At 72.9% G+C, this 56,570-nt stretch carries 48 protein-coding genes (1 of these 48 running past the window's edge); 29 read left to right on the top strand and 19 right to left on the bottom strand.

Annotation, left to right across the window (positions count from 1 at the left end):
• From ACFC0D_RS20475 to ACFC0D_RS20455, 5 genes are all read left to right on the top strand, one after another.
• On the top strand, window positions 1-4 hold the 3' portion of the coding sequence (locus ACFC0D_RS20475) for a DUF4429 domain-containing protein (RefSeq protein WP_376437706.1). 872 nt of this gene lie to the left of the window's left edge; the window shows 4 of its 876 coding nt (coding positions 873-876); the start codon falls outside the window, past its left edge; it ends in the stop codon at window positions 2-4.
• A 496-nt stretch (window positions 5-500) separates the two neighbouring features.
• Entirely contained in the window at window positions 501-1,766 is a 1,266-nt protein-coding gene (locus ACFC0D_RS20470) for a sensor histidine kinase (RefSeq protein WP_376437736.1), read from the top strand.
• Complete coding sequence (locus tag ACFC0D_RS20465) at window positions 1,763-2,449, top strand: response regulator (RefSeq protein WP_376437703.1); 687 nt, start codon at window positions 1,763-1,765, stop codon at window positions 2,447-2,449. The genes ACFC0D_RS20470 and ACFC0D_RS20465 overlap by 4 nt, the downstream gene beginning before the upstream one ends.
• A gap of 895 nt (window positions 2,450-3,344) precedes the next feature.
• A complete protein-coding gene (locus ACFC0D_RS20460) occupies window positions 3,345-4,325 on the top strand; it encodes an alpha/beta hydrolase (protein ID WP_376437700.1) in 981 nt (326 codons plus the stop codon).
• Entirely contained in the window at window positions 4,322-5,518 is a 1,197-nt protein-coding gene (locus ACFC0D_RS20455; RefSeq protein ID WP_376437698.1) for an acyltransferase, read from the top strand. Before ACFC0D_RS20460 ends, ACFC0D_RS20455 begins: the two co-directional genes overlap by 4 nt.
• Before the next feature lie 94 nt (window positions 5,519-5,612).
• Here the strand turns inward: ACFC0D_RS20455 and ACFC0D_RS20450 are convergent, their stop codons facing one another.
• Window positions 5,613-6,626, bottom strand: a complete 1,014-nt coding sequence (locus ACFC0D_RS20450) for an aldo/keto reductase (RefSeq protein WP_376437695.1) — start codon at window positions 6,624-6,626, stop codon at window positions 5,613-5,615.
• Window positions 6,623-7,042, bottom strand: coding sequence for a MerR family transcriptional regulator (locus ACFC0D_RS20445; RefSeq protein WP_376437692.1), 420 nt, complete (start codon window positions 7,040-7,042; stop codon window positions 6,623-6,625). Before ACFC0D_RS20445 ends, ACFC0D_RS20450 begins: the two co-directional genes overlap by 4 nt.
• 52 nt (window positions 7,043-7,094) lie before the next feature.
• Here ACFC0D_RS20445 and ACFC0D_RS20440 point away from each other — a divergent pair, with 52 nt between their 5' ends.
• Window positions 7,095-7,916, top strand: coding sequence for a serine hydrolase domain-containing protein (locus ACFC0D_RS20440; protein WP_376437689.1), 822 nt, complete (start codon window positions 7,095-7,097; stop codon window positions 7,914-7,916).
• On the opposite strand, the gene ACFC0D_RS20435 is transcribed toward ACFC0D_RS20440, so the two are convergent.
• From ACFC0D_RS20435 to ACFC0D_RS20415, 5 genes are all read right to left on the bottom strand, one after another.
• Entirely contained in the window at window positions 7,906-8,679 is a 774-nt protein-coding gene (locus tag ACFC0D_RS20435) for a hypothetical protein (RefSeq protein ID WP_376437686.1), read from the bottom strand. The two genes, ACFC0D_RS20440 and ACFC0D_RS20435, sit on opposite strands and share 11 nt — an antisense overlap.
• Window positions 8,676-10,094, bottom strand: coding sequence for an ATP-binding protein (locus tag ACFC0D_RS20430; RefSeq protein ID WP_376437683.1), 1,419 nt, complete (start codon window positions 10,092-10,094; stop codon window positions 8,676-8,678). The genes ACFC0D_RS20435 and ACFC0D_RS20430 overlap by 4 nt, the downstream gene beginning before the upstream one ends.
• A 26-nt stretch (window positions 10,095-10,120) precedes the next feature.
• On the bottom strand, window positions 10,121-10,804 hold the full coding sequence (locus ACFC0D_RS20425; protein WP_376437680.1) for a response regulator: 684 nt from the start codon (window positions 10,802-10,804) through the stop codon (window positions 10,121-10,123).
• An 89-nt stretch (window positions 10,805-10,893) separates the two neighbouring features.
• The gene (gene murJ, locus ACFC0D_RS20420; RefSeq protein WP_376437677.1) at window positions 10,894-12,528 is read right to left on the bottom strand and encodes a murein biosynthesis integral membrane protein MurJ; all 1,635 of its coding nucleotides are present in this window, start codon (window positions 12,526-12,528) and stop codon (window positions 10,894-10,896) included.
• A complete protein-coding gene (locus tag ACFC0D_RS20415) occupies window positions 12,525-13,703 on the bottom strand; it encodes a lipid II:glycine glycyltransferase FemX (RefSeq protein WP_376437674.1) in 1,179 nt (392 codons plus the stop codon). The genes murJ and ACFC0D_RS20415 overlap by 4 nt, the downstream gene beginning before the upstream one ends.
• A 190-nt stretch (window positions 13,704-13,893) precedes the next feature.
• Between ACFC0D_RS20415 and ACFC0D_RS20410 the strand changes: the two genes are divergently transcribed.
• Complete coding sequence (locus ACFC0D_RS20410; protein WP_376437672.1) at window positions 13,894-15,090, top strand: Ig-like domain-containing protein; 1,197 nt, start codon at window positions 13,894-13,896, stop codon at window positions 15,088-15,090.
• 82 nt (window positions 15,091-15,172) lie between these two features.
• Here ACFC0D_RS20410 and ACFC0D_RS20405 read toward each other — a convergent pair whose 3' ends face one another.
• A complete protein-coding gene (locus tag ACFC0D_RS20405) occupies window positions 15,173-15,832 on the bottom strand; it encodes a pirin family protein (protein ID WP_376437669.1) in 660 nt (219 codons plus the stop codon).
• 126 nt (window positions 15,833-15,958) lie between these two features.
• Between ACFC0D_RS20405 and fasR the strand changes: the two genes are divergently transcribed.
• The 5 genes from fasR to fabF all read left to right on the top strand — a co-directional run bounded on the left by fasR (window position 15,959) and on the right by fabF (window position 20,882).
• Window positions 15,959-17,140: a fatty acid biosynthesis transcriptional regulator FasR gene (gene fasR, locus ACFC0D_RS20400; RefSeq protein WP_376437667.1), complete on the top strand. Its 1,182-nt coding sequence runs from the start codon at window positions 15,959-15,961 to the stop codon at window positions 17,138-17,140.
• Window positions 17,141-17,229: 89 nt separating this feature from the next.
• A complete protein-coding gene (locus ACFC0D_RS20395; protein ID WP_376437664.1) occupies window positions 17,230-18,147 on the top strand; it encodes an ACP S-malonyltransferase in 918 nt (305 codons plus the stop codon).
• Between the two features lie 17 nt (window positions 18,148-18,164).
• Entirely contained in the window at window positions 18,165-19,235 is a 1,071-nt protein-coding gene (locus ACFC0D_RS20390) for a ketoacyl-ACP synthase III (protein WP_376437661.1), read from the top strand.
• A gap of 56 nt (window positions 19,236-19,291) precedes the next feature.
• Window positions 19,292-19,540: an acyl carrier protein gene (locus ACFC0D_RS20385; protein ID WP_362366823.1), complete on the top strand. Its 249-nt coding sequence runs from the start codon at window positions 19,292-19,294 to the stop codon at window positions 19,538-19,540.
• Between the two features lie 79 nt (window positions 19,541-19,619).
• A complete protein-coding gene (fabF, locus tag ACFC0D_RS20380) occupies window positions 19,620-20,882 on the top strand; it encodes a beta-ketoacyl-ACP synthase II (protein ID WP_376437657.1) in 1,263 nt (420 codons plus the stop codon).
• Between the two features lie 61 nt (window positions 20,883-20,943).
• Here fabF and ACFC0D_RS20375 read toward each other — a convergent pair whose 3' ends face one another.
• The gene (locus ACFC0D_RS20375; RefSeq protein ID WP_137989482.1) at window positions 20,944-21,438 is read right to left on the bottom strand and encodes a DUF3145 domain-containing protein; all 495 of its coding nucleotides are present in this window, start codon (window positions 21,436-21,438) and stop codon (window positions 20,944-20,946) included.
• 261 nt (window positions 21,439-21,699) lie between these two features.
• Between ACFC0D_RS20375 and ACFC0D_RS20370 the strand changes: the two genes are divergently transcribed.
• Window positions 21,700-22,599 (top strand): SGNH/GDSL hydrolase family protein, encoded by a 900-nt coding sequence (locus ACFC0D_RS20370; RefSeq protein WP_376437652.1) that lies wholly within the window; start codon window positions 21,700-21,702, stop codon window positions 22,597-22,599.
• 11 nt (window positions 22,600-22,610) lie between these two features.
• On the top strand, window positions 22,611-23,543 hold the full coding sequence (locus ACFC0D_RS20365; protein ID WP_376437649.1) for an aldose epimerase family protein: 933 nt from the start codon (window positions 22,611-22,613) through the stop codon (window positions 23,541-23,543).
• Between the two features lie 59 nt (window positions 23,544-23,602).
• Here the strand turns inward: ACFC0D_RS20365 and ACFC0D_RS20360 are convergent, their stop codons facing one another.
• A complete protein-coding gene (locus ACFC0D_RS20360; RefSeq protein ID WP_376437646.1) occupies window positions 23,603-26,041 on the bottom strand; it encodes a glycoside hydrolase family 3 protein in 2,439 nt (812 codons plus the stop codon).
• A gap of 157 nt (window positions 26,042-26,198) precedes the next feature.
• Here ACFC0D_RS20360 and ACFC0D_RS20355 point away from each other — a divergent pair, with 157 nt between their 5' ends.
• The 3 genes from ACFC0D_RS20355 (at window position 26,199) to ACFC0D_RS20345 (ending at window position 28,850) form a co-directional block, all read left to right on the top strand.
• Complete coding sequence (locus tag ACFC0D_RS20355) at window positions 26,199-26,768, top strand: TetR/AcrR family transcriptional regulator (RefSeq protein WP_376437644.1); 570 nt, start codon at window positions 26,199-26,201, stop codon at window positions 26,766-26,768.
• A gap of 78 nt (window positions 26,769-26,846) precedes the next feature.
• Window positions 26,847-28,088 carry a pyroglutamyl peptidase gene (locus tag ACFC0D_RS20350; RefSeq protein WP_376437733.1) on the top strand — a complete coding sequence of 414 codons (1,242 nt, stop codon included), beginning with the start codon at window positions 26,847-26,849 and terminating at the stop codon, window positions 28,086-28,088.
• A 48-nt stretch (window positions 28,089-28,136) separates the two neighbouring features.
• Window positions 28,137-28,850: a carbon-nitrogen hydrolase family protein gene (locus ACFC0D_RS20345; protein WP_376437641.1), complete on the top strand. Its 714-nt coding sequence runs from the start codon at window positions 28,137-28,139 to the stop codon at window positions 28,848-28,850.
• A gap of 16 nt (window positions 28,851-28,866) precedes the next feature.
• Here the strand turns inward: ACFC0D_RS20345 and ACFC0D_RS20340 are convergent, their stop codons facing one another.
• Window positions 28,867-29,682: an EI24 domain-containing protein gene (locus ACFC0D_RS20340; RefSeq protein WP_376437638.1), complete on the bottom strand. Its 816-nt coding sequence runs from the start codon at window positions 29,680-29,682 to the stop codon at window positions 28,867-28,869.
• 100 nt (window positions 29,683-29,782) lie between these two features.
• Here ACFC0D_RS20340 and ACFC0D_RS20335 point away from each other — a divergent pair, with 100 nt between their 5' ends.
• Complete coding sequence (locus tag ACFC0D_RS20335) at window positions 29,783-32,311, top strand: M14 family zinc carboxypeptidase (protein ID WP_376437635.1); 2,529 nt, start codon at window positions 29,783-29,785, stop codon at window positions 32,309-32,311.
• Window positions 32,312-32,407: 96 nt separating this feature from the next.
• On the opposite strand, the gene ACFC0D_RS20330 is transcribed toward ACFC0D_RS20335, so the two are convergent.
• Window positions 32,408-32,830, bottom strand: coding sequence for an organic hydroperoxide resistance protein (locus ACFC0D_RS20330; RefSeq protein ID WP_352189301.1), 423 nt, complete (start codon window positions 32,828-32,830; stop codon window positions 32,408-32,410).
• A 63-nt stretch (window positions 32,831-32,893) separates the two neighbouring features.
• A complete protein-coding gene (locus ACFC0D_RS20325; RefSeq protein ID WP_376437631.1) occupies window positions 32,894-33,913 on the bottom strand; it encodes an NADP-dependent oxidoreductase in 1,020 nt (339 codons plus the stop codon).
• A gap of 94 nt (window positions 33,914-34,007) precedes the next feature.
• Between ACFC0D_RS20325 and ACFC0D_RS20320 the strand changes: the two genes are divergently transcribed.
• Window positions 34,008-34,442 (top strand): MarR family winged helix-turn-helix transcriptional regulator, encoded by a 435-nt coding sequence (locus ACFC0D_RS20320; protein ID WP_376437628.1) that lies wholly within the window; start codon window positions 34,008-34,010, stop codon window positions 34,440-34,442.
• A 25-nt stretch (window positions 34,443-34,467) separates the two neighbouring features.
• On the opposite strand, the gene ACFC0D_RS20315 is transcribed toward ACFC0D_RS20320, so the two are convergent.
• A complete protein-coding gene (locus tag ACFC0D_RS20315; protein WP_376437626.1) occupies window positions 34,468-35,286 on the bottom strand; it encodes a hypothetical protein in 819 nt (272 codons plus the stop codon).
• 122 nt (window positions 35,287-35,408) lie between these two features.
• Between ACFC0D_RS20315 and ACFC0D_RS20310 the strand changes: the two genes are divergently transcribed.
• The 6 genes from ACFC0D_RS20310 to ACFC0D_RS20285 all read left to right on the top strand — a co-directional run bounded on the left by ACFC0D_RS20310 (window position 35,409) and on the right by ACFC0D_RS20285 (window position 43,332).
• Complete coding sequence (locus tag ACFC0D_RS20310) at window positions 35,409-35,960, top strand: hypothetical protein (RefSeq protein WP_376437624.1); 552 nt, start codon at window positions 35,409-35,411, stop codon at window positions 35,958-35,960.
• A 506-nt stretch (window positions 35,961-36,466) separates the two neighbouring features.
• The gene (locus tag ACFC0D_RS20305; protein WP_376437622.1) at window positions 36,467-37,510 is read left to right on the top strand and encodes a rod shape-determining protein; all 1,044 of its coding nucleotides are present in this window, start codon (window positions 36,467-36,469) and stop codon (window positions 37,508-37,510) included.
• 36 nt (window positions 37,511-37,546) lie between these two features.
• Window positions 37,547-39,070 carry a GAF domain-containing protein gene (locus tag ACFC0D_RS20300; protein ID WP_376437620.1) on the top strand — a complete coding sequence of 508 codons (1,524 nt, stop codon included), beginning with the start codon at window positions 37,547-37,549 and terminating at the stop codon, window positions 39,068-39,070.
• Between the two features lie 204 nt (window positions 39,071-39,274).
• A complete protein-coding gene (locus ACFC0D_RS20295) occupies window positions 39,275-40,462 on the top strand; it encodes a nitrate/nitrite transporter (protein WP_376437730.1) in 1,188 nt (395 codons plus the stop codon).
• A gap of 49 nt (window positions 40,463-40,511) precedes the next feature.
• Window positions 40,512-41,987 (top strand): acyl-CoA synthetase, encoded by a 1,476-nt coding sequence (locus ACFC0D_RS20290; protein WP_376437618.1) that lies wholly within the window; start codon window positions 40,512-40,514, stop codon window positions 41,985-41,987.
• Window positions 41,980-43,332 carry a carboxyl transferase domain-containing protein gene (locus ACFC0D_RS20285; RefSeq protein WP_376437615.1) on the top strand — a complete coding sequence of 451 codons (1,353 nt, stop codon included), beginning with the start codon at window positions 41,980-41,982 and terminating at the stop codon, window positions 43,330-43,332. The genes ACFC0D_RS20290 and ACFC0D_RS20285 overlap by 8 nt, the downstream gene beginning before the upstream one ends.
• Before the next feature lie 72 nt (window positions 43,333-43,404).
• On the opposite strand, the gene ACFC0D_RS20280 is transcribed toward ACFC0D_RS20285, so the two are convergent.
• The 4 genes from ACFC0D_RS20280 to ACFC0D_RS20265 all read right to left on the bottom strand — a co-directional run bounded on the left by ACFC0D_RS20280 (window position 43,405) and on the right by ACFC0D_RS20265 (window position 52,385).
• Window positions 43,405-47,073, bottom strand: a complete 3,669-nt coding sequence (locus ACFC0D_RS20280; protein WP_376437613.1) for a S8 family serine peptidase — start codon at window positions 47,071-47,073, stop codon at window positions 43,405-43,407.
• A gap of 124 nt (window positions 47,074-47,197) precedes the next feature.
• On the bottom strand, window positions 47,198-48,457 hold the full coding sequence (locus ACFC0D_RS20275) for an MFS transporter (protein WP_376437610.1): 1,260 nt from the start codon (window positions 48,455-48,457) through the stop codon (window positions 47,198-47,200).
• A complete protein-coding gene (locus ACFC0D_RS20270; RefSeq protein ID WP_376437607.1) occupies window positions 48,454-48,900 on the bottom strand; it encodes a GNAT family N-acetyltransferase in 447 nt (148 codons plus the stop codon). The genes ACFC0D_RS20275 and ACFC0D_RS20270 overlap by 4 nt, the downstream gene beginning before the upstream one ends.
• Before the next feature lie 125 nt (window positions 48,901-49,025).
• Complete coding sequence (locus ACFC0D_RS20265; RefSeq protein WP_376437604.1) at window positions 49,026-52,385, bottom strand: BTAD domain-containing putative transcriptional regulator; 3,360 nt, start codon at window positions 52,383-52,385, stop codon at window positions 49,026-49,028.
• Window positions 52,386-52,502: 117 nt separating this feature from the next.
• Between ACFC0D_RS20265 and ACFC0D_RS20260 the strand changes: the two genes are divergently transcribed.
• Genes ACFC0D_RS20260 through ACFC0D_RS20250 form a run of 3 tightly spaced genes read left to right on the top strand, consistent with a single transcriptional unit; the run spans window position 52,503 to window position 55,417 of the window.
• A complete protein-coding gene (locus ACFC0D_RS20260) occupies window positions 52,503-53,261 on the top strand; it encodes an SDR family oxidoreductase (RefSeq protein WP_376437602.1) in 759 nt (252 codons plus the stop codon).
• A 51-nt stretch (window positions 53,262-53,312) separates the two neighbouring features.
• Window positions 53,313-53,918, top strand: a complete 606-nt coding sequence (locus ACFC0D_RS20255) for an NAD(P)H oxidoreductase (protein ID WP_376437599.1) — start codon at window positions 53,313-53,315, stop codon at window positions 53,916-53,918.
• Complete coding sequence (locus tag ACFC0D_RS20250; protein WP_376437596.1) at window positions 53,915-55,417, top strand: MFS transporter; 1,503 nt, start codon at window positions 53,915-53,917, stop codon at window positions 55,415-55,417. Before ACFC0D_RS20255 ends, ACFC0D_RS20250 begins: the two co-directional genes overlap by 4 nt.
• A 95-nt stretch (window positions 55,418-55,512) precedes the next feature.
• Here the strand turns inward: ACFC0D_RS20250 and ACFC0D_RS20245 are convergent, their stop codons facing one another.
• Window positions 55,513-55,995 carry a MarR family winged helix-turn-helix transcriptional regulator gene (locus tag ACFC0D_RS20245; protein WP_376437593.1) on the bottom strand — a complete coding sequence of 161 codons (483 nt, stop codon included), beginning with the start codon at window positions 55,993-55,995 and terminating at the stop codon, window positions 55,513-55,515.
• 105 nt (window positions 55,996-56,100) lie between these two features.
• Between ACFC0D_RS20245 and ACFC0D_RS20240 the strand changes: the two genes are divergently transcribed.
• Window positions 56,101-56,517 carry an organic hydroperoxide resistance protein gene (locus tag ACFC0D_RS20240; RefSeq protein ID WP_376437590.1) on the top strand — a complete coding sequence of 139 codons (417 nt, stop codon included), beginning with the start codon at window positions 56,101-56,103 and terminating at the stop codon, window positions 56,515-56,517.
• Window positions 56,518-56,570: the final 53 nt, after the last annotated feature.

Genomic DNA, 56,570 nt, shown 5'->3' with positions numbered 1-56,570 from the left:
GTGAGGGCGGGGCGCGTGGCCGGCGGGGCGCGGCGGCTCGACGGGCGGGGCTCGACGGGCGGGGCTCGACGGGCCAGGCTTGGGGGCCAAGCTCGGCGAGCCAGGCTCGTCAGGCCGGGGTCGGCAGGTCGGGCGCAGGCAGACCAAGGCGCGACAGGCTGAGTTCGGCAGGTCGGGCGCAGGCAGGCCGGGCTCGGCCGGCGGGGCTCGGCGGACCAGGCTTGGGGGCCAAGCTCAGCGGGCCGGGCTCGACGGGCCAAGCTCGGCAGGCCGGGCGCGACAGGCCGAGCTCGAGGGCCCGGCAGGGAAGTGGCCTCGGGTCGGGTGACGTTGTCGGGGCGGCTGCGCGCTGCGCGGAGGCGCGGAACCGGGCCCGTCATACCCGGGTATCACCCCCCGACCGAGTCCTCGGTATGACGCCCCTCGGGTGCCCGGCTGCCTAACCTGGGCGGGCCATGAAGAAGACACGCTCCCTCGGAGCCGACCGCCACGTCGCCCGGATGCTCGCGCCCGTCCGAGGAGTGATGCAGTCCTTCGGTACCGCCCTCGCGACCCCGACGGAACCGAGCGCCCCGCTGCTCGCCGAGGCGCGCTCGCGCTGGCTGCGGCTCCTCCCCTACGTCATCGCGGTCGCCTTCGTCGCCTCGCTGCTCCCCGTCACCGTCACGGTGCTGCTCAACGACTACCAGGTCAACGGCGCCCTCGCCGGTGCCCTCGCCACCGCCCAGACCGCGCCACTGCTGCTCGCCGTGACCCGCCCGCTCCAGGCGTGGTGGATCATCGGGGTCGCCGATGTCGCCGGAGCGCTGGTGATGCTGGCCTCGGACGGGCTGGACGGCCGCAGCTGGCCGTGGACGCCGATGGTCGTGGTCGGCTACCTCGCCCTGATGCTCGCCCTCGGGCTGCGCGAACCGCGCCGGACCCTGCTCGGCGTATGGCTGGCCACCGGGGCGGCCGGTTTCGTCCTCACCGCCCTCTCGCCGAAGAACACCGACGGCATCCACATCCTCCTCTTCGTACTGAGCGGAGGGGTTCTGCTCCTCACGGGCGCGCTCCGCGAACGCGGGGACGCCGAGCGCCGCAGCGCCGCCGAACGCGCGCGCAGCACGCTCCTGGAGGAACGGGCCCGGATCGCGCGCGAGTTGCACGACATCGTCGCCCACCACATGTCCGTGATCACGGTCCAGGCGGACTCGGCGCCGTACCGGATCCCGGACCTTCCGGAGGCGGCGCGCGAGGAGTTCACCTCGATCGCCGCCGGCGCGCGGGAGTCGCTCGCCGAGATGCGGCGGCTGCTCGTGGTGCTGCGCAGCGAGGGTACGGAGGGCGAACGGGCGCCGCAGCCCGGCCTCGACCGGGTGCAGCAGCTGATCGAGGCGACGGTACGGGCGGGGGTGCCCGCCGAGTTGTCGCTGGCGGCGGATCTCGGCGACGTACCGCAGGCGGTGGAGCTGTCGGCGTACCGGATCGTGCAGGAGGCCCTGGCGAACGTGGTGCGGCACGCGCCGGGCGCGGAGACCCGGGTCTCGATCCGTTCGGACGACGGATGGCTGACGGTCCTGGTCGTCAACGCCCCGGTCGCCGGGCGCCATTCGCCCCTGGAGGGCGGGGACGGGACAGGGCACGGGCTGATCGGGATGCGGGAACGCGTACGGTTGACCGGCGGCACGCTGGACACCGGGCCGCTGCCGGACGGGGGCTTCAGGGTCGCGGCCCGGCTCCCGCTGACCTCGAAGACCCCGCTGACCTCGAAGGACTTGTCTTGACCATCCGCGTGATCATCGTCGACGACCAGGCCATGGTGCGGGCGGGGTTCGCCGCACTCCTCGCGGCGCAGGCCGACATCGACGTGGTGGGCGAGGCGCCGGACGGGAAGCAGGGCGTGGAGGTGGCCCGTTCGACGCACCCGGACGTGGTGCTGATGGACGTACGGATGCCGGAGATGGACGGTCTCGCGGCGGCGCGGGAGATCCTGAACCCGCCGGTGGGGGTCACACACCGTCCCAAGGTGCTGATGCTTACCACCTTCGACGTGGACGACTACGTGTACGAGGCGCTGCGCGCGGGCGCGTCGGGCTTCCTTCTGAAGGATGCTCCGCCGGCCGATCTGATCGCGGCGGTACGGGTGGTGGCGGCGGGCGAGGCGCTGCTGGCGCCGTCGGTGACGCGCCGGCTGATCGCCGACTTCGCCGCGTCGAAGCCGGCGCCGCGGGGGGACCGGGCGGCGCTGCGTCTCAACGGTCTGACGCCGCGTGAGACGGAGGTCCTGGAGCTGATCGCGCGGGGGCTCTCGAACCAGGAGATCGCGGACCGGCTGGTCCTGGCGGAGCAGACGGTCAAGACGCACATCGGGCGGGTGCTCGCCAAGCTCGATCTGCGCGATCGGGCGCAGGCGGTGATCTTCGCGTACGAGTCGGGGCTGGTGACGCCGGGAGACGCGGGACGCTGACGGGACGAGGTCCGCTGCCCGGGCCTCTCCCCCAACCGGGGGCAAGCCCCCGGACCCCCGAGCGCTGCCTACTCGCAGGCAACACGCGCTGCGCGTACGGCTCGGGTCGTGTCCCGCCCGGCGGGACACGGGCGGGGAAATCGAGGCAGGCCCCCGAACCCCGGAACCCGAGCGGCAGTTGTTGCCGACTCGCAGGCGGTGGTCCTCGCCTACGGGTCGCGGCCGGCACCGCCCGGTCCGGACGCGGCGGGAAGGCCCGGGGCAAGCCCCCGGACCCCCAGGCTCGGGGTGGCGGCTCGCGCCGCGCAGGGCCCTTGCCTCCGGCGAGGCGAGGCGCTCGGGCGCGAGGGTGCCGGCCGGTCGGTGCCCCCCGCGCTGCCCTCGGCCTTCGCCGTCGCAGCCCCTCCCGGTAGCCCCTCCCGGCAGAAGCTCGGTGCGGCCCCGAGGGCGGGCCGTTGGCGTCCACCGCGCTGCCCTCGGCCTTCGCCGTCGCAGCCCCTCCCGGTAGCCCCTCCCGGTAGCCCCTCCCGGCAGGGGCTCGCGACGGCCCCGAGGGCGGGCCGTTGGCGTCCATCGCGGTGCCGCCCGCCTTCGACGGCGCGGCCCGCCCAGCAGGCGCTCGGTGCGGCCCTGCGCGGCGGGTGCACCCGGCGCGCAGTCCACCCATGGGACAGGACCGCCCCGCCGCGCCCGCGCGCCGGCCCTGGGGACAGCCCCTCCCCCGCGCCCCCACCCCACCGGGGGAAATCCCCACCCCCGCCCTGGTGCCCGCCCCTCGTCCGCCCCCTACCCCGGTATCAGCCGGGAGTTGGCCCTCCGGTGTGACGTGTCGTCACCCGTCCTCTTCCTACCTTCCTCTCGCCACGGACGAGAGACACGAAGAGGGAGGGCCCTTATGCGCCGCTACACGAGGACCTTGGTCGCCGCCGCGCTCGCCACGACGGTGATCGCCGGGACGGCCGGCTGGGCTTCCGCGAGTGCGCAGCAGGTCGTCACGGGTGCCCCGATCGGCACGGAGGCCTGGCGGGCGGACGGGCTGCCCGACCCGGAGCGGATGTCGCCCTCCCAAGTCGCCGCGTTCTTCCAGGGCCTGACGCCCGGTCGGCAGCAGGCACTCGTGCGGGAGCACCCCTCTGTCGTCGGCAACCTCGACGGCGCTCCGCTGCGACTGCGGTACGAGGCGAACGCCCGTACCCTCGGCGCTCAGTACGCCGGGCAGCAGGTCCTCGCCTCCGACCCGCGCGGCCGGGGCCAGATCGCCCTCGTCCACGGCGACCTCGCCGAGGCCGACAGCATCGCCGTGATCGTGCCCGGTTCGGACATCGACGCCGGGAACGTACGGCCGCTCACCGACATGGCCGAGGCCCTGCGCCGGGCCACGCACGGCCGCACCGCCGTCATCTCCTGGGCCGGCTACACCACCCCCGTCGGCGTCGGCCTCGACGCCGCCACCGGGGACCTCGCCGAGGCCGGCGCGGAGCGGCTCAACCGGCTGGCCGACGGACTGGACGCGATCGGAGCCCCCGCCCCGTCCGTGTTCTGCCACAGCTACGGCTCCGTCGTCTGCGGCCTGGCCGCCCAGGACCTCAAGGCCAAGGACCTCGTCGTCTTCGGCTCCCCCGGGATGCGCGCCGCGAACGTCGGCGAACTGCGCACCTCCGCCCGGGTGTGGGCCGCCAAGGACCCGTCCGACTGGATCGACCGCGTCCCCAACGTCGAGTTCGCCGGGCTCGGCCACGGCGCCGACCCCGCCGACCCCGCCTTCGGCGCCCGGCACGTCCCCGCCGACGACGCCCGTGGCCACAACGGCTACTTCGCGCCCGGCACGCAGTCCCTCCGTACCTTCGCCGCCATCGCCCAGGGGGATGTCCGATGAACGCGCTCGTCGAACGCATCGAGGCCCGCACACCCGTCCACCGCGACCGGGCGATCGACGGGCTGCGCGCCCTCGCTCTGCTCGCCGTGCCCACCGGGCACTGGCTGCTCGGCGGGTTCACGCTCTCCTCCGACGGGGCTCTCCACAACGCCAGCCCGCTCGGCACCTTCGGCGGACTCGCTCCCGTCAGCTGGATCCTGCAGATGCTGGGGATCTTCTTCCTCGTCGGCGGGTACGCCTCCGTGCTCTCGTACCGGAAGCGGAAGGGCTCCACCGGCGACTGGCTCAAGGGTCGCCTGGCCCGGCTCGGCCGGCCCGTCCTCGGGGTGACGGCCGTCTGGGCGCTCCTGCTGCCGCTCCTCCACTACGGGTTCGGGGTGCCGGGCGACACGCTGCGGACGGCGTCCACGCTGGTGATCCAGCCGCTGTGGTTCGTCGGGGTGTACACGGTCGTCACGGCCCTGACCCCGCTGTGCGTGCGTGCCGCCCGCCGGGCGGGCGTGTGGGCGGCGGCCCCGCTGCTCGTCTCGGTCGCCGTCGTCGACTTCCTGCGCTACGGGCCGTACGCCGACGCCGTGCCGTCCTGGCTGAGCCTGCTCAACATCCTGCCCGGCTGGCTCTTCGCCTACCAGCTCGGCGTCTCCTGGGGCGAGGGCCGGGTCACCCGGCGGCACGCCTGGGGGCTGCTGCTCGGCGGCGCGGCGCTCTTCGCCGCCCTGCTGCTCGCCTTCGGCTACCCCGCGTCGATGGTCGGCGTCCCCGGCGAGGCCCGCACCAACTCCCACCCGCCGTCGCTGCTCGTCCTCGCCCTGGCCGCCGCGCAGAGCGGCGCGGCGATCCTGCTCCGCGACCGGCTCGGCAAGTTCCTGAGGCGGCCCGCGCTGTGGGCACCGGTCGTCGTCGTCAACCTGTCCGCGATGACGATCCTGTGCTGGCACCAGACGGCGATGCTCGCCGCCGCGATCCCCGCCTCGTACGTCGGTGAGGTCCCGGGCCTGGTCGTCGCGCCCGACTCGGTGGGGTGGATCCTTGCCCGGCTGGCCTGGATGCCGCTGTTCGCGGGTCTGTTGGTCCTGATCGGCCGGTACGCACGCGGCTTCGAGTCCCCGTGGACCGGCACGGGCCGGACCCGACGCACGGCGGCAGGCCTCCTCGCGGCGGGCTTCGCGGTCTTCGCCCTGGGACTGGCGTGAGGGGTGCCCCCGGGAGGGGGACACCCGGACACCCGGACCCGGACACCCGGGAGGGGGACCCCCGGGACGGGGACCCCCTCCCCCTGCTCCCGCGCTACTCGCGCGCCGCCGACGTGGACCTCATGTCCGGGTAGCGGTCCCCCGCGACCTGCGCCGCGATCGGCTCCAGTTCCGCGAGTTCCTGCTCGGTCAGGGTGATCCGGGTCGCCGCCGCGTTCTCCTCCAGGCGGGTGCGCTTGCGGGTGCCCGGGATCGGGACGACCGTCAGACCGTGGACCGTGGCGCGCTGCTGGACCCACGCCAGGGCGATCTGCGCCGCCGAGGCCCCGTGCGCCGCCGCGATCTTCAGAACCGGCTCCAGGAGCGCCGCGTTCTTCGCCGCGTTCTCGCCGGTGAAGCGGGGCTGGTACTGGCGGTAGTCGCCGCCCGACAGGTCCTTCGAGGCGTCCGCGAAGGCGCCCGTCAGGAAGCCCCGGCCCAGCGGCGAGTACGGCACGAAGGTCACGCCCAGCTCGGCAGCCGCGCCGACCGCGCTGCGCTCCACGTCGCGGGAGAAGAGGGACCACTCCGACTGGAGGGCGGCGATCGGGTGCACCGCGTACGCCTCGCGCAGCTCCGCGCCGGTCACCTCGCTCAGGCCGAGCTGCCTGACCTTGCCCTCCTGTACGAGCTCCGCCATCGCCCCGACCGACTCGGCGAAGGGGATCTCCGGGTCGCGACGGTGCATGTAGTAGAGGTCGATCGTCTCGATGCCGAGGCGGCGCAGGCTCGCCTCCACGGCCTGGCGGATGTACGCGCGGTCGTTGCGGATCCCCCGGTGGTGCGGGTCGTCGGCGCGACGCTCGATGGCGAACTTGGTGGCGAGGGTGATCTCGTCGCGGTGCGCGGCGACGAAGGGCGCCAGGAACTCCTCGTTGGCGCCGCTGCCGTAGACGTCCGCCGTGTCGATCAGGGTGACGCCGGCCTCCAGCGCCGCGTCGAGGGTGTCGCGGGCGGCGGCCTCGTCGGTGTCGCCGTAGAACTCGCTGATGCCCATGGCGCCGAAGCCCTGGACGCCGATCTCGGGTCCGTCCTGGCCGCCGAGCCGTACGGTGTCGATCCTGCTCATGAGGTGGGGCCTCCGCATTGGTCCGGGTGGATTCCGTAGTGGCTGATCTTGATGTCGAGCACGGCGAGCGCGTCCTGGAGCTCGCCGATCCGGGAGAGCACGTCCCGCCGGGTGGTCTCCAGGAGCTCGCGCCGTTCGTCCCGGGTGTGGTCGCCCTCCCGCACCAGCTCCGCGTAACGCACCATCGCGGCGACCGGCATCCCGGTCAGCCGGAGCTTGCCGACGAAGGCCAGCCAGTCCAGATCGCGCTGGGCGAAGCGGCGCTGGCCGGTGTGCGAACGGTCGACGTGCGGCATGAGCCCGATCCGCTCGTACCAGCGCAGGGTGTGCGCCGTGAGCCCGGTCAGGGCGGCCACCTCGCTGATCGTGTAGCGGTCCTGCCCGTGCGGCCGGGTCGTGCTCTCGATCACGCTCATGACCCCCACGCTAGAACCTTCGAGTGCACTCCAAGCAAGTAGGCTCGGTCGCATGTCCCTGCAGAGCCTGGCGATGATCGAGAACTGGCCCGTCCCCACCGCGGCCGCCGCTGTCGTACGCGCGGACGGCACCCTGGCAGGGGCTCATGGCCCCACCGGGCAGCGGTTCCCGCTCGCCTCCGTCACCAAGCCGCTGGCGGCCTACGCCGTCCTCGTCGCGTACGAGGAGGGGGCGATCGACCTCGACGAGCCCGCCGGGCCGGAGGGCGCGACCGTCCGCCACCTGCTGGCCCACACCTCGGGTCTGGCCTTCGACGAGCAGCGGATCATGGCCGCGCCGGGCACGCGCCGGATCTACTCCAACACCGGGTTCGAGGCGCTCGGCGACCATGTCGCCAAGGCGACGGACATCCCGTTCGCCGAATATCTGCACCAGGCGGTCCTGGAGCCGCTGGGGATGACCTCGACGACGCTGGAGGGCTCGCCCGCGAAGGACGGCGTCTCGACGGTCGACGACCTGGTGCGGTTCGCCGCGGAGGTGCAGGCGCCCCGGCTGCTCGACGCCCGTACGGTGCTCGACGCCATGTCGGTGACGTACCCCGGTCTGACCGGCATCCTGCCCGGCTACGGCCACCAGCGGCCCAACGACTGGGGGCTCGGCTTCGAGATCCGGGACTCCAAGTCGCCGCACTGGACGGGGGCTTCGTCCTCGCCGCGTACGTTCGGGCACTTCGGACAGTCGGGCACGTTCCTGTGGATCGATCCGGACGCGCGCGCCGCGTGCGTGGCGCTGACGGACCGGGCCTTCGGGCCCTGGGCGGTCGAGGCATGGCCGCCGTTCACGGACGCGGTGCTCGCGGAGCTCAGGGCGTAGGCGTCTGCCGGGGCTGCGCGCTCGTCGTGGAAGGCTCCGGATGCGTGGCGCCCGAGGGATCCGTACCGCCCGTTCCCGTCCGACCCGTACCGCCCGTGCCCGTTTCCCGCGCGGTGGCGTCCGGGCTCTCGGACGGCCCCGTCACGGCGGTGCCGACCCTGAGGTCGTCGCAGCGCTCGGCGGGGAGTGAGCCGTCCGGTCCCGCAAGGACGACTGCCGTCCGGCCGTCGGTCTCCTCGTTGTAGGCGACCGTGCACACCAGCTGGCGAATCGCGACCCCGTCCAGTTCGCCGACGTGGAAGGGGACGTGGATCCGTAGCGTGCGCTCCGCTCCGGTCGTGTCGTGACGCGGCAGAATGTACGGAATCCCCTTGTCGGTCCGCCCGCCCGGCCCTGGCAGCCGGGTGGCGAGGCCGGCCGCCTTCTCCTCCTTGTTCGGGCCCGCCAGCAGCGCGGCGAGCGCCTTGGTGCCGGCGATCCCGCTGCCGAGCGGGTACGTGGGCGGCGGCGTGCCGACCGGCATCCGGTAGTCGTCCCAGCCGTCGATCGGTCCGCCCATCTCGCGGGCGACCGGCATCAGGCCGCCGTCGGCGTCGACGTAGAAGAGCAGCATGCGGCCGCCTTCGCCCGGGGCGACCGCGACGGTCGCCGGTCCGCCGACCTCCACCACGTCGCTCTGCTGTATCCCGCAGCCCGCGAGCGCGAGCCCGCCCGCGAGGAGCGCGCCGAGCCGGATCCCGCGCCTCGTCCCGGGCCGCCTCATCGCGGGATCCTCACCGTGAAGACGGCTCCGCCGTCGGGGTGGTTCGCGGCGGTGACGGTGCCGCCGTGCAGGCGGATGTTCTCCAGGGTGATGGCGAGGCCGAGGCCGCTGCCGGCGGAGCGGGCGCGGGCCTGGTCCGCCTTGAAGAAGCGGTCGAACACGTGCGGCAGGACCTCGTCGGCGATGCCCGGCCCCCGGTCGGCGACCTCGGTGACCAGCCAGTCGCCGTCGGCCCACATCCGTACGGTCACCGGCGGTGCGCCGTGCTTCAGCGCGTTGCCGACGAGGTTGGCGACGACGAGGTCGAAGCGGCGCGGGTCGAGCCGGGCTCGCACGCCGACGGGCAGTTCGGAGCGGACGAGGGCGGGGTCGGTCCAGTGGCGGTGCTGGAGGGTCTTGCGGACGCTGTCGGCCGCGTCCACCTCGTCCACATGGAGTTCGGCGGCGCGCGCGTCGAAGCGGGAGATCTCCATGAGGTCCTCCACGAGCACGGCGAGCTTGCCGGTCTCGGCGCTGATGAGCCGTACCGCCCTGGCCGTGTCGGTGTCGAGGCCGTCGGCGTCCTCGTCGAGGACCTCGGTGACGGCGAGCATCCCGGCGAGCGGGGTCCGCAGCTCGTGGGAGACGTCGGAGGCGAAGCGGCGGGCGCGGGCCTCGGCGTTCCGGAGCTCGACGACGGAGCGTTCGAGGGCGGCGGCCGATTCGTTGAAGGCGTGGGCGAGGTCGGTGAGTTCGTCGCTGCCCTTGGTCTCGATACGGGTGTCGAGCCGGCCGCGTCCCATGGAGTCGGCGGCACGCCGTAGTTCCCGTACCGGCCTGAGCACGCTGCGGGCGGCGAGGAGGGCCGGGATCAGGGCGACGGCGAGGGCCGGCAGGGCTCCGTCGCGGGCGGCGAGGACCATCGCCTCGATGTTGGCCTCCTCCTCGTCGAGTTCCATGACGGCGTAGAGCACGACGCCGGTGCGGTGGACGGCGGTGGCCGGGGTGTGCGCCCTGAAGACGGTGGGGACGGCGATGGTGAGGTAGGGCTTGCCGCTCTTGACCACCCGCTGGAAGCTGCCGTGGGTGGAGGCCCGGGCGCGGGAGCGGAGTTCGGGCGTGATGACCGTGGAGGTGGGGCGGTCGCTGGAGGAGACGCTGACGTTCCCGTACTCGGCGTAGACGCGCCAGGGGCGGGGCTTGCCCTGCCGGGCGATCCGGAGGAGGTCGCCGCGCAGGGCCTCCGGCTTGAGCGGCAGGTCGACGCTGATGCTGTCCACCTGCTCGCGGAAGGCGGAGACAGCGGTGTTCTGGGCCTGTTCGAGGATGGCGTTGCGGGCGGCGCGGTAGGTGAGGGCGGCGGTGGTGCCGCAGCCGACGGCGGCGACGAGGAGGAAGGCGAGGACGAGCCGGGTGCGGAGCCCGAAGGGCCTCATGCGGCGTCGCAGGGCGCGGCGGCGGCTCACAGCGGCCCGAAGCGGTAGCCGAAGCCGCGCAGGGTCTGTATGTAGCGAGGGGCGCCGGGGGTGTCCTCGATCTTGTTGCGCAGGCGGCGGACGCAGGCGTCCACGAGGCGGGCGTCGCCGTGGTAGCTGTGCTCCCAGACGTGTTCGAGGAGTTGCTGACGGCTGAAGACCTGCTCGGGGGCGGCGGACAGATGGAGCAGGAGCTTGAGCTCGGAGGGGGCGAGGGCGAGGCGCTCGCCGGACTTGGCGACGGTGAGGCCGACCCGGTCGATGGCGAGCTCCCCGTGGAACTCCACGGCGGGCCGCCCGGCGCCGGGCTCCTCGATGCGCCGGAGCACGGCCCGGATGCGGGCTTCGATCACCTCGGTACGGGCGGGCTTGACGATGTAGTCGTCGGCTCCGGCCTCCAGGCCGACGACGACGTCGAAGTCGTCACCGCGCGCGGTGAGCATGATGATCGGCAGCTGGCTGGTCTCGCGGACGTGGCGGCAGACCTGGACGCCGTTCATGCCTGGCAGCATCAGGTCGAGCAGCAGCAGATCGGGCCGGAACTCCCCGAGCAGGGCGAGCCCGGCCTCCCCGGTCGCGGCGGTCCGCACCTCGTGCCCACGGCGTCGGAGCCCGAGTTCGACCCCTTCGCGGACGGAGGGGTCGTCTTCTATGAGGAGCACGCGAGGCATTCGAGCAGTATCCCAAAGTGGGTCGAAGGGCTCCCCCGCGGGACGGGGGAGAGCGAAGAAGTGCGTCGGCCGCGTCGGGCGAGGGGTCGTCAGCGGCGTCGGACGAGGGCGAGCACGCGGTGGCTCGCGCCCGCCAGGAGGGCCTGTACTTCCGTGAGCTCGAGCGGGCGGGCCAGCAGGGCGAAGACGGCGAGGACGGCGAGACCGCCGACCGCGGCCGCCGCGGGAGAGCCCGCGGGGGCGGTCGAGTGGGCGACGAGCAGCCCGAGCCCGGCCGCCGGTACGGCCGCCACGAGCAACCGCGCGAGCGCGCCCCCGGCCCGGCCCGGCCCGGTCCCGGCCAGCCGTCGGCGCAGCACGTACGCCGTCAGCGCCCAGCCCACCCACAGCGCCAGGGAGTACGCGGCCGCGACGCCTGCCACCGCCCATGTCGGCGGGAGGAGCGCGTACGCGGTCAGGGACAGGCCCGCGTTGAGGCCGGTGATCACCAGGTTCAGCAGGAACGGGGTGCGGGTGTCGCGCAGGGCGTAGAAGGCGCGGGTGCAGACGTACTGGCCGGAGAAGGCGATCAGTCCCGGGGCGAAGGCCATCAGGATCCAGGCCATCGCCCGGACGTCGCCGGCGTCGGTGACGCCGTGCTGGAAGACGACGCTCATCAACGGCGCAGCGAGCGCGAACAGCGCGCAGGCCGCCGGTACGACGGCCGCCGCGCTGGTCCGGAGCGCGTACGAGACGTCCTTCCGTACCCCCGCCAGGTCGCTGTCCGCCGCCGCCCCGCTCATCCGGGGCAGCAGGGCCGTCACCAGGGAGACGGTGACGATGCCGTGCGGGACGGCCCACAGCAGATACGCGTTGTTGTACGCGGCGAAGCCGAAGCCCCCGCCCGCCCCCAGCTCCTCCGCCCGCGTCCCCGCGGCCGTCGCCAGCTTCGTCGTCACCCAGTACGCGGCCTGGTTGGTGAGGACGAGCAGCACCAGCCACCCGGCCGACCGCAGTGGTGTCGTGAGTCCGCTGCCCCGCCAGTCGAAGCGCGGGCGCCAGCGGAAGCCGGCCGCCCGCAGGGAGGGGACGAGCGCGAGGGCCTGGACCGCGATGCCCGCCGTCGTGCCCCAGCCGAGCAGCGCCGTCTCCCGGCCGGTCAGCGCCCCGCCGTCGGCCGTCACCAGGTACAGCGCGAAGACGGAGATGACGACGACGTTGTTGAGGACCGGCGTCCACATCATCGCGCCGAACCTGCCCCGTGCGTTCAGCACCTGCCCGAGCAGGGTGAAGAGCCCGAGGAAGAAGATCTGCGGCAGGCAGTACCGGGCGAAGGCGACCGTCATCGACTCCTGGGCGCCGGTGTAGTCGGTGTACGCGTCGACGATGGCGGGCGCGGCGAGTACCGCGCTCGCCGTCAGCGCGAGCAGCGCGAGGACGCAGACCGTCAGGAGGCGGTCGGTGTAGGCGACGCCCCCGTCCTTGTGCTCCTTGGCCGCCTTGACCAGTTCGGGCACGAAGACGGCGTTGAGGGCGCCGCCCAGGAGCAGCATGTAGACGATGGTGGGGATCGAGTTGCCGACCGCGTACCCGTCGGCGATCCCTCCGATGCCGAGGGCCGCGGCGACGATCGCGGAGCGGACGAAGCCGGTGGCGCGCGAGACCAGCGACCCGGCGGCCATCAGCGCGCCGCTGCGCAGCATCGAGGACGAGTGCGGCTTCGGCTCCGTGACCGTCGCCGTCATCGGCGGGCCATATACGCCTGGAAGGCCCGGTACAGCGCGTGGTTCGTCGTGCCGGCCAACGGTGTCTCCCACTCCCCCAGCGTCTCGACGGCCTGCCCTCCCGTGCCGAGCTTCCAGCGCAGCAGACCGTGGGCGCGGTCGTCCGGGTCAAGGGTGGAGGGTATCCCGCGCATGTCGTAGACGTCGGCCCCGGCGGAGTGGGCGTCGAGCATCATCCGCCACTGCAGGGCGTTGGAGGGGCGGACCTCGCGGCGGTGGTCGGCGGAGGCGCCGGTCTGGTACCAGACCCGCCGCCCCACCGTGATCATCGTGTGGGCGGCGAGGGTCTCGCCCTCGTGACGGGCGAGATAGAGCCTCATCCGGCCGGGTTCCTCGGCGTTGAGGACCGCGTACTGCCGCTCGTAGTAGGCGAGGGAGCGGCCGAGCCGGAAGCCGTCGCGCTTCTCGGTGATCCCCAGGAGCCGGTAGAACTCGGGCAGGTCCGCGGCCGAGCCGACGACGATCTCGACGCCGGACTTGCGGGCCTTGCGGACGTTGCGCCGCCACTCCTGGTTGAGGCCGTTCCACAGGTCGTCCGTGGTGCGGCCGGCGAGCGGGACCCGGTAGACGTGCCGGGGCTGGGCGTCGGCGCCGTCGGAGTCGCTGGTGGAGTCGCCGCCGCAGCGGCGCCAGCCGCGGGAGCGGAGCCGTTCGGCGACGGCGGTGCCGAGCGGGTCGACCTCGTCGGCGAGGACGTCGGCGAGACGGCGGCCGGCCCCGGTGTGCGCCTTGAGGGTGCGGGCGTTCCAGCTGCGGAAGGCGGGCGAGGGCCCGATGCGTACGGCGAAGGCGCCGGCTGCCCGCAGATGCTGGAGCAGCGGGGTCAGCCAGCCGTCCATGTCGGGGTCGGACCAGTCGGCGACGGGTCCTTCGGGGAGGTAGGCGAAGTACTTGCGGGTCCCGGGGAACGGGCGCAGCAGGACGAGGGCGCCGCCGGTGAGCGTGCCGTCTCCCGGTCCCCAGCCGAGGAACTGCGGACGCCAGCCGTCCTTGACGTCCGCCCAGGAGGGCAGTTGGAGGAAGCTGGGGCCGTGCCCCGCGCCCACCGTCGCGAGGAAGGTCCGGTACGCCTGGGGGGTGACGGGCTCCAGCCGGGTGGTCCGCGGGGGTGCGGCCGTCACGAGCAGGGCTGACACAACGTGAGCCTCCTTGTTCCGCCCCTCGGTCGTGGGGCGCACAGGATGCTCACAGCCGTCCTTGACCGTGCCGCGCGTCACGTGTGACCGGACGATGACCGTTTCTCTGCAGCCCTTGTCACAAAGCGTTCCGCGTGCTTTCGGCGGCCTACAGTCCGGGCATCCCACATCTTTTCCGGAGGCTTCCGTGATGTCCGTACGCACCCGTGCCCGCACCCGAATACGCCCGGCGCTGGCGGCCCTTGCGCTCTGCGGCTCGCTCGCCGCCTGTTCGGCGGGGGCGGTGGGCGCGCCCCGCGCGACGGACGGGACGAAGGCTCCGGATGCCCAGGACGCGCCGGCGAAGGTGACCGTGGTGACTCCGGCGGCAGGCCGGACGGTGACCGTGACCGCCACCGGCGGCACCTTGACGACGGTGAAGGTCGTGGACACGGACGGCGGCGTCCTGACGGGCCGTACCGCGGCGGGCGGGGCGTCGTGGGTCTCGGACCGCAAGGCGGCGCCGGGCACCTCGTACCGCGTGGATGCGACGGCCCGTACGGCCGGGGGCAAGGAGACGACGGCCCGGTCGACGTTCTCGACGGCGAAGGCCTCGCTGGTCAACAAGCTGACGCTGGCGCCCGGGAAGAACACCACGGTCGGGATCGGGCAACCGCTCTCGATCGTCTTCGACCGGCCGGTGACCAACAAGGCGGACGTGGAGAAGCAGCTCAAGGTGACGACGTCGAACGGCACGATCGGATCCTGGGGCTGGCTGAAGGACTATTCGGGCAAGGACCGGGTGGACTGGCGGCCGCGGGAGTACTGGAAGCCGGGTACGAAGGTCACGCTGGACGCGACGCTCAACGGGACGGACTCGGGCGGAGGCTGGTTCGTACGGGACTACCGCACCGGCTTCACGGTCGGGGGCGGGGCGCAGGTGGTGAAAGTCGACCTCGACCGGAAGCAGTTGGTGCTGGAGAGGGACGGGCGAGCGGTGCGCACGATCCCCGTGTCGGGCGGGACGCCAGGCGGCGACAAGCGGTCGTGGCGGGGGACGGCGGTGCTGATGGCGAAGGAGGGCACGATCAACATGAACTCGGAGACGGTCGGGCTCGGCGACGCCTACGACAAGATGGTCGACCACTCGATGCGGCTCACCTGGTCGGGCATGTACGCCCACGCGGCGCCGTGGAACGCGAAGTACTTCGGCCGCGCGAACCGCAGCTCCGGCTGCATCGGCATGAGCGACGCCGACGCGGCGTGGTTCTACGCCCAGGTCCGCCCGGGCGACCCGTTCGAGATCCGCGGCGCGGACACGAAGGGCACGGTGGCGGAGGGGAACGGCTACGGGGCGTGGAACGCGAGCTGGGAGGCGTGGCGCGCGAAGAGCGCGGTGGGCCGCTGACGCCGCTGGGAACGGAGGCGTCGGCTCCTGGCCCCGGGGGCGGCCGCGTCCGGCGGGCCCGCCGTGCCTGATGCGGGTCGGCTCAGGGCCCGCGCATCTCCCAGAGGAGGAGCTCCGTGTCGGACGTGGCCATGACCGCCAGGTCGCGCGCGGCGGTGATGCGGGCCGCGTCGCCGGGGGCCAGTTCCTCGCCGGCCAGGCGGACCGTGCCGCGCGCCACGTGGGCGTAGACGAAGTCCGCGTCCGGGACGGCGGCGCGTTCGCCGGACTCCAGGCGGCGGACGTGCAGCATCGAGGCCGCCTCAGGGAGCGCGTACGGGGTGGAGTCGGCGATGCCGCGCACGATCTCGTACGAGGGGTCGCCGCCCGGCTCCAGCGGCGCGAGCCACATCTGGACGAAGACCAGCGGTGCGTCGCCGTCGTTGCGCTCCTCGTGGCGCACGCCCGCCGCCGAGCTGAGCCGCTGGACGTCCCCGGGGCGGACGACGGTGGTGTGCCCGGTCGAGTCGCGGTGGGTCAGCTCGCCCTCGACGACCCAGGTGACGATCTCGGTGTGGCTGTGCGGATGCTCGTCGAACCCGGCGCCCGGAGCGAGCCGCTCCTCGTTGCAGGCGAGGATCGCGCCGAAGCGGAGGTTGTCGGGGTCGTAGTGCGCGCCGAAGGAGAGGGCGTGGCGGGTCTCGATCCCTGCCGCGGGGTCGCCACCGGGGTAGCGGTCGGCGGCGCGCTGAATACGAATCACGGGGTCACGGTATCCCCGGCCCCGCCGGTCGTGGGCGATCGTTCCGCCGGGCGGGCGGGGACCCAGTGGGACGTATCGTCGCACCCGGAGCCACACGCCCGCGGCCCGATGAGGCACCCTTAGTCCGTGTCTGAACCGACGAACGCCTCCCATCCGCACTCCGCGACCCTGAAGCGCCTCGAACAGTCCTCCGGGCGGCTCGCCGCCAACGCCATTGCCCGTATGGACGAGACGCTGCCGTGGTACCGGGCGATGCCGCCCGAGAACCGGTCGTGGATCGGTCTGGTCGCCCAGGCCGGTATCGCCGCGTTCACCGAGTGGTTCCGGCACCCGGAGACCCCTCAGGCCATCTCCACCGACGTCTTCGGCACCGCGCCCCGGGAGCTGACCCGGGCGATCACCCTGCGCCAGACCGTCGAGATGGTCCGCACCACCATCGAGGTCATGGAGACGGCGATCGAGGAGGTCGCCGCCCCCGGCGACGAGTCCATCCTCCGCGAGGCGCTCCTCGTCTACGCCCGCGAGATCGCCTTCGCGACCGCCCAGGTCTACGCCCAGGCCGCCGAGGCCCGCGGCGCCTGGGACGCCCGTCTGGAGTCGCTCGTCGTCAACGCGGTCCTCTCCGGCGAGGCCGACGAGGGCGCCGTCTCCCGGGCCGCCGCCCTCGGCTGGAACTCCCCCGAGCACGTCTGCGTCGTCCTGGGCACCGCTCCCGACGGCGACAGCGAGCTGACCGTCGAGGCGATCCGCCGCGCCGCCCGGCACGCCAAGCTGCAGGTCCTCACCGGTGTTCTCGGGGACCGGCTCGTCGTCATCGCGGGCGGCAACGACAACCCGCTCGCCGTGGCGAAGGCCCTGATCGGGCCGTACGCCGCCGGACCGGTCGTCGCCGGCCCCGTCGTCCCCGACCTGCTCGCCGCGACCCGCTCCGCGCAGGCCGCCGCCGCCGGGCTCAAGGCGTGCTCGGCGTGGCAGGACGCTCCTCGTCCGGTTCTGGCGGACGATCTGCTTCCGGAGCGTGCCATCGCCTCCGACCCGTCGGCCCGCGAGCAGCTGGTGGAGGAGATCTACAGACCGCTGGAGGAAGCGGGCTCGGCGCTCCTGGAAACACTGAGTGTCTATCTGGAGCAGGCGAGCAGCCTGGAGGGCGCCGCACGGATGCTCTTCGTCCACCCCAACACCGTGCGCTACCGGCTTCGACGTGTGACAGACGTCACCGGCTGGTCACCCTCCGATGTCCGCTCCGCGTTCACACTGCGGATCGCCCTGATCCTGGGGCGCTTGGCCGACGGAGATTCGCAGTCCTAGACTTTTGTCGAACACCAACAATTCCCCTGACGGTTCTTCGTCCTAGTCCCCACGGGCGCCGACAGCCGTCCCCAAGAGAGAGTGTGAGGGTGCTCGTACTCGTCGCTCCCGGCCAAGGCGCCCAGACGCCCGGCTTCCTGACTCCCTGGCTCGAACTCCCCGGTGCCGCAGACCGCCTCGCGGCCTGGTCCGAGGCCATCGGGCTCGACCTCGCCCACTACGGCACGAAGGCGGACGCGGACGAGATCCGTGACACCGCTGTCGCCCAGCCGCTGCTCGTGGCCGCCGGACTGCTGTCCGCCGCCGCGCTCGGCGACATCACCCCCGGCGCCGTCGCCGGCCACAGCGTCGGTGAGATCACCGCCGCCGCGTTCGCCGGCGTCCTCGACGACACCGCCGCGCTGCGTCTCGTACGCACGCGTGGTCTGGCGATGGCCGAGGCCGCCGCGATCACCGAGACCGGTATGTCCGCGCTGCTCGGCGGCGACCCCGAGGTGACGGTTCCGCACCTCGAGAAGCTCGGTCTGACCCCGGCGAACGTCAACGGCGCCGGCCAGATCGTGGCCGCCGGCACCCTGGAGCAGCTGGCAGCCCTGGAGGCGGACAAGCCCGAGGGTGTCCGCCGGGTCGTCCCGCTGACGGTCGCCGGCGCGTTCCACACGCACCACATGGCGCCCGCGGTGGCGAAGCTGGAGGCCGCCGCGAAGGAGCTGACGGTCTCCGCTCCGCAGGTGCGCTACGTCTCCAACAAGGACGGCCAGGTCGTCACCGAGGGCGCGGACGTCATCGCGCGCCTGGTCGGCCAGGTCGCCAACCCGGTCCGCTGGGACCTGTGCATGGAGACCTTCAAGGCCCTGGGCGTGACCACGCTGATCGAGGTGTGCCCCGGCGGCACCCTGACCGGTCTCGCCAAGCGCGCCCTGCCGGGTGTTCCGACCGTCGCCCTGAAGACCCCCGACGACCTCGACGCGGCCCGCACGCTCGTCGCCGAGCACACTGCAGCCTGAGTAAGGAGCCGTAGAGCATGTCGAAGATCAAGCCCAGCAAGGGCGCCCCGTACGCACGGATCATGGGTGTCGGCGGCTACCGCCCCACCCGGGTCGTGCCGAACGAGGTGATCCTCGAGAAGATCGACTCGTCCGACGAGTGGATCCGCTCGCGCTCCGGCATCGCCACCCGTCACTGGGCCTCCGCCGAGGAGACCGTGGCCGCGATGTCCGTCGAGGCCTCCGGCAAGGCCATCGCGGACGCCGGGATCACCCCGGAGCAGATCGGCGCCGTGATCGTCTCCACGGTCTCGCACTTCAAGCAGACCCCGGCCGTCGCCACCGAGATCGCCGACAAGATCGGCGCCGGCAAGCCGGCCGCGTTCGACATCTCCGCCGGCTGCGCGGGCTTCGGCTACGGCCTGACCCTCGCCAAGGGCATGATCGTCGAGGGTTCGGCGGAGTACGTGCTCGTGATCGGCGTCGAGCGGCTGAGCGACCTGACGGACCTGGAGGACCGCGCGACGGCCTTCCTGTTCGGCGACGGCGCCGGCGCGGTCGTGGTCGGCCCCTCCGACGAGCCGCACATCGGCCCCTCGGTCTGGGGTTCGGAGGGCGACAAGTCCGAGACGATCAAGCAGACCGTGCCGTGGAACGAGTTCCACCCCCAAGCTCTCGGCTCCGCTCGAGCAGGGGGGACCCCCACCGGCGACGTCTCGAAGCTCCCCCTCAACGAGCAGGGCGAGATCAAGTTCCCCGCCATCACGCAGGAGGGTCAGGCGGTCTTCCGCTGGGCCGTCTTCGAGATGGCGAAGGTCGCCCAGCAGGCGCTGGACGCCGCCGGAATCACGGCGGACGACCTGGACGTCTTCATCCCGCACCAGGCGAACATGCGGATCATCGACTCGATGGTGAAGACTCTCAAGCTGCCGGAGCACGTGACGGTCGCCCGTGACGTCGAGACCACCGGCAACACCTCGGCCGCCTCGATTCCGCTCGCGATGGAGCGGCTCCTGGCGACCGGGAAGGCGAAGAGCGGCGACACCGCGCTCGTCATCGGCTTCGGGGCGGGTCTCGTCTACGCCGCGACGGTAGTTACCCTCCCCTAGGCACTCCGGGTCCTCCGGAAGCCCCTTACCTAAGCAATCACAGAAGGAGCGCCACCATGGCCGCCACCCAGGAAGAGATCGTCGAAGGTCTCGCCGAGATCGTGAACGAGATCGCCGGCATCCCGACCGAGGACGTCGCGCTCGAGAAGTCCTTCACGGACGACCTCGACGTCGACTCGCTGTCCATGGTCGAGGTCGTTGTCGCCGCCGAAGAGCGCTTCGACGTCAAGATCCCGGACGAGGACGTCAAGAACCTCAAGACGGTCGGCGACGCGACCGCCTACATCCTGAAGCACCAGGGCTGATTCGGCCCCTGCTGACTCGGTCAGCCACCCGGCGGTGGCGCCGTTTTTCGACCATCACACACGTGGAGAAAGAATTCCTGTGAGCTCGACCAATCGCACCGTGGTCGTCACCGGTATCGGCGCAACCACACCGCTGGGTGGCGACTCCGCATCGACCTGGGAAGGTCTGATCGCGGGACGCTCCGGCGTCAAGCCCCTTGAGGGCGAACGATTCGCCGAACTGCCCGTCCAGATCGCGGCCCTCGCCGCGGTCGACCCGGGTGACGTTCTGCCCCGCCCGCTCGCCCGCAAGCTGGACCGCTCGGCGCAGTTCGCGCTGATCGCGGCCCGCGAGGCGTGGGCCGACGCGGGCTACACCGCCCCGGCCGGTGAGGACGAGAGCATCGTGCCCGAGCGGCTCGGTTCCGTCATCGCCTCCGGCATCGGCGGTGTCACGACGCTGCTCGACCAGTACGACGTGCTGAAGGACAAGGGCGTTCGCCGTGTCTCCCCGCACACCGTGCCCATGCTCATGCCGAACAGCCCCTCCGCCAACGTCGGTCTGGAGGTGAACGCCCGGGCGGGCGTCCACACCCCCGTCTCCGCGTGTGCGTCGGGTGCCGAGGCGATCGGCTACGCCGTCGAGATGATCCGTACCGGCCGGGCCGACGTGGTCGTGGCCGGCGGCACCGAGGCGGCGATCCACCCGCTGCCGATCGCGGCCTTCGCCAACATGATGGCGATGTCCAAGAACAACGACGAGCCGACGAAGGCCTCGCGTCCGTACGACACGGGCCGTGACGGCTTCGTGCTCGGCGAGGGCGCGGGCGTGGTGATCCTCGAGTCCGAGGAGCACGCGAAGGCCCGTGGCGCCCGCGTCTACTGCGAGGTGCTGGGCCAGGGCCTGTCGGCCGACAGCCACCACATCGCGCAGCCCGAGCCGACCGGCCGGGGCATCGCCGCGGCGATGCAGAACCTGCTGGACTCGACGGACCTCAAGCCCTCCGAGGTCGTCCACCTCAACGCGCACGCCACGTCGACGCCGCAGGGCGACGTCGCCGAGATCAAGGCGCTGCGCAAGGTGCTGGGCGACGACCTGGACCACGTCGCGATCTCCGCGACGAAGTCGATGACGGGTCACCTCCTGGGCGGCGCGGGCGGCATCGAGACCGTCGCGACGGTCCTGGCGCTCCACCACCGTCTGGCCCCGCCGACGATCAACGTCGACGAGCTGGACCCGGACGTCACCGCGGACATCGTCCGCGACGAGCCTCGCGAGCTGCCGCAGGGCACGATCGCCGCGATCAACAACTCGTTCGGCTTCGGCGGCCACAACGTGGTCCTCGCCTTCCGCACGATCTGACCCGCACACGCGACGGAGGCCCACCCCATGACCGGGGTGGGCCTTCGGCGTGTCCGGGGCTTCAGACCACCTGGTGGAGCCAGCGGACCGGGGCTCCTTCGCCCGCGTACCGGAACGGCTCCAGTTCGTCGTCCCAGGGCTTGCCGAGGAGCTTGGCGATCTCCGCCTCGAGTTCCGTCTCGCCGCGTACCGAGCGGGCCAGTGCCGCCCTGAGGCGGTCCTCCGGGATCAGGATGTCGCCGTGCATTCCGGTGACGGCGTGGAAGATGCCCAGCTCCGGCGTGGCGCTGTAGCGCTCGCCCTCGGCCGTGGGGCAGGGTTCCGCGGTGACCTCGAAGCGAAGCATCTGCCAGCCGCGCAGGGCGGAGGCGAGCTTGGAGGCGGTGCCGGTCTCGCCCTGCCAGGAGAACTCGGCTCTCCAGGTGCCGGGGGACGCCGGCTGGCGGATCCAGTCGAGCTGGACTCTCGCACCGAGGACACCCGCGACCGCCCATTCGACGTGCGGGCACAGCGCGCGCGGTGCGGAGTGAACGTACAGGACTCCACGTGTCGTCACCGGGACCTCCAGTGTGGGACGAGGTTCGCCTTTCCCAGCGGCCTCAGTAAACAGCATCGGGAGTAAAACTCCACAAAAGGGACAGCATGTGACGTGATGTAATTTACCGGAGCCGGTTGGCAAAGGTGCCTCTGGTTCGACGGGGGAAAAGCTACCGTGCCGCACCGCCCTTGGGGTGACGTACGGTCGGTCCGGGGGTGGCTGGACACCAAGCTTTCACCCGCCAGGACGCCGAACGGACACCGGAGGAGGGGCCGAGCGATGCGCGGCCGACAACGTCTTCGTACCACCGTCGCCTCCGCCACGGCCGCACTGCTGCTGTGCGCGGGCACTCTGACGGGGTGTGAGGCGGCCGGCCCCGCGGCGACCGCCCCGCCGAAGCCCAGGCCGACACCGAAGCCCACGCCCGTCTGGGACCGCTCCCCCGCCTCCCTCGCGGCCGTCGGCGACTCCATCACCCGCGCCTTCGACGCCTGCTCGGTCCTGTCGGACTGCCCGGAGGTGTCCTGGGCGACCGGCACGGACACCACCGTCAACAGCCTCGCCCTGCGGCTCCTCGGGGCGAAGGGCACGGCCGCGCGCAGTTGGAACCTGGCGCGGACCGGTGCGCGGATGGCGGAGCTCCCGGCCCAGATGGCCCGGGCGGCGGCCGAGAAGCCCGAGCTGGTGACGGTGATGATGGGCGCGAACGACGCCTGCCGGGACCGGGCCGAACTGATGACCCCGGTCGAGGAGTTCCGCGCGGACTTCGAGGCGTCGCTCGCCGAGCTGCGGAGGACGGCACCGAAGGCGCAGGTGTACGTGTCGAGCGTGCCCGACCTGAAGCGCCTGTGGTCGCAGGGCAAGGAGAGCCCGATGGGCCGCCAGGTCTGGAAGCTGGGCATCTGCGCCTCGATGCTGGCCGACGCGGAGGATCTGAGCGCGCCGGCCGAGCAGCGCCGGACGCGGGTGCGGGACCGGGTGGTGGCGTACAACACGGTCCTGAAGGAGGTCTGCGCGAAGGACCTGCGCTGCCGGTACGACGGCGGCGCGGTGTTCGGCTTCCGCTTCGACGGAGCGCAGCTCAGCCCCTGGGACTGGTTCCACCCGAGCAAGGACGGGCAGGCGAGGCTCGCGGAGATCGCGCACCGGCAGGTGACGGCTCCGGAGCCGCCCGCGTAGGGTTCCCGATCATGAGGATCACGAGTGAGCCCTTCGGTTCGGTCGACGGTACGGACGTCACACGCTGGACGCTCCAGCGGGGCGCCGTGCGGGTGCGGGTGCTGACGTACGGCGGCATCGTGCAGTCGGTCGAGACGCCGGACCGGGACGGTGTCCCGGGTGGCGTGGCCCTCGGCTTCCCCGATCTGGAGGGGTATCTGAAGCGTCCGGAGCCGTACTTCGGCGCTCTGGTGGGGCGTTACGCCAATCGGGTCGCGGGCGGCGCCTTCACGCTGGACGGCACGGTCCACCGACTGCCCCTCAACGGCGGGCCGAACTGTCTGCACGGCGGGGAGCGCGGCTTCGACAAGCGGGTGTGGGACGCGGAGGAGGTCGAGTCCGGGGTACGGCTGTCCCGGGTGAGCCCGGACGGCGAGGAGGGCTTCCCCGGCCGCCTGGAGGTCTCGGTGACGTACACGCTCGACGCCGACGGGGCGCTGCGGATCGGCTACCGCGCGGAGACGGACGCGCCGACGGTGGTGGCGCTGACGAACCACTCGTACTGGGACCTGGGCGACGGGCCGCAGGAGCTGCGGGTGGCGGCCTCGCGTTTCACCCCGACCGACGGAACGGGCATCCCGACCGGAGAGTTCACCGAGGTCGCGGGCACGGAGCTGGACTTCCGCAGCGGCAGGCCGCTCACGATCCCGCTGGACCACAACTTCGTCCTGGACGGCGGGGGTTCGACGGCGGCCGAGCTGTACGCGCCGCGGAGCGGCCGCACGGTGACGGTGGAGACCACCGAGCCCGGCCTTCAGGTGTACGCGAGCCCGGAGCTGGGCGGAGTCGCCCTGGAGGCGCAGCACTTCCCGGACTCGCCTAACCGGCCGGAGTTCCCGTCGACGGTGCTGCGTCCTGGTGAGGTGTACGCCTCCGGGACGACGTTCCGCTTCGGCACGCGCTGAACGACGGGGTGAAGCCCCGGGGCGGATGTCAGGTTCCGCCCCGGGGCTGATCATGGGGGTCAGACCTCCAGCGTGGCCGTCAGGCGCGCGTCGGCGACCGAGTGCGCGGCCCTGACCTCGTACGTACCGGGGACGAAGGCCCAGTCGTTCTTCTCCTCGTCCCAGATCTCGAAGCCGCGGCGCGGCAGCGGGATCTCGACCTCGACGGACTCGCCGGCGCCCGCCTCGACGGAGCCGAAGCCGGCCAGCCAGCGTGCCGGGCGTTCCACGCCGTCCGCCGTCGGGGCCAGGTAGATCTGGACGACCTCGCGGCCGGTGCGGGTGCCGGTGTTGGTGATCCGGACCTTCGCCGTCGCCGGGGTGACCTCCAGGGAGTCGTAGGTCCACGTGGTGTAGCCGAGTCCGTGGCCGAAGGCGTACGCGGGGGTGGCGCCGGCCTTGTCCCAGGCGCGGTAGCCGATGAACACGCCCTCGGTGTAGGCGAGTCCCCCGTCTGTGGGGGTGACCTCGGTGACGGGGACGTCGGCGAGGGCGACGGGCCAGGTGGTGGGGAGCCGGCCGCCGGGCTCGGCGGCGCCGGTGAGGACGTCGGCGAGCGCGGCGCCGCCCTCCTGGCCGGGGAACCAGCTGAGCAGGATCGCGGCGACGTCGTCGCGCCAGGGCATCTCGACCGGCGAGCCGGCGTTGACGACGACGACCGTGTTCGGGTTGGCGGCGGCCACGGCCCGGACGAGTTCGTCCTGGCGGCCGGGGAGGGCGAGGTCCTTGCGGTCGAAGCCCTCGGACTCGACGCGCTCGGTGGTGGCGACGACCACGACGGCGGCGTCGGCGGTGCGGGCGGCCTCGACGGCTTCGGCGATCAGTTCGTCGGGGTCACGGCGCGGACCGAGATGGACGAAGGAGAACATGACGGCCGGCAGCGGGGCCGCGAACTCCTTGTCCAGGGGGTGCAGCAGGGACACCTCGACGGTCTCCCCCGCGGTGAGGGCGATCTTGGCGCGCTCGACGGGGGCGCCGAAGAACGCCTCGAAGGGGTCGGTCTCCGGGCCCATCGCCTGAAGGCCGTCGAAGACGGTCTCGCCCGCGATACGGAGGGTGAAGGCACCGAGGCCGCGGGTGCCGAAGGAGTGCTCACCGGACTCGCGCGGGGTGAACGTACCGGTGACCTCGATGGAGGCGAGGGTCTCGTGGGTGACGCCGGCCGGGAGGTCGTCGCCGATCCACTGGACCTGGCCGTTGGGCAGGGTGCCCTCGCCGAGGACGGTGCCGTCGGCGTCGCGGCAGACGGCGCGGAGGGTGAAGCCCTGGTCGGCGGGGGTGAGTTCGTCGCTGGGGTCGGCACCGACGGTGAAGGTGAGGGCGCCGTCGGGAAGGGCGGCGGTGAGGCCGTCGAGCGGGGAGACGGTGTGGGCGGGGAAGACCTGGGCGGAGCCGCCGCCGAGGATCCGGGCGTCGCGGGCGGCGGCGCCGGACAGGGCGACGGAACCGCCCGCCACCAGCGGCAGCACGTCGTTCTCGTTCCGTACGAGGACGACTCCGCGGTGGGCGATCTCACGGGCGAGGGCCTCGCCGTCGATCGTCCCGGGCTGTTCGGTGACGACCGGCGGGGCGCCTTCGAGGGCGCCGACGCGGGCGGCGAGCCGCAGCACGTTCCGTACGGCCGCGTCGACCGCGGACTCCTCGACCTCGCCGGCCCGGACGGCGGCGGCGAGCGCCTCGCCGTAGACGGTCCGGGGGCCGGGCATGGCGACGTCGAGGCCGCCCTCGATGTCGCCCCGGGTGGAGCGGGCGGCCATCCAGTCGGAGACGTTGCAGCCGTCGAAGCCCCACTCGCCGCGCAGGACCTCGTTGACGAGGTAGCCGTGCTCGGTCATCGTCACGCCGTTGACCTGGTTGTAGGCGGTCATGATGCCCCAGGGGTGGGCGTTCTTGACGATGGCCTCGAAGGGCGCGAGGTAGAGCTCGCGCAGCGGGCGGGCAGCGACCGTGTTGTCGACGGTGAAGCGGTCGGTCTCGGCGTCGTTGGCGACGAAGTGCTTGACCGTGGTGCCGACGCCGCCGTCCTGGACGCCCTGGACGTAGCCGGTGCCGATCTCGCCGGTGAGGTACGGGTCCTCGGAGTAGCACTCGAAGTGGCGGCCGCCGAGCGGCGAGCGGTGCAGGTTGACGGTGGGCGCGAGGAGGACGTGGACGCGCTTGCGGCGGGCCTCCTGGGCGAGGAGCCGACCGGCCCGGCGGGCGAGGGACGGGTCCCAGGCGGCGGCGAGCGCGGTCGGGGACGGCAGGGCGATCGAGGGGTCGTCGGCGGTCCAGCGGACGCCCCGGACGCCGATCGGGCCGTCGGACATGACCAGGGACTCCAGCCCGATCTCGGGCAGGGCCGGGAGCGACCACATGTCCTGGCCGGCGAGCAGCCGCGCCTTGGTGTCCAGGTCGAGCTTGCCGAGCGCCGCCTCGACGGCCTGCTCGCGAACGGTGTCCGCGCTGATCTCCGCCACGGCCGTACCTCCTCGTAGAAGTCCTTGTGGCGCCCATGGTGGACCCGCTACCTGTAGATCGGTAGGTTACGTTATTGTTTCGTAATCTTGAGATGCCGTACGGTCCTGGGTGGAAGGGACTTCCGGCAGGCGGCGACAGGGAGAGTGGGCCACGGCGATGGTGCGGGCCAGGAGCGAGGAGCGGCGCGCGGACATCGTGCGCGCGACCCTCGAAGTGATCGCCGAGCGCGGCTACCGGGGCGCGTCGCTCGGCGCCGTCGCCGAGCGGGTCGGTCTGACGCAGCAGGGACTGCTGCACTACTTCCCCACGAAGGAGGCCCTGCTCGTCGCGGTCCTCGCCGAGCGCGACAAGTGGGACACGAGCGGGGCCGGTTCGCGCGAGGGCTGGCGGCTCGATCTGATCGACTCGCTCGTCGAGTACAACGCGATGCGGCCGGGGATCGTGCAGACCTTCTCGGCCCTGCTCGGCGAGAGCGTGACCGAGGACCATCCGGCGCGCACGTTCTTCACCGAGCGCTACACCCAGGTCCGCGACGAGATGGCGAACGTCCTGCGCCTGGAGTTCGGCGAACGCCTGCCGAGCGGGCTGACCCCGGAGCGGGCGGCTCCGATCCTGACGGCCGTGATGGACGGGCTGCAGTACCAGTGGCTGCTCGACCCGGCGGCCGTGGACATGCCTGAGGCGTTCCGGGACTTTCTGCGCCTCTTGTACGGAAGCGACAAGTGAGGGCCCTGTAGCGGGAGTTGCGGGTGAGTCGGGATACTGCGCGGGCCGGTTCCCGACCCGACGGAGGGTTCACCTGTGCTGTCCCGGATACGCCATGCCGCGCTCGGCCTCGCGCTGATCACCGCCACGCTGGTCGCGGCGGCACCCCCCGCATCCGCCGACGCCGGCGCGGGCTGCTCGTGCACCGTCGAGGAGGCACGGCTCGACCGCGCCGCGCCGCAGGAGATCCTGCGGCGCGGTGGATTCGACTCCGTGGCACCGGAGTTCGCCCGCGCCCTCGCCGGCGCCGAGTCGTACCGGGAGGCCGAGCGGGCCGTCGTCCGGCACGGGGAGCGACTCTGGCGGGACGCGGTCGACCGGGCGCAGGGGCGTCGCGTACGGGGCGACCTGAGCCGGGACGACGATCGGCCGCTGTACTGGGCGCGGCTGGGCATGACCCGTGAACTGCGTTCCTGGCAACCGGATTTCGCACTCTCCGACGAGGGGCGGGCCCGGCTGCTCGACCGGCTCGAACGCTCCTCGCGCGGCCAGGACTCGATCCGTCTCCCGGCCGGCAAGGGCGTGAAGCGGATCCTGATGACCGGGTTCGACCCGTTCACGCTCGACCGGGACGTGCGGATCAGCAATCCGTCCGGGGCCACCGCGCTCGCCCTGGACGGCACCTGGATCCGCACGGCGGACGGCACCCTCGCCCGGGTCGAGACGGCCGTCTTCCCGGTCCGCTGGCGGGACTTCGCCGACGGGACGGTCGAGCGGACCCTGCGGGACCAGCTGCCGAAGGCGGACCTGTTCACCACGGTCAGCCAGGGCCGGATCGGCCGCTTCGACATCGAACGGTCCAACGGTGCCTGGCGGGGCGGCTTCCCCGACAACGAGAACCTCTCGCGCACGGAGACCGTCCCGGTCGCCGACCCGGCCACCCAGCCCCAGTGGACGGCGACGACCCTCCCGTACGCCTCGATCGTCGCCGCGAGCACCGGGCGCTTCCCGGTGTACGACAACACGGCGGTGACCGAGATCCCGGCCGGGTCGAGCACCCCCGTGGCACGCCCGAACGGGCCGACGCCGGGCTCCACGGCCCGTTCGGGCGGCGGCGGGGACTACCTCTCCAACGAGATCGCCTACCGCGCGACCCTGCTGCGCGACCGGCTCCGCCTGCCGGACCTGCCCGGCGGCCATGTCCACACCCCGGTCCTGCAGTTCGGCGCGGGCAACACGGACCCGACGACGGGCGCGGTCACGGACCCGGAGTTCGTACGCAACCGGCTGGACATCATCGCCCAGGTCCGGGCGATCATCGCCGTGGCCGCGTCCCGGTAGCGGCCCCTGGGGTTCCCCGTCGGCCGGGCGCGCGGGATGATGGGGGTCATGATCGTCGCAGCAGCGCAGTTCGCCCCGGTCGCCGGGGACATCGACGCCAACGTCCGTACCGTCGCCGGGCTGATCAGGGCGGCGGGCGCGGACGGCGCCCGGCTGGTCGTCTTCGCCGAGCTCTGCCTGACCGGCTACGAGCCCAGCCTCATCAGGGACACCCCTGCGCTGGTGTTCTCCGAGGACGACGAGCGTCTCGAGCCGATCAGGGAGGCCTGTAGCGCCGTCGGCGCGGCGGCCGTCGTCAACGGGCCCGTGCGCACCGCCGACGGCGGGACCGGGGTGACCTCGCTGGTGATCGGGGCGGACGGCTCACTGCTCACCCGCTACGACAAGCAGCACCTGTACGGCGTCGAGGCGGAGGTCTTCGCGCCGGGCGGGGCGGACGGCCGCTTCACCCTCGACGGGGTGCGGTTCGCGACGGCCACTTGCTACGACAACCGGTTCCCGGAGCTCGCGGAGCGGGCCGCCGCCGACGGTTGCACGGTCTATCTGGCGAGCTCGGTCCTGGCCGCCGACAACGACTCGTTCGAGAAGGTCTATCCGGTACGGGCCCGGGACTTCGGTCTGTACGTGGTGCTCGGCAACGCGCTGGGCCGCAACGAGGACGGCGTGGCCTGCGGTGCCGCCGGAGCCTGGGGCCCGGACGGCGCGCGCCTCGCCGACGCGGGGAGCGAAGAGGCGGGGTACGCGCTCGCCGAGGTCGGCTGAGCCCAGGAGGGCAGCTCTAGCCCTTGCGGTACGGGTTGCCCGGCGTCGGGACGGGGGCGGGCGCCGGGGCCGCGGCCGGCTCGTCGTCGTCCGCGTTCTCCCCGCGCAGGTCCCGGACCATGAGCGTCGCGCCCGCCACCGCGCCCGGCATCAGGAACACGGCCACGAACGGCACCAGGAACGACAGGGTCAGCGGCACGCCGAAGCCCAGGGTCAGCATCCGACGGCCGCGCAGCAACCGCAGCCGCTCCTTCAGTTCGACGCTGCGGCGCTGGAGGGCGACGGCGGTCAGCTCCTCGGCGAGGAAGAAGCCCGAGACGCAGAAACCGATCACAGGGACGACGGTCTGACCGACGACGGGGATGAAGCCGCAGGCGAAGAGCAGCACGCCGTAGCAGGCGACCCGCAGCACGACCTTGAGGCTGTCGCGCGCGGAGATCCACAGCTCGCGCCAGAGGGGCAGACCCGACTCGGGGACCTCGCCGCCCTCGGTGCGGTCGACCTCCTCGGACAGGGACTCGTAGAAGGGCTGGCCGACCAGCAGGGTCACGGCGGTGAAGGTGACGACCGCGAGGAAGAGCCCGAAGCCGAAGGTGAGGACGGTCAGGGTGTTGCGCAGGAGCCCCTGCCAGGGCGAGGACCAGTCGTCGGCGAACGGGGTCGCCCAGGCCGTCAGGTCGTCGGCCCCGTAGCCGAGGCCGACGAGGGCACCGACGTACAGCACGAGGGTCACCAGACCGGGCAGCAGCCCGAATCCGAACCATCGGCCGTGCCGGCCCACCCACTTCTGTCCCTGTACCAGATAACCGAGACCGGCCCCGAAATCACGCATGAGGATCACCCTATCGGGCCCGCGCCGTAGGCCCTCTTGTTGTCCGGGGCACGACAGGGTAGACCCCTGCGTACTGATCACTTACGGAGGTTGCGTACGTATGGCGAAACCCGGACCCGTCCTGATCACCACCGTCTGCGGCGCGCTCCTCGGCGCGCTGGTCCTCACCGCGCTGCCCGCGAGCGCCGCACCCGGCCCCTTGGGACACGGGCCCGGCGGCACGTCAGAGCCCGGTCCCGTACGCGAAGGGGCCGGGCGGGACACCGCGGCCGCGCCGCCGCGTACGTTCGCGGCGCGCTCCTCCCTCGCCCCCGCCGACACCCCGCTCCGCACGGACGGCGGCTACCCGCGACGGACGGACCTCGCGGTCCCGCCCGTCGACCCGGCCGACAGGTCGATCAAGCTGGGGCTCGCCCCGTACCACTCCCTCGCCCCGCGCCTCAACGCGCTGCAGAAGCTCGGGAACCGGGTGAGTGTCGAGGTCGCCGGACGGTCGGCGGGCGGGCACGAGCTGTATCTGGTGACCGTCACCGCCCCGGAGAGCGCCCGCGAGACCCGCGAGCAGGAGCGCATGCGCGAGCGGATCGAGAACGCGCCCGCCGCCGCGGCGAAGGACACCCGGCTGAAGGCCGCGTACAAGACCCCGGTCTTCATCAACAACAACATTCACGGCAATGAGTGGGAGGGCACGGACGCGGCCCTGGAACTCATCGAGGAGCTGGCCACCGCCACCGACCGCAAGACCGCCGGGCTGCTCGCGAGGACCCGGGTGTATCTGAACGTCACCGCCAACCCGGACGGCCGGATCGCCGGCACCCGCGCCAACGGCAACGGCTTCGACCTCAACCGGGACTTCATCACCGCGTCCCAGCCCGAGGCGCGCGCGATCCGGCGGATCGCCATCGACAAGCAGCCCGCCGTGATGCTGGACATGCACGGGTACGTCAACGGCACGCTGATCGAGCCGACGACCCCGCCGCACGGTGAGAACTACGAGTACGACCTGTTCCTGAAGAACGCCTACGCCAATGCGCTCGGCATGGAGAAGGCGGTCAACGGTCTCGGCTACACGCCCGCGAAGGACGGCGTCCGCCCGGCGGTCATCCCGTTCCGGGACGAGCAGGAGGGCTGGGACGACTGGCCGCCGATCTTCACACCGCAGTACATGCCGTTCCAGGGCGCGGTGGCCGCGCACACCATCGAGTTCCCGATGACGGTGAACAACCAGGCGTACGACACGCTGCCGGAGGCGGAGCTGCGCCGCCGGGCGGCGATCAACGTCGACATCGCGGGCGCGGCGATGCGCGCCACCCTCGACCACACGGACACGCATCGCGCGTCGGTGCTCGCCGACCAGATCGAGACGTTCCGGCGGGGCGCGGCGGGCGAGGCGCAGCGCCCGGTCTCCGAGGAGACGGTGCCCGGCGTGCCGGGGATCGGTCCGGAGGACGTGTACACGACCACGTTCCCGCGCGCGTACGTCGTTCCGGCGGGGCGGTCCCAAGCCTCCGCGGTGGCCGCGGCACGGCTCGTGGACCATCTGGTCGCCAACGACGTGCGGGTCGGGCGGGCCCTCGACGGCTCGTACGTCGTCGACATGCGCCAGCCCAAGCGCGGGATGGCGAACGTGATCCTGGCGGAGGGCCGCGACATCAGCGCGGACGTGTCGACGATGTACGACATCTCGGGCTGGAGCCTCGGGCTGCTGTGGGGCGCGACGGTGCGGCGGATCGAGCACGGCCCGGTGCCTCGCGTGGTGCGCCCGGTCCACGCCGCGGCCCCCACGGGTTCGGTCGCGCCCTTCGGGGACCTGTTGCTGCGGCTCGACGACCCGAAGGAGCTGGCCGCGGTGAACACGCTGCTGGCGCAGGGGGTGAAGGTGCGGCGGACGGCCGACGGAGCGGCGGTGGTGCCGGCGTCGGCGCGGGGCGCGGCGCGGGTGCTCGCGGACCGGTACGGGGTGGTGTTCCGGGCCACGAAGGAGCGGGGCTCGGCGCCGCTGGAGCGGACCAGGGTCGCCGCCTCGGTGACGGCCGGTGAGCTGTTCGCGCTGGGCGAGATGGGCTTCGAGGTCGTCCCGGTGTCGACGGAGATCCTGAACGCGGGCTTCGACTGGTCGACGGCCGACGTGCTGTTCGTGTCGCGGGGCCTGGAGTACGGGAAGCTCACCCCGGCCGCGCGGGAGGCACTGCGGGCGAGCGGTGCGGGTGTGGTGGGCATCGGCTCGGCGGGCGCGGCGTTCAACGCGGCGGCGGCGCTGCTCCCGGCCACGGCGGTGGAGGGCAACGGGGACGCGAACGGTGTCGTGACGGTCCGCAACGCGGGCGGGGCGATCACCGGCGGAGCTCCCGGGCACAGCTTCGTCTACGCGCCGATGTGGTTCACGGGGCTGGGGGCGGGGGTGCGGACCGAGCAGTCGTACGCGGCGGCCGATCCGCTCGTCTCCGGGCACTGGCGGCCCGGCGCGGACGGCAGGGGTGGTCCGGGCGACGCGGCCGGGCGGGCGTCGGTGGTCAGCGGCACGGCCGCGCACGGTGCGCCGGTGGTCCTGTTCGGCACGGAACCGCTCTTCCGGGACCACCCGAAGGGTGCGTTCGCGCAGGTCGGCCGGGCTCTGCTGGCGCGCTGACCGGTGCGCCGACGGATGCACCGACCGGCGCCATGACGCAAGAGGGCCGCACCCCGGTCGGTCGGGGTGCGGCCCACGTCAAGCGTACGCGCAAAATCAGACGGCCAGTTCGACCGTGATGTTGCCACGGGTCGCCTTGGAGTACGGGCAGACCTGGTGAGCCTTCTCGATCAGGCTCTTCGCGGTCTCGACGTCCACGTTCGGGATGGTCGCCGAGATCTTGACGATGATGCCGAAGCCGTCGTCGTTCTTGCCGATGCCGACCTCGGCGGTGACCGTCGAGCCCGAGATATCGGCGTTCTCGTTACGGGCCACGACGCCCAGCGCACCCTGGAAGCAGGCGCTGTACCCGGCGGCGAAGAGCTGCTCCGGGTTGGTGCCGGCGCCGGAGCCGCCCATGGCCTTCGGCGGGTTCACGACGACATCGAGCTGACCGTCGTCGGTGGCCACACGGCCGTCGCGCCCGTTCTCGGCGGTGGCGACGGCGGTGTACAGGACGTCGGACTGCTGAATGGACATGCGGGTCTTCCTTCTGCTGATTCGCCGCGACTCGCGCCCACGATCGCGACGGCTGAGGGAAGACTAGCCGGTCACCGAAACGATCATCTTTCCGGTGTTGTCCCCGCGGAGCAGGCCGAGGAAGGCGTCCACGCTGTTCTCGATGCCCTCGACGACGGTCTCGTTGTACTTCAGCTCGCCGGAGCGCAGCCAGCCGCCGACCTCCTGGACGAACTGCGGCTGCAGGCCGTAGTGGTCGCCGACGAGGACGCCCTGGAGACGCAGCCGCTTACCGATGATCATGGCCATATTGCGCGGGCCCGGCACCGGCTCGGTGTCGTTGTACTGCGCGATCATGCCGCAGATGGTGGCGCGGCCGTGCACGTTGAGCGAGGAGATCGCGGCTTCGAGGTGGTCGCCGCCGACGTTGTCGAAGTAGACGTCGATACCGTCCGGGGCGGCCTCGCGGAGCTGGTCCTTGACCGGGCCGTTCTTGTAGTTGAAGGCGGCGTCGAAGCCGTACTCCTCGATGAGGAGCTTGACCTTCTCGTCGGACCCGGCGGAGCCGATGACCCGGGAGGCGCCCTTGAGCTTCGCCATCTGGCCGACCTGGCCGCCGACGGCGCCGGCCGCGCCGGAGACGAAGACGGCGTCGCCCTCCTTGAAGGAGGCGACCTCGAAGAGACCGGCGTAGGCGGTGAGGCCCGTCATGCCGAGGACGCCGAGGTAGCTGGAGAGGGGGGCCAGCTCCGGGTCGACCTTGGTGGCGTGCTGGGCGGGCACATCGGCGTACTCACGCCAGCCGAGACCGTGCAGGACGTGATCGCCGACGGCGAATCCCTCCGCGTTGGACGCGATGACCTCGCCGACCGCGCCGCCGTCCATGGGGTGGTCGAGCTTGAACGGCGGGATGTACGACTTCACGTCGTTCATCCGGCCGCGCATGTACGGGTCGACGGAGAAGTGCAGGTTCTTGACCAGGATCCGGCCCTCGGCGGGCTCGGTGACGGGGGTCTCACGGAGCGCGAAGTCCGCGGGGGTGGGCCAGCCGTGCGGACGGGCGACGAGGTGCCATTCACGGCTGGACGCGGGGATTACGGACATCGGTACGGCCTCCTGGAACAGAATGTTTCACTACCTGAAACAACCATGCTCCTGGATATTTCATGTTGTCAAGTATCTGGGTAGGATGGAGCCCATGGCCACCTCGAACTCAGACCCCCTCACCCGCGAAGTCGTCGAGCTGATCGGCACGGTCGTGGCGCGGTACTACGCGGAATACGAGCAGGCGGCCGCGGAGCACGCGCTGACCGGCGCCCAGGCGAGGGTCCTCGGACTGCTCACGCTGGAGCCCGTCCCGATGCGGAAGATCGCCCAGAAGCTGAAGTGCGAGCCGTCGAACGTCACCGGGATCATCGACCGGCTGGAATCGCGTGGGCTGGTGGAGCGCCGCCCCGACCCGGCCGACCGACGCGTCAAGCTGGCCGCGCCGACCCCGGAGGGCCTGGACACCGCCGGCCGACTGCGCGACTCGCTGGACTTCGCGCGCGAGCCGCTCGGACAGCTCACGGCGGACGAGCGCGCGCTGCTGCGGGATCTGCTGAAGCGGATGCTGGGCGAGGACGTGGCCTGACGCCGTCTCGGCGCTCGGGGAGTCGCTAGACGCAGAAGAAGATGATCCACGTGCACGTCGGCGTCGGGGACGGCGTGGGGCTGGGCGTGGCCGTCGGCGAACCGCCGGGCGGGGTCGCGGTGGCGCTTCCGGAGCCGGTCGGCGTGGGACCGCTCTGCGAGCCCGAGGGCGAAGGCGAGCCGGACGGCGTACCGGCCGGGGGCCCGCCTCCGGAGCCCTGCGAACCGCCGCCACTGCCGGAACCGCCGGATCCCTGGCCACCGGATCCCTGGCCGGGTATGCCCGTATGGCCGGGCGCGGGCCCGTCCGAGCCCTTGGGGGTGGCGGACTTCGTCACCGTGACCGGGGTCGGCCCCTCCGGTGCCGTGGCGCTGTCCGAGGGCAGCGGCGGCAGCGAGGTCTCGACGACCTCTTCCTCCTGTACGGCGGTGGCGGCGCCGCCCTCGCCCGGTGGCTCGAGCGCCAGCTTGGCCATGCTCAGCGCACCCGCCGCGAGGACGATGCCGAGCGTGCCCACCAGGACCTTGCGCCCCTTGCGGCTGCGCGCACGACGGCTGCGGCGGGCACTGCTCCGCCCCGACGCCGCGCCACGGCGGGCGGCGGCCCGACCGCCGGAAGCGGCCGAGCGCGGCGGCTCGAGCGGGTCCAGTTCGTAGATGTGCTCGGCCCGCTCCTCGTACGCCACGGGCGCGGTGGGCTCGACGTACTCGACGCGCTGGGCCGCGGCGGCGCGCGCGGCGACCGGCTGGGGGGTCTCGTACCGCAGCTCCTCGACGGGGGTCCCGCATCCGGCGCAGGCGAGTGCGCCGTTGAGGTGCCGTCGGCACTGGTGGCAGTAGTCCATGGCTGCCGCAGAGTATGTGTCGACAGGACACCAGAGGTAGGCGGGAACGTGAGGATCCTGTGAGGAAACCCCAGGTCGGCGGCGTGTCGTCGTGATTCTCCCGCTTCGGGCAGGATGGGCTCATGACACCGTCCGGGCCTTTCGGGCCACGCGAGTTCCAGCTCGTCCTGCTGCGCCGGATGGCCGACCACCAGCCGGACCTGGTCGAGGACGCGCTCAGGGATCTGGGGGCGACGCGGGCCGAGTCGCGTGAGGCGAACCGCCGCTGGCAGGCGTGGGCCCATGGCAGCGGAAGCCGCGGGGAGCTGTCCCGGTACCGCTCCGTCCTGGGCGAGCCGGTGGCCCGCCGCGCGGTCCCCCGGCTCGACGCCGAGCTCCTGGAGTGGGAGCTCCCGCTCTGGCCGGAGCTGCGCTGGCAGGTGATCGTGGGAAAGCCGCCGGCGGTCTGGGGCAGCGGCCTGGTCCGGGCGCCCGGCTCCCCCGTCCCCGAGCTGCGCACCGAGGCCGACCTGCGCCCCTGGAGCTGCACCCTCCCCGAGGTCGGCAACGCCTTCCCCCCGGCCCGGGCCCGGGACGGCAGCGCCCCCACCCGCCTCCGCCTGGACTTCACCCTCCCCGACGGAACCCCCCGGGCCGCCGAATTCACCTGGGGCCTCCTGCAACGCCTGCTCTGACGCCCCCGCCGTGCTCGGCGAGCCTCGCCGGGCCGCACGGCCGGGGCGGTGCGGGCCCCGCACTGCTCCGCGCGACCCCGGCGCCGCCACGGCGGCCCGTGCCACGGAGGCGAACGAACCCGCTGACGGGCCGAGCCTGCCGTGCGCCGGCCACGGGCCCCGGCGCCACGCTGGGCGGCACACCCGCCGCGCCGAACGCGCACCGCGAGTCCCGAGCGACTCGCACGGGGCCGAGCCGAGTTCGCCCGCGCCGCGCCCCGCCCCGCGCCCGCCGCACCCGCCGAGCCGAGCTCACGCCCCGGACCACGAGCGACCCGACACCCGTCCGCGCCGAACTCGCCCCCGGGGCCACCCCACACCGACCCGCCGTCAGGCGGCCCCGCACCCCCGGGCGGCGCAGCCCAGCGCGCGGCATCGCGGTGGGAGTCGCACGATGCGAACAGAACGCCGTAGCAAACCGGCGTCCACCCTCGCTCGTGCCAGCACCGCACTCCGGAGGATCTGCCGTGACCGTCAGCCTGGAACAGCTGCGTCGTTGCCATGTCGCCGTCGACCTGGGGGCCGCCCGGACCCGGGTCTTCGTCAAGGGCGCCGGGCTCGTCGTCGACGAGCCCAGTGTCGCCGCTGTGAACACCCGTACCGGTGCGCTGATCGCCGTCGGCGCGCTCGCCGAGAAGATGACCGGCCGCACCCCCGACTACATCCGCGTCATGCGGCCCGTCTCCGGCGGCACCGTCGTCGACATCGAGATGGCCCAGCGGATGCTCCGCCACCTCCTCGGCGAGAAGCTCCGCCGCCAACTTCGCCGCAAGCCCCGGCTGCGCGCCGCCGCCAGCACGCCGCACGACAGCGACCCGCTCGCCCAGCGCGCCGCCGTGGAGACCCTCGTCGGGCTCGGCGCCCGGCGGGTCGAGCTGGTCGACACCCTGATCGCGGCGGCCGTGGGCTGCGGACTCCCCGTCGAGCAGCCCACCGCGACCATGATCATGGTCTGCGGCGCGGCGACCACCCAGGTCGCCGTGCTCTCCCTGGGCTCCATCGTCACCGCGGAGCGGATCCCCGTGGGCGGCGACGCGATCGACCACGCGGTCATCCAGCACCTGCGCCACCAGCACGAGCTGATGCTGCCCAGTCAGTCCGTCCGCCCGCTGCAACTCGCCCTCAGCGGCAACGGCCTGACCCTCCAGGGCCCGACCTCCACCGAGATCCACGGCCGCGACGTGGCCACGGGCCTCGCCCGTTCGGTGACCGTCGACACCGCCGCCGTACGCGATGCGATCCACACCCCGCTGACCGCCGTCCTCGACGGCATCGGCAAGATCCTCCGCGAGTGCCCGCCCGACCTCGTCGCCGACCTCGCAGAGCGCGGCATCATGATGGTCGGCGGCAGCGCCCTGCTCCCCGGGCTCGACCAGATGCTCCGCGAGGCGACCGGGATGCCGGTGCACATCGCCGAGCGGCCGGACGTCTGCGCGATCCTCGGGCTCGGCGCGATGCTGGAGGGCAAGATCCAGCCCATGGTCCTCGACCCGCTGGCCGACAGCGAATGATCGCCACATCCCGCCCATTTGTACGACAATAAGCGCATGTCGCTCATGGACCAGGACGACCCGGCGCCCCGTCTGCCGATGCTGCTGGAAGCGGTCCTGAGTGTCGGCACCGATCTCGAACTGCGGACCACGCTCCAGCACATCGTGGACTCCGCGATCGACCTGACCGGCGCCCGCTACGGAGCGCTCGGGGTCGTCGACCCCGAGCGCCGCCGGCTGACCGAGCTGTTCACGGCCGGGATGACCGAGGCGGAGCGGCAGCGCATCCCCCGGCTCCCCGACGGCCACACCGGGCTCCTCGGCGTCCTCGTCCACGACCCGCAGCCGCTGCGGGTCGACGACCTGACGGCCGATCCGCGCTCCAGCGGGGTCCCGGAGGGCCATCCCGAGATGCGCTCCTTCCTCGGTGTCCCGATCCGTGTCCACACGGAGGTGTTCGGCAATCTCTATCTCACCGAGAAGCGCGAGGGGAGCTTCACCGAGGAGGACCTCGCCCTGCTGCGGGTCCTCGCCTCGCAGGCCGGCATCGCCATCGGCAACGCCCGGCTGTACGAGACCGCCCGTCAGCGCGAGCGCTGGATCGAGGGCGCGGCGGCGGTGACGACGGCCCTGCTCACCAGGGAACCGGCGGAGGACGCGCTGATGACGGTCGCCGAGCAGGCCAGGTTGCTCGCGGACGCCTCCGCCGGGGTCGTCCTGCAGCCCACCGAGGAGGGCGGGATGGAGATCGTGGCCGCCTCGACGGTCGGCGACCCGGGCGACCTGGTCGGTACGACCATCGCGCCGGGTTCGCCCGTCCTCGAGCAACTGCTCGGCGGTGAGCCGGTCTTCGTGGAGGACTCGGCCACCGATCCACGGATGACCACCCATGTACGTTCCCGGTTCGGGCCCTCGATGATGCTGCCGCTGCAGAGCGGCGGCCGGCTCATCGGCACCCTCGCCCTCCCCCGGCGGCGCGGCGGCCGCCCGTACACGGCGGTCGACCGCCTCCTGGCCTCGCAGTTCGCCTCCCAGGCCGCCCTCGCCCTGGTCCTCGCGGACGCGCAGCACGATCGGGAGCAGCTGGCGGTGTACGAGGACCGCGACCGGATCGCCCGCGACCTGCACGATCTCGTCGTCCAGCGGCTGTTCGCCACCGAGATGATGCTGGAGTCGACACGGCGGCGCGCGGCCGAGGCGACCGACGAGAGCGTCCTGCTGGGGCGGGCGGTGGACGAACTGGACTCCACCATCCAGGAGGTACGGACGACCATCTTCGCCCTCCAGCAGCCGCCCACCGACGCGCCGACGACCTTCCGGGGGCGTGTGCTGCGCGAGACGGGCGGCGCGGCGGTCCTGCTGGGTTTCCAGCCCTCGGTGCACTTCTCGGGCGCGGTCGACACCCTGATCGACGAGGCCGAGGGCGAGCGGCTCCTCGCCACGCTGCGCGGCGCGCTGGCCGCGGCCCACCGTCGGGAGGGCGTCACGGCGATCACGGTCGAGGTGGCGGCGACCCAGGAGGGCCCTCACCTGGCGGTGGCGGCCGACGGGAGCCCGCCCACGACGGTGAACTGGCCCTAGCCGGCAGCCCGCCCTCGACCGTGAACCGGCCCTAGCCGGCAGCCCGCCCCCCGACCGTGAACCGGCCCTGGCGGGCCGTGCGCGAGCCCCCGGACCGGACGCCCGTACGGCCCAATCCGGCGCGCCCCGCCCGGCGTCGCGGCATTGACTGATCACGTGGACACCCTTGAGAAGCCCTCCGGCACCGCCTACCGGAACCTGGTCATGGCCACGATCGGATTCACGCTCACGTTCTGGGCGTGGAACCTGATCGCGCCGCTGGCGGGGGACTACAAGGACCGGCTGGACCTCAGCTCATTCCAGCAGTCGCTGCTCGTCGCCGTCCCGGTCCTGGTGGGCTCGCTGGGCCGGATCCCGGCCGGTGCGCTCACCGACCGCTACGGCGCCAAGGTGATGTTCCCCCTGGTCTCGGCGCTCACGATCGTCCCCGTCCTGCTGCTGATCCCGGCGAAGAACTCGTACGGCGCGATGCTCGCCGTCGGTTTCCTCCTCGGCCTCGGCGGGACGACCTTCGCCATCGGCATCCCTCTGGTCAACTCCTGGTTCCCACCGGCCAAGCGGGGCCTGGCACTCGGGGTCTTCGGCATGGGCATGGGCGGTGTGGCGCTCTCCGGCTACTTCACCCCGCGCATCGCCAAGCACGGGGAGAACCTGCCGTTCCTCGTCGTCGCGGTCGCGCTCGCCGCGTACGCCGTCCTCGCCGTGTTCCTGATCACCGACCGCCCCGACCGGCCGGTGCCCACGGCCTCCCTCGGATCCCGGCTGGGCAAGGCGGGCCGGCTGCGGGTGACCTGGGAGCTGTCGGCGCTGTACGCCATCGGCTTCGGCGGCATCGTCGCCTTCGGGGTGTACCTGCCGACGTATCTCAAGACCTGGTACGAGCTCGACCCGACCGACGCCGGCACCAAGGCCGCCGGTTTCGCTCTCGTCACCGTCGTCTTCCGGCCGATCGGCGGCTGGCTCTCGGACCGGATCCACCCGGCCCTCGTCACCGCCGCCGCGCTCGGCTTCGCCGCCCTCTTCGCCATCGTCCAGGCCTTCGACCCGCCCCTGAACCCGGGCGGCACGATCGCCCTGCTCTGCATGGCGGCCGGACTCGGCACGGCGAGCGGCTCGGTCTTCGCACTGGTCTCCCAGGTCACCCCGCAGCCGCAGGTCGGCAGTGTCACCGGCATCGTCGGCGCGATGGGAGGGCTCGGCGGGTTCGTTCCGCCGCTGGTGATGGGCGCGATCTACAGCGCCAAGGACTCCTACTCCATCGGCTTCATGCTCCTGTCCGACCTGGCCCTCGCCGGCTGCGTCTACGCCTACGGGCGGATGCGGACGATCCGGCCGGCCGGGGACGGCGGCGGCTCCCCGGAGGTGAGCAAGGTCGCAGCGCGACCCTCCTGAGGCGGGGGAAGAATGCCTCTCGCATCCCGCTACGCGAGGAGGACGACCGTTGAGCGCGCTCTTCCCGGCCCTGGTGGCCGGCTCGGACCGGCCCGCACTGCGCCTCGGCGCGGACACCCTGACGTACGAGGAACTGGCCGAGGCCGCCGGGGCCTTGGCGGTACGGATCGGAGGCGCGGGACGGGTCGCCGTCTGGGCCACACCGACCGCACGGACGGCGGTCGCGGTGGTGGCCGCACTGCTGGCCGACGTACCGGCGATCCCGCTCAACCCGCGCACCGGGGAGCGGGAGCTGGCGCACATCCTCGGCGACAGCGCTCCGAGCGTGGTCCTGGCGGGGGCGGAGGACGTTCTGCCGGCGGGGCTCGCGGAACTGCCCCGGATCGACGTCGAGACGACGGTCACGTCCTTCGGCCCCGTCCCCGCGGCCTTCGCCTTCGCCGGCGGGTCGGACGCTTCCGAGTCGCCCGCCCTGATCGTCTACACCTCCGGCACCACCGGCCCGCCCAAGGGCGTCGTCCTCTCCTCCCGGGCGATCGCCGCCTCCCTCGACGCCCTGGAGGAGGCCTGGGCGTGGACCGCGGACGACGTCCTCGTCCACGCGCTGCCGCTCTTCCACGTCCACGGGCTCGTCCTGGGGGTCCTCGGACCGCTGCGGCGGGGCGGATCCGTCCGCCATCTCGGAGCGTTCTCGACCGCGGGTGTGGCCCGGGAGCTCGGTGCGGGCGGCGGCACGATGCTGTTCGGCGTACCGACCATGTACCACCGGATCGCGGACGCGCTGGCGGACGATCCGGCGCTGGTACGGGCGCTGGCCGAGGCGCGGCTGCTGGTCTCGGGATCGGCGGCGCTGCCGGTCCACGACCACGAGCGGATCACGGCGGCGACGGGCCGGACGGTGATCGAGCGGTACGGAATGACCGAGACGCTGATGAACACCTCCGTCCCCCTGGGCTCCCACCCGCGCCCCGGCTCGGTCGGGCTGCCGCTGCGCGGCGTGGAGCTGCGTCTGGTGGAGGAGGACGGCACGGAGATGAGGGCGTACGACGGGGAGAGCGTCGGTGAGATCCAGGTCAGAGGCCCGAACCTGTTCTCCGCATATCTGAACCGGCCGGACGCGACGGCGGCCGCGTTCGACGGGGACTGGTTCCGCACCGGGGACGTGGCGGTCCGTGAACCCGACGGGTACGTACGGATCGTGGGCCGCAAGGCCACCGACCTTATCAAGAGCGGCGGTTACAAGATAGGCGCGGGTGAGATAGAGAACGCGCTCCTGGACCACCCGGCGGTGCGGGAGGCCGCCGTGACCGGCGCGCCGGACCCGGACCTCGGGGAGCGGATCGTGGCCTGGGTGGTGCCGGCGGACGCGGAGAAGCCGCCGACGGCGGAGGAGTTGGCGGACCATGTCGCCGGGCTCCTCGCCCCGCACAAGCGCCCGCGCACCGTGCACTTCCTGCGCGCGCTGCCCCGCAACGACATGGGCAAGCTCCTGAAGAAGGCCCTCCCGGAGGCCCTCCATGGCTGAGCGCCTCACGGCCCGTGCGGTGATCGGGCTGGTCACCGACGACTTCGTCCCGCTGCCGGCCCCGGCCGCTCTCGCGCCGCCGCTCCCGGACGGCCCGATCGGCTGGGCCGGTTACGACGCCTCACGCGCGCGTGCCGCCGGGAGGACCGGCGAGGAGGAGTCCGTCCTGTACGGCAGGGCGACGATCGACGGTCGCCGGGTGGTCCTGGTCGCCTTCGAGTTCGGCTTCCTCGGCGGCTCGCTCGGGCAGGCGGCCGGGGACCGGCTCGTCGCCGCGTACCGCACCGCCCTGGCGGACCGGGTCCCGCTGGTGTCGCTCGTGGCGACGGGCGGCAGCCGGATGCAGGAGGGCATGATCGCCCTGACGCAGCTGCAGCGCGTGGCGGAGGCGACCGTACGACTGCGGGACGCCGGCGTCCCCCATGTCGCGGTCCTGCGCGACCCGTCCACCGGCGGCGGCTGGGCCACGGTCGGGGCGGGCGCGGACGTCGTGCTCGCCCTCCCCACCGCCCAGGTGGCGTTCGCCGGCTCGCGGGTCCGTCCTCATGACGCCGACCCCGCCGCGTACACGGCGGAGAGCCAGTGGAAGCACGGGCATGTGGACGGGATCGTCGAACCGGAGGACCTGCGGGCGACGCTCTCCCTGTGGCTGCGGCTGCTGAGGGGCTCGGAAGGCGCCCCGGCTCCCGCCTCCGCTCCCCCGCCCCGCGCGCTCACCGAGGCCGGACCGCCCTGCACCGGCTGGGAGGCCGTCGTACGGGCCCGGTCCGCCGAGCGCCCCCGCGCCGGGGCCTATCTGGACGCCTACTTCACCGCCCGGGCGGCCATCCGCGGCGACCGGGCGGGCGGGGTCGACCCCGGGGTGGAGTGCGGCTTCGGACTCCATGAGGGGCGGACGGTCGCGTACGCCGCGCAGGACGGGACGGCGACGCGCCCCGCGGGCTTCCGGACCGTCGCCCGGCTGATCCGGCTCGCGGACCGGCTCGGGATCCCCGTGCTCACCCTGATCGACACGCCCGGCGCCGCCAACGACGCCGACGCCGAACGGGCCGGGGCGGGTCCGGCCATCGCGGACGCGTTCACCGCGGTCGCCGAGGCGCGGGTCCCGGTGACCTCGCTCCTGGTCGGCGAAGGGGGCTCGGGCGGGGCCCTGGCGCTGGCCGCGCCGGGCAACACCTGGGCCACGCCGGACGGCTACTTCTCGGTCATCGCCCCCGAGCTCGCCTCGGCGATCCTGAAGAGGGAGCCGGACCAGGCCCCGGTCACCGCCGACCAGCTCCGGCTGCGCCCCCAGGACCTGGTGGAACTGGGTGTCGTGCGCGGGATCGTGACGCGCGGCGGGTGACGGCGGGACGAAGAGAGCCCCGGCACGGCTGCACGCCATGCCGGGGCTCCCCCGTCTCCGGGACTCCTGGGGCTACTTCACCCCGACCGCCCGGATGATCTCCTGCTTGACCGAGCCGCCTCGGTCGTCGGACGCGCCCGCCCGGAAGGAGATGTACTGCGCGTTGTCCGGCACCCGGAGCTCACCCGTCCAGGACGTTCCGTGCCACGACTTGTCGAGAGCGACCTTCTGCCAGGTCGCGCCGTCGTCGTACGAGACCTCCAGGGAGCCGCCACCGATCTTGCCGGTGTCGATCGCGCCCTCCACGTACTCGGCGAAGATCCCGACGGGCACCCGGCTTCCGCCGCGCACATCGCCCTTCAGGTCGGTGTCGACGTCGAAGCCGAGGTTGATGAGCGGAAGGAAGACGGTGGTGTTCGCCGCGGGGGCCTTGGAGCGGAAGGTCCACTCGGAGTGGCCCTTGGTCGAGAGACGCCAGCGCTCCGCGTCCATCGTGGTGTCGGTGACGACCTTGTAGGTCGCCTCCTCCGCCGGGGCGTCCCAGGCGTAGGCTCCCGAGCTCATCTTGCGGTCGACCCGGGTCCCGTTGATGTACACCTCGGTGAACTGGGTCTGCGAGTCGTCGCTCCACACGTTGCCGAAGCCCGTGTGGTCGGGGCCGGAGTCGCCCCAGCCGGGGGTGTTGAACCGCAGCTGGTTGCCGGACCGCTCCTGGCCCCAGCCGAGGCCGGTGCCGAGCCAGGGGTGCCAGACCGGCTCGAACCAGTCGAGCGACTGGCTGCTGCCGCCCCGGTAGGAGTTGACGCCCGCCCGCTGCTCCAGGGAGTCGGCGAGGTCGACCGACTCGTGCCAGCCCTGGCCGGTGCCGGTGGAGACGTACTCGGTGCGCTCGGTCGGGAAGGCGATGTACTCCTTGAAACCGAAGCCGACCGGGAAGGTGTCGGTGATCGAGTAGCGGAACTCGCCGCCGAGCTCCTTCTTGCCCGTGGGCATGTGGAACGCGGAGCGGATGGTGGCCAGTTCGTCCCTGTCGGGCCGGAAGACGAGGTCCTTGCCGATCGCGCCCGGGTGACCCTCGGAGAGGTCGTAGGTGTACGGGGTGAAGCGCGTGCCGGTCAGGTCGACCCGCTTGCCGCGCTCGGCCGCCTCCGAAAGCCGTGCGGCGTCCGCGGAGTTGACGGTGGCGACGGCGAGCGGCCGGTCCTCGAACTCGGCGGTGCCGAACCAGGACATCAGCCGTCCGGGCTGGTCGTCGGTGACGAACAGGGCCGTGGCGCCCGCGTCCTGGGCGTTCTGGGCGAGCTGTGCGTTCGGGAGCGCGCCGGCCCGGACCAGGACGGCCTTGCCCTTGACGTTCTTGCCGGCGTACTCGGCGACCGTGCCGGTGCCCGCGTCGACGACACCGAGCTTGTGGCGGCCTTCGAGCATCGTGGAGCCGGCCTGCACGGTGGCGTCGGACAGCTCACGGCCGTCGACGCTCGCCTCCAGGAGCGGCTTGCCGAGCCGCCAGACCGTCCGGTACTCGAAGGTGCCGTTGGCGGGCTTGCGGGTGGGCGCGGCGAAGATGGAGTCGTACTTCATCGGCACCTGCACCGCGCCGCCGAAGGAGGCGCCGTGGGCGTCCCGGTCGAACTCCATGAGCAGCTGACGGGTCTCCGTCCGCTTCTCGACCTCGGCCCGGATCTCACGGAGCTGCCGCCCGTCGAGGGTGATCTCGCGGTCGCGGTCGAGGACGATCTCGGGGTCGGTGAGGAAACCGAGGCCGAGGGAGTCCTTGCCCTTGGAGCCGCGGACGTCGAGGAAGGTGTCGACGGTGTACGTGTCGGGCTTCAGCCGGAGCTCGATCGTGCCGGACTCGCCGACGGCCACCGGGAACGGGTCGTGGCGCCCCTCGGCGAGCTGCTTGACGACGACGGTGCCGGAGGTGGGGGCGCCGTCACGGTCCTTGACGTGGATCGTGAGGTTGTAGCGCTCCTCCTCCTTCACCAGGCCGAGCGCGGTGTGCGCGACGGGGGTGCCGGCGGCCGAGGCGACGATCCGGCCGGAGGCGTTGCCGACCGGGGCCTTCGTGCCGTCGCCGGTGACCGTGGTCTGCGCGGTGCCGTGGGCCGGAACGGTGAGGGTGGTGTCGGCGAGGGTCGCGACGCCCGCGGGCATCCCCTCGACGGCGAGGTTCAACTCCACGGCGGCGTCGGAGTGGTTGGTGTACGTGACGGTCTTCGTGACCGGCTTGTTCTCCTCGTACGGCCAGGCGAAGAAGCCCAGGTCGGCGGAGCCGGTGGCGGTCACGTTCGCGGAGATCGCGGCGGCCACGTCGACCCGGCCGGCGCCGAGCGCGTAGCTGGAGTCGGTGAGCGTCTTCGACGACGACATCAGGGCGTTCTTGAGCTGCGCGCCGGTCCAGTCGGGGTGCTTCTCGGCGAGCAGCGCGGCGACACCGGCGACGTGCGGGGTCGCCATCGACGTACCGCTCATCGTCGTGTAGAGCCCGGTGCCGGTCACCAGCTGGGAGCGGGCGGCGAGGATGTCCACGCCGGGCGCGGAGAGGTCGGGCTTGAGGGCCTGGTCGCCGAAGCGGGGTCCCTGGCTGGTGAAGTAGGCGGCCTGGTCGGCGGAGTCGACGGCGCCGATGGTGAGCGCGGAGTCGGCGGCGCCGGGCGAGCCGATGGTGCCGGGGGCGCCGCTGTTTCCTGCGGCGATGACGAAGAGGGCGCCCGTCTCGGCGCTCAGGCTGTTCACGGCCTGGGCCATCGGGTCGGTGCCGTCGCTGCCCTCGCGCGAACCGAGGCTCATCGAGACGATCTTCGCGTCGATGTCCTTGGCGGCCCACTCCATGCCGGCGATGATCTGCGACTCGGTGCCGGAGCCCTCGTCGCTGAGGACCTTGCCGACGGCGAGGGTCGCGCCCGGCGCGACGCCCTTCTCCTTGCCCTCCGAACCGGCACCGCTGCCGCCGACGGTGGAGGTGACATGGGTGCCGTGGCCGCCGCGGTCGGCGACCTCCTGGCCCTCGATGAAGGACTTGGACTCGGCGACCCGGCCGGCCAGGTCGGGGTGACCGAGGTCGGCGCCGGTGTCGAGGACGGCGACCTTCACGCCCTTGCCGGTGAGCCCGGCCTCCCACGCCTTCGGGGTGCCTATCTGGGCGTTGGACTCGGCCATGGCGGCCTCGACCTTGCCGTCCAGCCACACCTTGCCGCCCGCGGAGCGGGTGGTGGGCGAGGTGAACGACCGCCAGAACGCGGCCGGGTCGGTCGCCTCCACCGCGGCGCCGCCGATGCTCGGGAGGGCGCGGACGGTCTCGGTGCCGCGCGGTGCGGCGGAGCGCGTGCCCTTGCCGGACGTGACGATCAGCGGGAGTTCGTCGGTGATGCCCTGCTCGATCAGGCCGCTGACGTCGAAGAGCCGGCGGTCGAGCACACCGGAGTCCAGGTAGCTGCGGGCCTCGTCGGGGACGACCGTGACGCGGCCGTCGGAGATCTCGCTGCGTACGGCGCCGGTGGCGCCCTTGGCCCGGTCGACGGTGACGGTCTTCCTGCCGCCACCGAGGTCGGTGACGGTGACCCGGTCGCCGGTGATGAGCGTGACGGTGGCGCTCCGGTCTGCGGCGCCCTTGAAGGTGTCGGGTACGGCGGGGGCGGTGGTTCCCCCGGCAGCGGCGGTCTGCCCTGCCGTGAGCAGCACCAGGGAGATGCCGGCGGCGAGCAGCCCGGCCCTTCCTCCTGCGGAAGGTCTGATCATCGACGCACTCCTCGACACCCGGGGGAAGGGGTGGTTCCGGGCGTCGCGAGGAGTCTGGTCCGCACAGCGGTGGTTGAGTACAGAACGGCCTGGCGGCTATATGCCGTGGCGGCCAACCGCCAGTTCAGGCAGTGGGGTTGAGCGCGTCGTATCGGCGAAAACCCCGCCCGTACAGGGCAAGCACACCAATCGCGAGCACACAGGCGATTCCGCCGCCGGTGATGGCGACGGCCGGGGAGGTCAGATCGGCGACCGAGCCGGCGAGGAAGTCGCCGAGCCGCGGCCCGCCGGCGACGACCACGATGAAGACGCCCTGGAGTCGGCCACGCATCTCGTCCGGGGCCGCGACCTGCATCATCGTGTTCCGGAAGATCATCGAGACGGTGTCGGAGTAGCCGGCGAGGGCGAGCAGGAGCAGCCCGATCCACAGGTTGCGGGTGAGCCCGAAGACGGCGATCGCGGTGCCCCAGCAGGCGACGGCGAGCAGGATCGCCTGTCCGTGGTGGCGGATGCGCCCCTGCCAGCCGCTGAGGACGCCGCCGAGGAGCGCTCCCGCGGCGGGGGCGGCGGCGAGAAGCCCGGTGGTGGTCGCGTCGCCGTCGTACCAGAGGACGGCGACGACGGGGAACAGCGCACGGGGGTGGGCGAGGATCATCGCGCAGAAGTCCGAGAAGAACGTCATGCGCAGATTGGGCCGGGTGGCGAGGAAGCGCAGCCCGTCCAGGACCGAGGCCCGCTTGGCGCCGGTCCGTTCGGGGAGCATGGAGGGCAGCCGCCACATCGCGTAGAGGGCGGCGGAGAAGGCGACGGCGTCGATGAGGTATGCGATCTGGAAGCCGCCGAAACCGACGATGAGACCGCCGAGGCTCGGGCCGACGAGCGTGCCGAAGGTCGTCGTCATCGAGTTGAGCGCGTTCGCGGCGCGCAGCTGCTCGGGCGGCAGCAGGCGCGGGATCATCGCGCTCCGGGCGGGCGAGTTGAGCGCACCGCAGACGGACTGCAGGGCCACGATCGCGTACAGGAACCAGACGTGGTGGAAGCCGACGAACGCGGCCGCGGCGAGGGCGGCCGAGAGCACGGCGGAGCCGGTGGCGCTGGCGAGCCCGAGCTTGCGGCGGTCGACGGTGTCGGCGATGGCGCCGCCGTACAGACCGAAGACGATCAGCGGGACGAGCGAGAACAACCCGACGAGCCCGACGGAGAACGGCGAGCGGGTGATCTCGTACACCTGGAGCGAGACCGCGAGCGCGGTCATGCCCTGGCCGACCCAGGAGACGGTGTTGCCGAACCAGAGGCGGCGGTAGTGCGCGGAGGTACGGAGCGGGGTGAGGTCGGCGAAGACCCGGCGGCGGTCGGCCTTCTCGGCCTCTTCGGTGGCGCTCACGCGACGTCGTACCGGAGCTCGGGCCTGGCCCAGTGGATGTGGCCGGTGGGCTCGACGATGCCGGTGCGGCGGGCTCCCGTCCGCAGGTAGAACTCCTCGGCGGGCGGATGCGCGACGACCCGTACGGTGCTGAGCCCGGCGGCGCGGGCCTGGCCGATCATGTGCTCCATCAGCAGCCGCCCGACGCCACGCCCCTGCGCCTCGTCGGCGACGAAGGCGAGATCGAGCTCGGCCTCGTCGAGCAGGAGCGCGTAGAACCCGAGCACGCGATCCCGCTCGTCGACGGCGACGAAGACGGGGTGGTGCTCGATGTAGCTCCCCCCGACGACATAGCCGTCGACCATCGCGGCGTAGTCACCGCGATAGGCGCGGGATTTCCGGACGAGCTGCGTGAGACGACGCGAGTCGTCGGCGGTGGCCCGCCGGAGGCTGAGGGAGGACATGGGTTGAGTATAGGGACGGATGCAGGGTGGGGTCCTTACAGTATTCCCGGCTGCCCACCCGTCCCACCGTTGCGGGCAATCGCCCCCTGGAGCGGGAGGGATGGGCACAACCCTCAGGGGTGCCCTTACGGCACGGGTGCCCCCGAGACCCCGCGCGCCTCCCCCACGGCCGCCTCCGCCCCGAGCCCTTCGCCCCGGGCCCGGGCGGCAAGGAACGCCCCGTCCCCCAGCGCGGCGCGCACGACCGCCTCCACCCGCTCCACATCCCCCCGCTCCGCCGCGGGCAACGGCGCTCCCGTCGACGCCCGCAACGCCCCCGCCGCACCCAGCAGCAAAGCCGCTCCCTCACGCCGCCCGGCCAGGGCATGGGCGCCGGCCAGACCCTCCAGCGCGAGCGCCACCGCCCGAGGGTCCCCGGTCGTCGACGCCGTTGCGTACCCCTCCTCGTGCAGCGCGAGCGCCCCCTCCGCGTCGCGCCGCAGCTCCGCCACGAATCCCAGCTCGGCGAGGATCAGCGCGTTGGCCCCGTCGAGCCCGACCAGCCGGTGCCAGTCGAGGACCTCCCGGAGGTGGACCTCGGCCTCCTCCAGCAGGCCCTCCCGCCGGGCCCCGAGGCCCAGACCGAGCACCGCGTTGATCTCGCCCGCCCGGAAGCCGACCTCGACGGCCTTCTCCCGCCCCTCCTGGTGGTACGCACGCGCCTGCGCCAGGTCCCCCATGAGCAGCGCGGTTCTGCCGAGCCCCGACAGCAGGTCCGGCACCTCGGTGGTGAGACCGAAGCTCTCGGCGGTGTCCAGGGCGGCACGCTTCAGCCCGGCGGCCCGCGCGTACTCGCCGCGGATCTCCGCGACGGTCGCCAGCGGGTACACGGACCACAGACCCCCGCACGCGTCCCCGACCGCAGCGAAGAGCGCGGCGCTGCGGGCCGCGTCGTCCTCGGCCCCGGCCAGATCGCCCCGGAGCAGCCGCTGCACGGACCGGTCCCCCAGCGCCGCCGCCTCCCCCCACGGCTCCCCGGCCTCCGCGAACCCGTCGAGCGCCGCGTTCGTCAGCTCCTCGCCCTCGCTCTGGCTCCCGGTCCCGCAGAGCGCGTGGGCGAGGAACCAGCGGGCCCAGGCCAGGGCGGCGGGGCCGGCTCCGTACGCCGCGTCGACGGATGCGAGCGCGCTCGCGATGCGGCGCCGGCGGTCCGTTCCGTCGCCGCTCATGACGGTGAGCCCGGTCCGCCACACGTCGACGCGGGCCCGCGCCCGGGCGAGCGCGTCGGGACCCGACGACGGGTCGGGGGCGACCGCCGTGTCCAGCGCCGCCGCCGTCGAGCGGACCGCCTCGCCCAGGCGGCCGCGCAGCACCCAGTACCAGGCCAGCGCGTCCACGAGTCGCAGCGCGTGCTCCGCGTCGCCCCGCTGCACGGCGCGGTCCAGGGCGGCGCGCAGGTTCGGTGACTCCGCGTCGAGGCGGGTCAGCCACTCCCGCTGGGCGTGGCCGCGGAGCTCCGGTTCGGCGGCCACGGCGAGGCCCGTGTAGTACGTCAGGTGCCGGCCGCGTACGTCCTCGGTCTCGCCCGCGTCCGCCATCCGCTCCAGGCAGTACGCGGCCACGGATTCGAGCAGCCGGTAGCGCGGACCGTCCTTCCCGTCGACGGCGACGACCAGCGAGCGGTCCACCAGCCGGGCCAGCAGGTCGAGCACGTCGTCGGGCGCGACCTCGCCGCCCCCGCAGACCTGCTCCGCCGCGTCCAGCGTGCAACCCTCCGCGTGGACGGCGAGCCGGCGCAGGACCAGGCGTTCCGGTCCGGGCAGCAGCTCCCAGCTCCAGTCGATGACCGCGCGGAGCGTCTGCTGCCGGGCCGGTGCGCCCCGCTGCCCTGCGCTGAGCAGCCGGAAGCGGTCGTCGAGCCGTTCGAGCAGCCGGTGCACGCCGAGCGCCCGCACCCGGGTGGCGGCCAGTTCGAGGGCGAGCGGGACTCCGTCGAGGCGGCGGCAGATGCCCTCCACGGCGGCCCGCTGGGACGCGTCCGGCGCGAATCCGGGCGCCGAGGCGGCCGCCCGCGCGACGAACAGCTCGACGGCCCCGGCGAGATCGAGCGGCGGCACCGACCACAGCGTCTCCCCGGCGAGGACCAAGGGCTCCTGGCTGGTCGTCAGCACCACGAGGTCGGGGACGGTGCGCAGGAGCAGCTCGGTCAGGGCGGCGGCCTCGTCGATCACGTGCTCGCAGTTGTCGAGGACGAGCAGCATCCGTCTGCCGCGCAGGACGCCGGCGAGCCGCTCCGCCCCACTCGGTGTCCGCCCCGCCTCGGGCCGTACGCCCCACGCCCCGTCGTCGCGCAGCTCCATGGCCGCGGCGACGACCTCGGCCAGCTCGCCGTGTGCACCGGCGAGTTCGACCAGCCATACGCCGTCGGGGAACAGCTCCCGCGCCTGCCCGGCGGCCTCCACGGCCAATCGCGTCTTGCCGACGCCTCCGGGGCCGGTGAGCGTGACGAGCCGCCGTCCGGCGAGCAGCTCCCGGATCTCCTCGACGGCCTGCTCGCGTCCGACGAGCCCGCTGATGGCCATGGGCAGATTGCCGCGGACCTCGCCCCGGCCGGTACCTCCGTGCACAGCGCCATGGGCCGGTGCCGAGCCCGAAGGCGAGAGCGCGTTCGGCTCCCGTACGTCTCCGTCCCGCGCCGAGGCCGCGGCCTCGGCGGCCGTGTCCCCGGAAGCCGTCGGCACCTCGGCCCGTACCGCGTCCAGCGCGGGGTCCTGGCGGAGCATCGCCCTCTGGAGCTCCACCAGTTCGGGGCTCGGGTCGAGGCCCAGGTCCTCCGCGAGGCGGACGCGCAGCTCCTCGTACCCGGCCAGTGCCTCGCTCTGCCTGCCCGAGCGGTACAGCGCGCGCAGTTGCACGGCACGCAGCCGCTCACGCAGCGGATGCCGCTCGACGAGCTCGGCCAACTCCCCTACCAGCAGGGTGTGTTCCCCGGCTGCGAGGCGCGCCTCGGCCGCGTCCTCATGGACGACGAGCCGCTCTTCCTCCAGGCGGTTCACGGCGGCCCGGGTGAACGGCTCGTCCGCGAAGTCCGCGAACGCGGGGCCGCGCCAGACCTCGAGCGCTTCGGCGAACAGCTCCGCCCGCCGCACCGGGTCGGATACGGCGCGTGCACGCGCGGCCAGCGCGGCGAACCGCTCCGCGTCCAAGGCGCCTTCCGCGAGCGCCAGTTGGTAGCCGGGGGCGCGGGAGACCAGCAGATCGCGGCCGCCGGGCTCGGCCTCCTCCAGGACGCGCCGCAGCTGGGAGACCTTCGCCTGGAGGGCGCGCAACGGATTGCCGGGCGGTTCCTCGCCCCACAGGTCGTCGACGAGACGGTGCGTGGCGACGGGCCGGCCCGTGTCGACGAGCAACGAGGCGAGCAGGGCGCGCACCTTGAGCTCCGGGACCCGGACGGGCCGCCCGTCCTCGGTCCAGACGGCCGTCTCCCCCAGCACCCCGAATCGCATGGGGTCACCGTAACTCCCCGTCCGAACCGGGCCCGAACAGAACCCGAACCGATCCCGAACCGCCCTCCCGCAGAGTCTTCCTCGTCAGCAGGAAACACCACCACCGAGGAGACTCCGATGACCCGCTCCACCACCCTCACCGGCAAGACCGCACTCGTCACCGGCGGCAGCCGCGGCATCGGCCGCGCGATCGCCCTGCGGCTGGCCGCCGACGGCGCCCGCGTCGCCGTCCACTACGCGAACAACGAGGCCGCCGCGAAGGAGACGGTCGCCGCGATCGAGGAGGCCGGCGGTTCCGCCTTCGCCATCCGTACCGAACTGGGAGTCCCCGGGGACGCCGAGGCGCTCTGGAAGGCCTTCGACGAGCACGCCGACGGCGTCGACATCCTGGTCAACAACGCCGGAATCGCCGGCGCGGGCACGATCGACGAGGTCGAGGAGGCCGACTACGACCGGGTGTTCGCGGTCAACGCGAAGGCGCCGTTCTTCATCGTCAAGCACGGCCTCGGCCGACTGCGCGACAGCGGCCGGATCATCAACATCTCCTCCGGCGTCACGAAGGTCGCCTTCCCCGGCATGACCTCGTACGCCGCCTCCAAGGGCGCGGTCGAGGTGCTGACCCTGACCCTCGCCCAGACTCTCGGCGCCCGTGGCATCACCGTCAACGCGGTCTCGCCGGGCACGATCGAGACGGACATCCACCCGTGGATGGCCGACCCGGCCGCCAAGGCGCACGCCGCGGGCTTCTCGGTCTTCAACCGGGTCGGACAGCCGGGGGACGTGGCCGATGTGGTCGGCTTCCTCGCCTCGGACGACGCCCGCTGGGTGACCGGCCAGAACATCGACGCGAGCGGCGGCTCCGGCCTCGGTCTCTGACGCCCACCGTGCCCGCCCCCCTTCCCGAAGGTCTCCCCGAAGGACGCCGTCATGCCCCGCCACACCCTGCTCGTCCTCGCCCACCCCCGTACCGACTCCCTGACCGCCCGGATCGCCGACCTCGTCCACGCCCGGCTGAAGGACGGGGGGCAGAGCGTCGACGTACTCGATCTGTACGCCGAGGGCTTCGACCCCGTCCTCCGGCCGGCGGACGAGCCGGACTGGGAGAACCGGGAGAAGGCGTACTCCCCCGAGGTCCACGCGCACATGGACCGCATCCTGGCCGCCGACGACATCGTGGTCGTCTTCCCGGTCTGGTGGATGGCGCCGCCCGCCGTCCTCAAGGGCTGGATCGACAGGGTGTGGAACTACGGCTTCGCCTACGGCCGCAGCAAGCCCCGCCTGGCGGCGAAGCGGATGCTGTGGCTGGCCCTGATGGGCAACGCCGAGGCGGAGATCGAGCGGCTGGGTCTTTCCACCGTCCTGGACCTCCAACTGCGGGTCGCGGTCTCCCGGTTCTGCGGGATCGAGGACTCGTCCGTCGAGATCGTGTACGGCACCGAGCTGTCGGGGGTGCCGCGCGCACTGCGCCCGCAGCGGGTGCGGGAACTGCTGAAGTCCGCCGAGGAATCCCTGAACGGAGCGCTGCCGCGATGACCACCACCCGCACCCCCGCGTCCCCCGCCGAGGCGGCGTCGGCGAAGGCCGGCGCCCGCCAGTGGCTCGGACTCGCCGTCCTCCTCCTCCCGGTCACCCTGATGACGGCCGACCTCGGCGTCCTCTGGCTGGCCACCCCCTACCTGGCCGCCGATCTGCGGCCGAGCAGCGCCCAGTTGCTGTGGATCACCGACATCTACGGCTTTCTCACCGCCGGCACCCTGGTCATCATGGGCACGCTCGGCGACCGCCTCGGCCGGCGCCGGCTGCTGATGGCGGGCTCGGCGGGCTTCCTGCTGGCCTCGCTGCTCGCCGCGTACGCCCCGAACGCCGAGACCCTGATCGCGGCCCGCGCCCTGCTGGGCGTGGCGGGAGCCGCCGTACTGCCCTCCACGCTCGCCCTGATCAGCCATATGTTCACCGACGCACGGCAGCGGGCGACCGCGATCGCGATGTGGGTGACCGCGCTCTCGGTGGGCCTGGCGATCGGCCCGATCGTCGGCGGCGTTCTTCTGGCGTCCTGGTGGTGGGGCTCGGTGTTCCTGATCGGTCTGCCGATCATGCTGCTCGCCCTGGTCACGGCGCCGGTGCTGCTGCCGGAGTACCGCGATCCGGGGGCCGGCCGGATCGATGTGCCGAGTGTGGCGCTCTTCCTTCTGGCGGTCCTGCCGCTGGTCTACGGGGTGAAGTCGGTGGCCTCGCACGGTCCGACGGCGGAGTCGGGCGCGGCCTTCGCCGGCGGTATCGCCCTCACGCTGCTCTTCGTCAGTCGCCAGAACCGGCTGACCACCCCGCTGCTCGATCTGCGGCTCTTCCGCGACCGCGCCTTCACGGGGGCGCTGCTCGCCCTGCTGCTCGGCATGACCGCGCTGAACGGGGTGGAGTACCTGGTGCCGCAGTACCTCCAGGCGGTCGCCGGTCAGTCGCCCCTCGAGGCAGGTCTCTGGCTGCTGCCGGGGGCGGTGGGGCTGATCGCCGGATCGCAGCTGACCCCGCTGCTCGCCCGTCGCCTCCGCCCGGCGTACGTCCTGATCGGAGGCCTGCTGGTCTCGCTGGCCGGGTACGCGGCGATCGCGCTGGCCGCTGGGGTCGAGGTGGCCTCCCTGGGCCTCGCGGTGATCATGTTCGGGGCGGCCCCGATCAGTGTCCTCGGCACGGCCCTGGCGGTCGGCGCGGCTCCGCCGGAGAAGGCGGGCGCGGCGGCGGCGACCGGTCAGACGGCGTACGACCTGGGCCTGGCCCTGGGGATCGCGGTGACCGGCAGCGTGGCGGTCGCGGTCTACCGGAGCGGTATCCCCGGCGACGCGCCGGCCGCGGCGCGGGAGTCCCTGGGCGCGGCGAGCGCGGTGGCGGACGAGGAACTGCTGGCGACGGCGCGGGAGTCCTTCACCACGGCTCTGCAGTCGGCATCGGCACTGAGTGCGGGCTTCGCGCTGCTGACGGCGGTCCTGGTGGCGGTACTGCTGCGGAAGGTGCCGAGGATCACCTCTGGCGGCTAGGAAGCGGCACGGGACGGGCAGGGCCTGTCCCGCGGATCATCTCGGGCGACGCCCGGCAGGATCCGTGGGACAGGCCCTTCGCCATTCGCGCAGGCCTACTCGCAGGCGCTCAGGTCGTCCGGGTCGACACTGTCGAGCCGGACGGCCAGCTCGTTGAGCCGGGCCCGCAGCGCGCGCATCTCCTCGAGTTCCATGCCCGTGGCCGCGGCGATCCGCTTCGGCACGGCGAGGGCCTTCTCCCGCAGCGCCGCGCCGGCCTCGGTGGGTCGCGCGGTGACCGACCGCTCGTCCTCCGCGCTGCGCCGCCGCTCGACGTATCCGGCCGCCTCCAGCCGCTTGAGCAGGGGGGACAGGGTCCCGGAGTCGAGGCGCAGATGCTCGCCGATCCGCTTCACGGGCAGCTCCCCGTGCTCCCAGAGCACCAGCATCACCAGGTACTGGGGGTAGGTGAGCCCGAGCTCCTTGAGGGCGCCGCGGTAGACGCCGTTGAAGGCGCGGGTGGCGGCGTGCAGCGAGAAGCAGATCTGGTGGTCGAGCCGGAGGAAGTCCTCGTCCCGGGTCGTGTCGAGAGTCTCCATGCCTCCAGGGTACGGGACACCCCATCGCAAGCCATTCAGTTGTGCACAACTGAATTGCACGCTACCTTGGTGAGCACACCCCGACCTGAACGGAAACGAGGACCCATGAACGCGATCTACACCGCCGTCGCCACCGCCAACGGCCGCGAGGGCCGCGCCGTCAGCTCCGACGGCCACATCGACCTCCCCCTCGCCCACCCCCAGGCCCTCGGCGGCAACGGCCAGGGCACGAACCCGGAGCAGCTCTTCGCCGCCGGCTACGCGGCCTGCTTCGCGAGCGCCATGGGTCTGGTGGCACGCCAGGAGAAGATCGACATCAAGGACGCCTCCATCACCGCCGAGGTCTCCATCGGCAAGGACGAGACGGACGGCGGCTTCGGCCTCGCGGTCGTCATGCGCGCCGAGTTCCCCGACCACCTCCAGGGCGAGCCGGGCCGCGAACTCCTCGAGAAGACCCACGCCTTCTGCCCGTACTCCAAGGCCACGCGCGGCAACATCCAGGTCGAGCTCGTCATCGAGTAGTCCCGGCACCCCCGCACGACCGAGGGCCCGTACGCGTCGTCCGACGCGTACGG

It is taken from the genome of Streptomyces sp. NPDC056222 (assembly GCF_042264065.1).
In the GTDB taxonomy this organism is placed as follows: Bacteria; Actinomycetota; Actinomycetes; order Streptomycetales; family Streptomycetaceae; genus Streptomyces.
The sequence above is the reverse complement of the archived record's forward strand: the minus strand, read 5'-3'. Positions and strand labels throughout refer to the sequence as shown.

Excerpts from the sequence above, each read along its gene's own strand:
- ACFC0D_RS20470 (WP_376437736.1), top strand. The coding sequence starts at position 501 with ATGCTCGCGCCCGTCCGAGGAGTGATGCAGTCCTTCGGTACCGCCCTC.
- ACFC0D_RS20460 (WP_376437700.1), top strand. The coding sequence starts at position 3,345 with ATGCGCCGCTACACGAGGACCTTGGTCGCCGCCGCGCTCGCCACGACG.
- ACFC0D_RS20455 (WP_376437698.1), top strand. The coding sequence starts at position 4,322 with ATGAACGCGCTCGTCGAACGCATCGAGGCCCGCACACCCGTCCACCGC.
- ACFC0D_RS20450 (WP_376437695.1), bottom strand. The coding sequence starts at position 6,626 with ATGAGCAGGATCGACACCGTACGGCTCGGCGGCCAGGACGGACCCGAG.
- ACFC0D_RS20445 (WP_376437692.1), bottom strand. The coding sequence starts at position 7,042 with ATGAGCGTGATCGAGAGCACGACCCGGCCGCACGGGCAGGACCGCTAC.
- ACFC0D_RS20440 (WP_376437689.1), top strand. The coding sequence starts at position 7,095 with ATGTCCCTGCAGAGCCTGGCGATGATCGAGAACTGGCCCGTCCCCACC.
- ACFC0D_RS20435 (WP_376437686.1), bottom strand. The coding sequence starts at position 8,679 with ATGAGGCGGCCCGGGACGAGGCGCGGGATCCGGCTCGGCGCGCTCCTC.
- ACFC0D_RS20430 (WP_376437683.1), bottom strand. The coding sequence starts at position 10,094 with ATGAGGCCCTTCGGGCTCCGCACCCGGCTCGTCCTCGCCTTCCTCCTC.
- ACFC0D_RS20425 (WP_376437680.1), bottom strand. The coding sequence starts at position 10,804 with ATGCCTCGCGTGCTCCTCATAGAAGACGACCCCTCCGTCCGCGAAGGG.
- murJ (WP_376437677.1), bottom strand. The coding sequence starts at position 12,528 with ATGACGGCGACGGTCACGGAGCCGAAGCCGCACTCGTCCTCGATGCTG.
- ACFC0D_RS20410 (WP_376437672.1), top strand. The coding sequence starts at position 13,894 with ATGTCCGTACGCACCCGTGCCCGCACCCGAATACGCCCGGCGCTGGCG.
- ACFC0D_RS20390 (WP_376437661.1), top strand. The coding sequence starts at position 18,165 with ATGTCGAAGATCAAGCCCAGCAAGGGCGCCCCGTACGCACGGATCATG.
- ACFC0D_RS20385 (WP_362366823.1), top strand. The coding sequence starts at position 19,292 with ATGGCCGCCACCCAGGAAGAGATCGTCGAAGGTCTCGCCGAGATCGTG.
- ACFC0D_RS20370 (WP_376437652.1), top strand. The coding sequence starts at position 21,700 with ATGCGCGGCCGACAACGTCTTCGTACCACCGTCGCCTCCGCCACGGCC.
- ACFC0D_RS20365 (WP_376437649.1), top strand. The coding sequence starts at position 22,611 with ATGAGGATCACGAGTGAGCCCTTCGGTTCGGTCGACGGTACGGACGTC.
- ACFC0D_RS20355 (WP_376437644.1), top strand. The coding sequence starts at position 26,199 with ATGGTGCGGGCCAGGAGCGAGGAGCGGCGCGCGGACATCGTGCGCGCG.
- ACFC0D_RS20345 (WP_376437641.1), top strand. The coding sequence starts at position 28,137 with ATGATCGTCGCAGCAGCGCAGTTCGCCCCGGTCGCCGGGGACATCGAC.
- ACFC0D_RS20340 (WP_376437638.1), bottom strand. The coding sequence starts at position 29,682 with ATGCGTGATTTCGGGGCCGGTCTCGGTTATCTGGTACAGGGACAGAAG.
- ACFC0D_RS20335 (WP_376437635.1), top strand. The coding sequence starts at position 29,783 with ATGGCGAAACCCGGACCCGTCCTGATCACCACCGTCTGCGGCGCGCTC.
- ACFC0D_RS20330 (WP_352189301.1), bottom strand. The coding sequence starts at position 32,830 with ATGTCCATTCAGCAGTCCGACGTCCTGTACACCGCCGTCGCCACCGCC.
- ACFC0D_RS20325 (WP_376437631.1), bottom strand. The coding sequence starts at position 33,913 with ATGTCCGTAATCCCCGCGTCCAGCCGTGAATGGCACCTCGTCGCCCGT.
- ACFC0D_RS20320 (WP_376437628.1), top strand. The coding sequence starts at position 34,008 with ATGGCCACCTCGAACTCAGACCCCCTCACCCGCGAAGTCGTCGAGCTG.
- ACFC0D_RS20315 (WP_376437626.1), bottom strand. The coding sequence starts at position 35,286 with ATGGACTACTGCCACCAGTGCCGACGGCACCTCAACGGCGCACTCGCC.
- ACFC0D_RS20310 (WP_376437624.1), top strand. The coding sequence starts at position 35,409 with ATGACACCGTCCGGGCCTTTCGGGCCACGCGAGTTCCAGCTCGTCCTG.
- ACFC0D_RS20300 (WP_376437620.1), top strand. The coding sequence starts at position 37,547 with ATGTCGCTCATGGACCAGGACGACCCGGCGCCCCGTCTGCCGATGCTG.
- ACFC0D_RS20295 (WP_376437730.1), top strand. The coding sequence starts at position 39,275 with ATGGCCACGATCGGATTCACGCTCACGTTCTGGGCGTGGAACCTGATC.
- ACFC0D_RS20285 (WP_376437615.1), top strand. The coding sequence starts at position 41,980 with ATGGCTGAGCGCCTCACGGCCCGTGCGGTGATCGGGCTGGTCACCGAC.
- ACFC0D_RS20280 (WP_376437613.1), bottom strand. The coding sequence starts at position 47,073 with ATGATCAGACCTTCCGCAGGAGGAAGGGCCGGGCTGCTCGCCGCCGGC.
- ACFC0D_RS20270 (WP_376437607.1), bottom strand. The coding sequence starts at position 48,900 with ATGTCCTCCCTCAGCCTCCGGCGGGCCACCGCCGACGACTCGCGTCGT.
- ACFC0D_RS20265 (WP_376437604.1), bottom strand. The coding sequence starts at position 52,385 with ATGCGATTCGGGGTGCTGGGGGAGACGGCCGTCTGGACCGAGGACGGG.
- ACFC0D_RS20260 (WP_376437602.1), top strand. The coding sequence starts at position 52,503 with ATGACCCGCTCCACCACCCTCACCGGCAAGACCGCACTCGTCACCGGC.
- ACFC0D_RS20255 (WP_376437599.1), top strand. The coding sequence starts at position 53,313 with ATGCCCCGCCACACCCTGCTCGTCCTCGCCCACCCCCGTACCGACTCC.
- ACFC0D_RS20250 (WP_376437596.1), top strand. The coding sequence starts at position 53,915 with ATGACCACCACCCGCACCCCCGCGTCCCCCGCCGAGGCGGCGTCGGCG.
- ACFC0D_RS20245 (WP_376437593.1), bottom strand. The coding sequence starts at position 55,995 with ATGGAGACTCTCGACACGACCCGGGACGAGGACTTCCTCCGGCTCGAC.
- ACFC0D_RS20240 (WP_376437590.1), top strand. The coding sequence starts at position 56,101 with ATGAACGCGATCTACACCGCCGTCGCCACCGCCAACGGCCGCGAGGGC.